The organism is Thermomicrobium sp. (genome assembly GCF_053493975.1).
The window spans coordinates 1-56,005 of the sequence record NZ_JBRBZA010000005.1; the positions used below are offsets into that span (position 1 = coordinate 1).

Below are 56,005 nucleotides of genomic sequence, written 5' to 3' on the forward strand. Positions count from 1 at the left end.
CACGACTTCGTCGGCCGCGCAGCCCTGGAACAGCTCAAGGACCAGCCGCACCGCAAGAAGGTGACGCTGGTCTGGGATCCGGAGGAGGCCGCGCGCGTCATCAGCAGTCTCGTCACGCATCCCAAGGGCCAGCGCTACAAGGACTTCGATCTCCCCTTGGCCCAGTACGCGACCTGGCTGTACGACGCCGTCCTCAACGAAGCCGGGGAGGTCGTCGGCTTTGCCATGTTCACCGGCTTCTCCTCGAACGAGGCGCGAGTGCTCTCGCTGGCGACGGTGCGCGCGGAGTATGCCCAGGAGGGGACGCGGCTGCGCGTGGTCTGGGGGGAGCCGAACGGCGGTTCGCGCAAGCCGTCGGTCGAGCAGCACGTGCAGACCGAGGTGTGGGTGACGGTCGGTCCGGCCCCCTACGCCGAACCAGCCCGCCGCTACCGCGAGCAAGTCGCCCGTACCCGCCGCTCGAGTTGAAGCATTGAAGTTGATCAGCCCAGAGAATCCCCTGGGTCGCCACGGCCCAGGGGACATACTCTCTCGACTTGGACGAAGGCGAAACGCCTCGGTTTTGCCGCCGCGGTCTTCGATCGCGGGAAAGGTACCGAATCCGTCGATCAAGTGGGGCAAAGCGGTCACTCATCGGCGCGAGGAGCGCATGCTGCTCGCCCGGGCTCCTTTGTCGCTCGTATCAGAGAACGGTTCATCGGCGTAGGGATGTCGGACGACATCCCTGCTTGACTCTGCGAACAAAGCACAGTATTCTGATTCTTGCCCATGTTCGTTGTTTATTCAGATATACAGAACGGGCACAAGTTCGAGCTTTGATATAGCTATCCAGAGAAAAGTCACTTTTCGACATTCACCATCAATCATTCCTATATACTGTCATTACAACTCACTCATTGCATCATTTGAAGCGAAATTATCGGCCTTCATGCAGTCGAGCAAGTTCTTTCTACCGAGAGGGGGGTGATGCTTCTCGAGAGGGACTGCGGCTGGCACCCGAACCCGATGAGTTCATACCACCGCGTTGAGACCGAGAACGTCCAAAGACGCGGTCGAGCAGAACCCTGAGGAGGACGGAAATGGATCGAGCGATGATCACGCGTCGTCATTTCCTCCGCGGGTTGGTTGGTACCACCACCTTCGCCTTCATCGGCTCGTTGCTCTCCGCATGCGGGAGCAACCAAGTACCAACCCGGACTACTGTGCTTTCGACGTCGGCGGTCACGCCCGCTACCGGAACAGCACCCAGTCCCACAGCAGCACCATCCCTGCCCCCGCTGCAACACTGACAGCTCTCCCCACCGTCAGCCGAACTCGCAAACTCAAGGTGCGCGTGGCTCTCGCCACTGAAGAAGCTGGCAATTTCATTGCCGTCGAGAAGGGGTTCTTTAAAGACGTCGGACTCGACGTCGAACTCGTGACGACGCAAGGCACACCCGGTGAGGTGATCCCACTCGTCGCGGTGGGGCAATTGGACCTGTTCAGCGGCGCAATTCAGGCAGCACCCGTCAACGCACGAACCCAAGGTGTCGAAGTCACCATCGTAGTAGGTGAGGGAGCATTGCGTCGCGGGAATGTCTTTCACATCTACGCGGTTACCAAGCAACTCTACGATCGAGGAGCGCGTTCGGTATCAGACCTCCGTGGACGAACGCTCGCGATGCCCAGCGACGCAGGCATCGATCTCCTCGAGCTCAAGAAGGTACTGGAATCAGGCAATCTCACTCTGGACGACGTGAAGCTGCAATTGATCCGCCTACCGGATATGCCGACCGCCCTTCAGAACGGGGCCGTTGAGGCGGCAGAATTGGTCGAGCCGTACGCAACGATTGCCACGAAGCAACTCGGCGCAGCTGTCCCTCTCGTTGCCGGTGACGCGATCGTCGACATCGTCGGTGACAACTTCCCCATTTCCGTCATCGTGGTCGGTCCTCCGATGCTGAAGGATCCAGCACTTTTGGAAGCGTTCCTCGTCGGTTATCTGCGAGGTGCTCGCTATTATCTGCAAGCATTGAAGGACCCGGCAGCACGCGCCGAAGTGATAGCTATCCTCAAGCATCGAACCCCGCTCAAGGACGATAAGCTCCATGAGCAGATGACCTGGCCGGGAGTTTCTGCGGACGGGACGTTCGACATCACCAAGTTGGAAGAAGCACAACAGCTCTGGAGGCAGCGCGGAGAGATTAAGCAGACTGTTCCAGTCGACCAACTGGTCGACTTTCTATTCGTCACGAACGCTGCTAGGCAGCTTTAGTTCCGTACCGGAGGAGAGACCGAGTCCCGAGACTCGGGCTCTCCTCTCATGAGCTTCAGCCGTAAATAGTTATCCTCGTCTGTGTTACACTGTACACGTCATGGACGTCAGCTGCCTTCAACGCAGCATTGACCAAAACGCTCTTGACGATCGATGGGAAGGCGCACGAAACGACGGCAGCGTTACCGATTCCAAGCCAGCGAGCGCGTGAACTCGTCCGTGGTGCATACGATCTCCATGTCCACTCCGGCCCAGACGTCATGCCACGGCGCATCGACGATATCGCGCTCGCGCAACGATTTCGCGAGGTCGGTCTCGCTGGTTATGTGATCAAGTCGCATTACGTTCCCACTGCCGAGCGAGCCGCCGTTGTTCGCTCGGCCGTCGCGGGTGTTGACGTGCTCGGATCGATCACGCTCAATCGTGCGGTCGGGGGACTGAACCCGCTCGCAGTGGAGATCGCAGCCCGGGAAGGTGCGCGCATCGTTTGGTTGCCAACGGTCGATGCGGCGAACGAACGTCGCCACCTTCTCCACGCTGCCACTGGAAGCAAGCTGCCGTACTGGGCACGACTGCAGCAGGAAATGCGCGAGGCGGGATTCGATGTTCCCCCGGTCGAGGTTGTCGATGACCGAGGCGCTGTCGTACCGGAACTGCGAGCTGTCCTGCGCATCATCGCTCGTCATGACCTGGTTCTCGCAACCGGACACCTCGGTCGTGATGAGATTTTCGCCGTCGTCCATGCCGCACGCGAGGAAGGAGTTCGGCATATTATCGTGACGCATCCGGATTTTCCCTCCCAGGCACTGCCCATCGAGGACCAGATTGCGCTCGCTGAATCGGGAGCCTTTCTCGAGCACTGCTTTACCCCATTGTTCAGTGGGAAAGTGCCGTGGGAGACCACTTTTGCACACATTCGTGCAGTCGGTGTGCACCGGGTCGTTCTCAGCACCGATCTCGGTCAACCGGATAACCCGCCGGTCGAGGACGGCCTCGCTCTGTTCGCTGATCGCCTACTGGAAGCTGGGTTCAGCGAGGAAGAGATCCGCATCATGGCAGTGCACAACACAGTGCGGCTTGCCCAAGGGAGGGGTACATGACTAGCGTCCAACGGCTGCTGGTAGTCGGTGCACACGCCGCCGACTTCGTCTGGCGCGCGGGAGGCGTGATCGCGCTGGTCACCGCAAACGGTGGAGAAGCGATCGTTCTTGCGCTTTCCTATGGTGAACGCGGGGAGTCGGGTGAGTTGTGGAAGGAGCCAGGTCAAACAGTCGAGCGAGTCAAGGCGATCCGGCACGAGCAAGCAGAGCGTGCAGCCCACCTACTCCGCGCACGCTTCGTCAGCTTCGATCTGGGTGACTATCCCCTAGAGGTCGATCGCGAGGCGACCGAGCGACTCGCCCAGCTCATTCGCGATTTCCGCCCCGACGCGATCGTCACGCATACCCCGATCGATCCCTTCAACCCCGATCACCCGGTCGCTAACCAGGCTGTTCAACAAGCACGTCTCCTCTCCTCTGGTGCAGGCGTCGCCAGTGCCTTCGAGACGATCGAGCCGCCACCTTTGTACTACTTCGAGCCGCATCAACCTGAGCTCTGTGGTTTCGTCCCGAACGTCTTCGTCGATATCACGCCAGTGTTCGAGAAAAAGGTCGCTGCGATGCAGGTCATGGCGTCACAACAGTACCTCCAGCACTACTATGCTGAGCTTGCGGAACGTCGGGCCAATCATGCACGGCGCATTTCCGGCGCCAAGGACATCCGCTACGCAGAAGCGTTTCAACGTGTCACCCCACTGGTCGTGCGTGCCTTGCTCGGTCATGGTTGAACGTTCGCGGAGGTTCCACATGACGACACGCGAGCCGCAGGCGCACGAGTCCCTCGTCGCCCAAGCCTGCCGTGAGTTCGCTGAACTGGGTGTTGCGACAGTCTACGAAGCGTCGGGGCGGCAGGGTCTCATCGATGTTCCCTTGATTCCCATCCTCGCTGGTCGACGCGTTGCTGGACAGGCACTGACCGTTCTCTGTGGCCAAGGCGATAACCTCATGGTTCACGCGGTGATGGAGCATGTCTTTCCCGGCTCGGTGCTCGTGATTACGATGCCGGAACCCGAACCGGTCGCACTCGTTGGCGAACTTCTGGCGATTCAGGCTCAGGTCCGCGGAGCAGCGGCCCTTTTGGTCGATGCCGCGGTCCGCGATCTCGACGAACTGCGTGCGATGGAGCTTCCGGTGTGGACCCGCTTCGTGCGCGTGCGCGGTGCAACCAAGGAGAAGGTCGGTCAGATCGATGTCCCGGTCGTCGTTGGGGGAGCGCGCATCGAACCCCGCGACATCGTCGTGCTCGACGAAGATGGGGCCGTTGTCGTTCCCCGTGACCGCGTCGCCAACGTTCTCGACGCGGCTCGCGCTCGCGCGGAGCGTGAAGCACGAGTGCGTGAACGGCTACGTGCGGGAGAGCTGTCCTTCGACCTGCATGGCTTGCGTTCGCTCATAGCGGATCGACGGTGAGGTCAGGGTATCGGTCGAGAATGGTGGAGGTACCGAGATGGACGAGGTAACGCTTTACATTGGAGAGCCGAACTGCGACATGGCGCATCCCGCTCACCTGGAGCTCCTGACGCCGACACTCGAGGAAAGCGAACGCTTCTTCGTGGAGTATCTCGGCATGACGGTGAGCGCGCGACACGGAAACTCAGTCTACCTGCGGGGATGGGATGACTACGCGCACCACACACTTAAGCTCACCGCTGCTCCGGTACCTGGGATGGAACACTTTGCCTATCGAGTGAGTTCGCCGCAGGCCCTCCAGCGTCGCATCACCATGCTCGAGCGATCTGGACTCGGTTTGGGGTGGATCGAGGGCGACGCCGGCCACGGCCCAGCCTATCGTTTTCGCACACCGGACGGACATGTCGGCGAACTCGTGTGGGAAGTGGAATGGTATCAACCAACACCGCAAACGAAACCAGCGCTCAAGAATCAAGCGTCCCGTTTTCCAGCACGCGGCTGCAATGTGCGACGCCTCGACCATATCAACGTCTGCGCAGCTGATGTGCGAGCCACACGACGCTTCCTGCAGGAAAACCTGGGACTCAAGCTCACCGAATGCATCATCTTCGACGACGGGACAGAGAAAGGAGCATGGGTCACAGCGAACAACAAGGGTTACGAGATCGCGATCACCGAAGATCAGACCGGGGCTCGCGGTCGGTTCCATCACGTCTGCTATGCCGTCGATACGCGGGAGGAAGTGCTCCGCGCCGCGGACATTGCGATCGAGTTCGGCTACCGCATCGAATACGGACCGCACAAGCACGCTGTTCAGCAGACCGTTTTCCTGTACGTGATCGAACCGGGTGGGCATCGGATCGAGATCGGCTGTCCAGGCGCTCGTCTCGTCCTCGCGCCTGACTGGAAGCCCATCGTCTGGACCGAAGCGGAGCGCAAGCGCGGGCAAGCTTGGGGGCTTCCCACGGTCGCGACGTTCCATACCTACGGCACTCCACCAGTCGAGGCCACACCGTAAAGAGTCTCTCGAAACCAGTCAGCTTGCGGAGGGCGGAGCTGCGCTCCGCCCTCCGCACGTTTTCTCTTCGACAAGCACTTCTCGAACTCGTGCGATACTTTACAGTCCTTTCACAGAGCACCGCCGAACGCCTCCCGTCCGACGGTATTGCTCCGCTGGACACGCTATCATCATTTCAGCTCGCGCGTCGATCGATGCGAGGCGTCAGGGCAAGAGATTCCTCGACCTTCTGGGGGGACATCATCGTGTGTTGCAGAGTGTCCAGCGATCGAAGCGGAACCGGAATCCTTTCGCTGCGCCTCACGCGACGCGCATTGCTTGGGCTTTCCCCACTCCTCACCGTTCGCTGCTCTGCATCGCCTCTGCCGAGCGACGCGCCCCCGTCTCCGACACTAGAGAAGAACTCGAGCCAACCTCCCGTCAGACGAACTCCGCGCCAAACTATCTCGCGTTCGCTCCGTCTCACCGTGAGTCTGAGCGGTCTCCCACCATCTCTGCAGCGACAGGCAGTGCGATGGATCGATCTCCTCCGCGAACAGCTTCCGCCACGCTGGACGCTCGAGCTCGTTGAGCCGGAGAAAGCCTCGATTCGGTTGCGCGTCGTTTCCCGCTATCCGACTGGGCCGATACTTGGTGTCCGCTATCTCGTACCCGTGACGTCGCACGCGAATTTTGTTTTGAGTCTCGATGCGTCGTCACTCGACGCACTGCTCGCTGGGCAGGTCGAAGACTGGCGAGAACTCGGGCATCCCGAGCCCCTTCCAGTCGTGCGGATCAGCGTCCAGGAAAACGGCAAAGCCCTCGACCAACCGGATCGTACGGTGATCAACGCGAGCGACCTCGGCGCGAATCCGCCAGGGGGTGCCTTCGCCCTCGTCGAACCGTGGGCGCTGTATCCCCATCTACGCGTTCTTCGCCTAGACGGAAGGGACCCGCTGCGTCCTGACCAGGACGATTATCCGGCATCGCTGACCGAGTGGCTCACCGTGGAGGGCGCAATCGATCTCCTTCCTCCAGAGCTGCTGCAACCACCATTGGCGACACCACCCAACTTCACGACGCTCACCTTTGCAGGAGACGTCATTCTGGGGCGCACCGTCCACCGCATCATGGCCGCTCGCGGTGATTGGGCTGCCCCTTTCCGGTCGATCGCCTCCGAGCTTTCCTGGGCCGATCTGACGGTCGTCAACCTCGAATGCGCACTCACTCGGCGGGTCCATCCTCCAGCCGATCCCTACACGCTGCGATTCATGAGTTTCCCCGAAGCGATCGCCGGACTCGCCTTATCCGGTATCGATGCGGTCAGCCTGGCCAACAACCACAGCATGGATTTCGGTTACGCGGCATTGCAGGACACCATGCAAGTCTGTCGGGAGGCTGGTATTACCACGTTCGGCGCGGGAGACAACCTCGCCGCGGCTGTCCGACCGGCTGTTTTCCGGATCGGCCCCTCGCGGATCGCCCTGCTCGGCTTCGACGGCGTTTCGACCGACTGGTACGGAGCCGGCGAGAACACCCCTGGTACTGCTCCGCTTCGAGCGGACATCGTCGAGAATGCTATCCGGATCGCTTCCCAGCAAGCCGACATCGTCATACCGTTCTTTCATTGGGGTGCCGAGTATACGCTCGTACCGACGGCCCATCAACGCGCGATCGCACGCCGCGCCATCGATGCCGGCGCGACTCTCGTCGTGGGATCGCATCCGCATTGGGTCCAGGGCGTCGAGTGGCATCGCGATCGCCCTATCTTCTACTCGCTCGGTAATTTCGTCTTCGATCAGGAATGGTCGTTGGAAACCAAACAAGGACTGATTCTTCATCTCTGGCTGTCTGGCGCTGAGCTCATTCGCTACGAACTCGTCCCTGTCCTGATCGAGGACTACCATCGGCCACGTCTCGCTCGAGGAGAGGAAGCGCAGGTGATCCTCCAACGCGTGCGCGAGTCGAGTAGTCTCCTCAGCGAGGGCTGAGTCGAGCGCAACGACCGACGAGACGGGCCCGAGTCACTCGCCTTCTCAACGCCGCAGGTGCCACGAACTCCAACGAATAAAGTGGGCACGGGTATGTGCGGGCCGATGGCGTCTGCTACCGAACCGAACCAGCGCGCAACCCGTCTCGCCCCAGGTCTCGCAGAGCGCGGCCCTTGACAACGGCAGCAGCGATATGCCATACTCTCGACGTGACAACGCGGAGGCGTGGTGTAGAGGCCTAACACGCGGCCCTGTCAAGGCCGAGATCGCGGGTTCGAATCCCGTCGCTTCCGCTTCTATCTCGGGACCGATTGGTCCCGGGATTTTTCTTTCTCGAGCGTTGCACGCATCGAACGGCTCGGTCCGGACGAGCCGCAGAACATCCTCTCTCTCGAGTCCTTCCTCATTGCCGTGGCACGCCTGAAAGGGGGAAAACCTCACGCGACGACCTGTCGGTAGAAGCGATGACGAGCGACGCGGTCACAGCTCGTCCGCGATCCTCGGCCTCAGCTGCAATCCGATGGCCTGTGCGCGAGGGCGCGGAGCGCGAGGCCTCCGCGCGCCAGGACCACAATCGTTCGCTGGGTAGCCGGTGGAAACATCTTCGAACGGAGCGCGCACCCCCGCGAACGCACCGGACATCGTGCGTCGATGCCGTCGCTGGTCACTGTCCTCCTCGGTTAGCGATCACTGCGGAACCTGCGCTTGCTCCCACCACAGTCCCATTCTCGCCTGAGTTCCGCCATCGACGAAAAGGACTTGCCCCGTGATGAAGTCCGCGTCGTCGGACACCAGAAAGACGGCAGCCTTCCCCACGTCCTCCGGTCGCCCTACCCGTCCCCAAGGAACGAGCTGGTTTCCGAACTCGGTGGTGTAACCAGGAAATTGGAAATACCGTGGCACCTCGATCAATCCAGGACCGATGGCGTTGACTCGAATCTTGAGCGGAGCGAGTTCGATAGCCAACGAACGCGTGAAAGCGATGATCGCTCCCTTCGTCGCCGCATAGGCTGCATGCAAGGGAAATCCAGCCGCACCATGGATCGAGGTGATGTTCAAAATCGCTCCACCGCCGTTCTGGATCATGTAGTGAGCAGCACGTTGAGCGCAGAAGAAATAGCTCCTCATGTTGAGATCGAAAAGCTCATTGTAGACGTCTTCCGGAAACTCGAGAAACGGCCGTGCACGCGTCACACCCGCGTTGTTCACGAGGATGTCCAGGCCACCGAGGACAGCCGCCGCTTCATCGACGACACGGCGACACTCGCTGACCGAGCGGAGATCTCCTCCGATGGCGAAGGATCGCCCACCAGCCCGCTCGATTTCCCGTGCCGTTGCCTCTGCGCCCTCCCGACTGTGGGCGTAATGCAGTGCGACTGCCGCTCCTTCTGCTGCCAAGGCTCGAGCGATACCCTGCCCGATACCCATGCCAGCTCCTGTCACGAGCGCTCGCTTCCCACTCAACTTTCCCATGGCTTCTCCTCCTACTGGGCACCGTGATTCGCTCCCCCTCAGTATCGCGTGAAAGGTGGCGAAGCGACTATCCCCCCGGTCGCTCGCTCGTCATTCACTTCAGTGGCTACTGCTCTCTCGCTGACTCGTTCGGTATTACGGAAGCGACGAGCGACCATCACCTGACGAGCGAGTGGGGGAATGGCGGGTGGATCGCTGCTGGCGCGACGACCGTCATCGAGGGAAACGTCGATCGAATGCTGGTGCGTGTGTCGACCGACGATAGTTCGTCGGGCCTCGGTGAGGCGTACTGCGAGCGCGAGTTCTCGAACTGATCGAGGCTGCGAGTGCATTCATCATCGGCAAGGATCCGTTCCATGTCGCGCGCATCATCTTCGAACTCCAGCGCTGCTTTTCGGGAGCGAGCTCACAGGCCGGCGCCATCACGAAGGCCATTTGCGGGATCGAACTCGCCCTGTAGGATCTCGTCGCCCGGGCACTCGATACCCCACTCTCGACGTTGTTCGGAGGTCACTTCCGCGATCGGATACGACATTCCGTCGACCTCCACGCCGGAGAAGCACCGAATCCCCATAGTGGGGCGGATACGCGCACCTGGTGCTCTGGCTCGAGGTCTCTCCGCTGGACCAGTCGACATCGATGCAGCGAATCCTCACCGCGACGGCTCGACTGAGAAGGTCGATCCCTGCGGTTCTTGGTGCGAGCCATAGGACCGGACGATGAGCACAGCCGAACGTCGTTTCGTCGTGGACGTCGTCTGCGCCGTCCGCACACCGATTGGCCCGGACAGCGATTGCGCCCTCCATTGCTGCGGGAACGACCGCTGGCCCCAAGACGATCGCTCAGGCGCGCAGGTTGGCGACCGCGAAACGGGTCGGTGAGAAGCTCCGGTATCCCCGGACAACGTGGATGCACTGCCCGCGGTCGCGCGGAGCAGCTGCATCTCGCTCTGTACTGACGAAAACCCTTACCGGGTCGCTGGTTCTCGGGAGCAGATCCTGCGGCAAATCTGCCAACCTTTCGCACCCGTTTTCCCGAACATGGATGGCCTCCTCGAGCCCGCAGCGCCACTGTACTGGCTGATCTCAGCGAGCTGCTCGTCGTCCGGCACAACGTCACGAGCCCCGTCGGCACGATGGCAGCCGCCGAGTTCTGCGCGGCCATACCCGTCTTCTTCGCGCTCGACTTCGATGCCTTCGATATCGCATGGAGGGAGGAACGCGTTCTCGAGCGACCACTCATCCAGGACGGCCACCTCGTCCTCCCCGATCGCCCGGGTCATCGTCTGACGCTCGACTTCGCAGTCGTGCACTCACGCCAAACGAGGCACGACGTTCTTCCGGTGAACCGGTCTGACACAGGGACAGTTCGCTGCAGTTCGAGGTTGCTCGTGTCTCGGAGAGGGGTACCGGCTCAGCGCAGCCCAGACCTTCATGGCTCGATTCGCTCCACCGCTCGTACCGTGTCGTCCCATCCGAGCCCACTTCTCTCTGTTGAGCTGATCTGCCAGAATCACACCGAAACCGCGGAAAGGAGATCGACGATGGAACTCGCCTTGATTCTTCCCCCATGGCCGAATGAGCGGTGGAAGTTGGCGCTCCAGATGGGCGTCACCCATGCAGTGACGACCCTACCTTTCCACGTCGCGGGTGGCCATCAAGCATCCAATCCACCGGGTGTTCCTCAGCCCATCGTACCCGTCGATGTGCCGCCACCAGAACATCGCCCATGGGACTTCATGCCTTTGCTCCTCATGGTGCAGCGCTTCCGTGAGGCCGGCATCACGGTGTCGGTGATCGAAGCATCACCGCCGATGCATCGTGCGCGATTGGGAATCGAGGGGCGTGACGAAGAAATCGAGTGGGTCATCACGCTCATTCGCAACATGGGCAAACTCGGAATCCCTGTCTGGTGCTGGAACTGGATGGCGGTCATCAACTGGGCCCGCACATCGGTCACCACCCCGACACGAGGCGGCGCATTCACGACGAGTTACGACCACGAACTCATGGAACGGGCCGGGCCGACTCATATCGGGACGGTGAGCGCGGAGCAACTCTGGGAGAATCTTCGCTATTTTCTCAGCGCTGTCGTACCGGTCGCGGAAGAAGCAGGAGTCCAACTCGCCCTGCATCCCGACGATCCACCTGTGCCGTCACTACGGGGCATCGCGCGCATCCTCATCACGCCACAGGCGCTCCAGCGTGCACTCGATCTGCATCCCAGCCCAGCCCATGGGCTCACTTTTTGCCAGGGGACTGTCTCCTCGATGGGCGTCGATGTCATCGAATGGATTCACCATTTCGGAAAGCAAGGAAAGATCCACTTCGTCCACTTTCGCGACGTGCGCGGCGGCCCGACCAACTTCGTCGAGACGTTCCATGACGACGGACAGACCGATATGTTCCGAGCCATGCAAGCGTACCATCGAGTCGGTTTCCGCGGTGCGATGCGACCCGATCATGCCCCGACGATGGAAGGGGAACCGAACACGGAACCGGGCTATATGATGCTCGGTCGCCTTTTCGCCATCGGCTACATGAAGGGATTACGAGAAGCGGTGCTCAAGACAGAAGCTTCGTCACCATAAGAAAGGTTTCCGAGCCACATACCCTAACCCGTTCGCGCACCGGACCCACGTTTCGCTCGTCAGCGGTTCACCGCTGCCACTCTGGGTTCGTCCTGGCTCGTCGGGTCGGCTACACTCGAGACGAGACTAGGAACGAGGCGAGCCTCATGGGAATTGCTCCGCGACGAGTCATGCTTCTGACCACGCCCACGAGCTACCGCACCGCCGCCTTTCTCGACGCGGCCCAGCGACTCGGTATCGAGACGCTGGTCATCGAAGACACACCATCACCGCTCCAGCAGTTCCTCCCTCTCCGCTTTACGGCCGATTTCCGGGACACAGCTCGCGCAACCGAGCAAATCGCAGAAATCGCTCGGCAATACGGCGTACGCGCCGTGCTACCGGTCGATGATGCGGGTACCGTTCTGGCCGCTCTCATCGCCCAACGATTGGGCCTGCCGAGCAACGATCCAGAGGCCGCCCTCGCTGCCCGAGACAAATGGATCATGCGGCAGCGCTTCGCCGCCATGGGAGTGCCGGCACCCCGCGCCCAGGCCTTTCCCGCGCTCGCTGACCTGACATCGCTGGCTCGTTCGATGAGCTACCCGTGCGTGGTCAAGCCGACTCGTCTCTCCGGCAGTCGCGGAGTGATTCGAGCCGATGATCCACTCTCCTTCGTGCGAGCTGTGGAGCGCATTCGGAGCATCCTGACAAGCGATGGTATCGACCTGCGAACGGCCCAGCTATTGGCCGAGCCCTTCGTCCCTGGATTCGAGGTCGCGGTGGAAGGGCTTCTGACTGATGGAGCGTTTCGTCTTCTGGCACTCTTCGATAAACCTGATCCCTTGGATGGGCCATTTTTCGAGGAGACGATCTACGTCACGCCCTCGCGCTTGCCACCTGCTGTTCAGGAGCAGGTCGTCGAGACAACCGCCAGGGCTGCCCGCGCCCTGGGACTGCGGACCGGACCTGTTCATGCCGAACTGCGGGTCAACGACGCTGGTCCATGGGTCATCGAGGTAGCGGGACGCTCGATCGGGGGACTGTGCTCACGGATCTTGGAGTTCGGTACTGGCTTGTCCTTAGAGGAACTAATTCTCGCGCATGCAGTCGGGGAACAACTCCCGGAACTCGAGCGTCGGCCGGACGCAGTCGGCGTCATGATGATCCCGATCCCGCGGCCAGGCATCCTCAAAGACGTCGAAGGGATCGAGGAAGCTTCGAGCGTGCCAGGCATCACTGGTATCGAGATAACGGTCAAGCGCAATCATCGCATCGTGCCGTTGCCCGAAGGCGCGAGCTACCTGGGCTTCATCTTCGCTCGAGGAAGCGATCCCATTGAAGTCGAAACTGCATTGCGCCTTGCGCATGCACGCTTGCGGCTTCGCATTGCGCCCGAACTGCCAGTGCTAGGAGTGTCCGCCACATGACAGGCACCTCACTTCTTGCGAGCTGGAGCACCCTTCGTTGGCTGTCCTGCTCCCGGCGGTACCCACTCCTCAGGCAATTCCTCTTCACCCCCGAACAAAAAGGCTTCCAGGTGCGCACGCAGGATCGCTCGATCTTCCGGATCAGCCGGATTCAACCCGTAGTGATTGATGACGATCGTCTGATATTCCAGCCACATCTGCCAAGCATCGCGCGAGATCTCGCGATAAATGCGCTCGCCGAGCGGCCCCGGGAAAGGGGGACGATCCAGTCCGGGCAACTCTCGCCGCAATTTCACGCAGTGCACCAGTCGCACCATGATGCTGTTCCTCTCGCCCGTCGGTCTCGAACGCTCGCCCAAGCGTAGCGGACAGTCACCCATGACGTCAAAGCCTGTCAGGAGATGGAAACTGACACTCTGGGGAAGCCACAGCCGGCAGACCTCGATCACGTTCCAGGTTCTCCTACGTGCGCGTGCCCAGGTTCGCTGCCTCGTCCTGGCAGGGAAAAATCGCCAGCCAGGGACCAACCGGCGAATACCGCTCGCGGGCTGGAACGAAGACGTCGCAGTGATCGCAGCACGGCATGCCATTCCGGTCGTTCATGTCCCCACCCGCTCCACCCTTTTCGAGCTCGACAACGACGAGCGGATCCCTGCCGACCTTGGCGTGATCTCCTGCTTTCCATGGAAAATCCCCTCGCGCCTGATTCGTCATTACCCGTTCGGGATGATCAACATCCATCCATCGCTGCTACCGGACTTTCGCGGTCCCTCTCCGCTCTTTTGGCAATACCGCGATGGCAGGCTGCGAGGAGGAATCACCCTGCACTGGGTGACGGACGAACTCGACAGTGGTCCCATCATCGACCAGGTCACCTGCGATATCCCTCTCGGCTTTCCAGGAGACCGTCTCGAAGCCTGGCTCGCGTGGTACGGAACGAGTCGCCTCTTGGAGATTCTCGGGCAGGACACGCTACCTACCGGGTGGTTCCCCACTCGACCCGGATCGTGGGCACCTGTGCCCGACGATGCTGCCTGCCTTCTGGACACGAGCTGGCCAGCTTGGCGCGCAGCTCACTTTCTGAACGGCGTCCTACCGTTAGGATATCCCGTTACCATTCGGGACGTTGAAGGCCATGTTCGGCTCGTTCGCCGCCTTCTCGGCTGGTCGTCCCAGCCAATCCATTCTGCCGAATCAGTGGAGTCTCTTCTGACATTGTCTCTACACGGGGGAGCGCTCACCGTGCTCACCGAAAACTGCTCGATCACCGGCGCGTGAGGGTCGCAGGGTTCGCCGCCAATACTCCAGCATATCCTCGAGTGTTTGCTCGATCGGTATCGTCGGCTGCCAACCGGTGGCCCTGCGAAGGGCCGTCGCATCTCCCCGAAGAACGCGTACCTCGATCGGGCGGAGACGAGCTGGGTCACGTTCGAGTCGCATCGGAATACGCGCGAGCGACAGCAACTGCTCGACCAACTCGCGGAGCGACCGCGACACCCCACTGGCAAGATTGAAGACCTCGCCACTGAAACGGGGCTCGGCCAAGAGTTCATACGCGCGCACGACGTCGCGCACGTCGAGGAGATCCCGCTCCACGTCGAGTTCACCGACGAGGAGGACGGGCGGCGCCATGCCCAACTCGGCTTCCGCGATTTGGCGGGCGAATCCGGAGAGCGCGAATCGCTCGCTCTGGCCCGGTCCAATGTGAGTAAAGGGACGAACGCGCACGATCGGCAAATCATAAGTTAGATGATATTGTAATCCCAAGAGATCCTGCGTCGCCTTGCTCACACCGTACGGGCTCAGTGGCCGGAAGGGTTGGGCCTCGGTGACCGGAAGCTCATGTTCGTAGACGAGGCCATACGCATCCGACGAACTGACGATGACGACGAGCGGCGGCGGTTCGAGCGAACGAACCGCCTCCAGCAAGTTGACCTGTCCGAGAACGTTGTTCGCGATCGTTCCGTAAGGATCCTGAAAGGAACGCGGAACGTAACTGACGGCAGCCAGGTGAAAGATCACCTCAGGATGCCAGTGTGCCAATGTGCGGCGGACGAGCTCGCCGTTCATCAGATCACAGACGAGGTGCTGTTTGAGTGACGAGGCCGGCGGGCTGGGCCGCGCCGAGAGCCCGAGCACCTCCCAACGACCAGTTGATGCCAGCTGATCCGCGAGGTACCGTCCAGCGAACCCGGTCGCACCAGTGATCAAGGCCCGACGCATAGGAGCGTCCACTCTCCGTTATCGCTCCGGCAGGCTCCCGACCAGCCCCGCTTCCGACCGAAGCAACTCCGCCTTGTCTGTCCGCTCCCAGGGCAAATCGAGATCGGGTCGCCCGAAGTGTCCGTAAGCCGCGACCTGCCGGTAGAGCGGCCGCTGCAAGCCCAGATGATGGATGATCGCCGCCGGACGGAGATCGAAATGCCTCGTCACGAGTTCAGCGATTCGCTCCTCGTCCAATCGTCCAGTCCCGAACGTCTCGACATGGATCGCCACCGGGCGTGCTCGACCGATCGCATACGAAATTTGAATCTCGAAGCGATCAGCCAGTCCTGCGGCGACGACGTTCTTGGCGACGTAGCGAGCAGCGTATGCCGCCGACCGATCGACCTTCGTCGGATCTTTCCCAGAGAAGGCTCCGCCGCCGTGTCGCGCCATCCCTCCATAGGTGTCCACCATGATCTTGCGACCGGTCATCCCGGCGTCCGCACGCGGGCCACCGAGGACGAAGGAGCCGCTCGGGTTGATCAGAATTTCCGTCTCGCGATCGAGCAACTCGCTCGGAACCACCGGACTCACGACAGTCTCGATGAGATCGCGACGGAGTTGCTCGCGCGAGACATCCGGGTCGTGCTGGGCGGAGAGCACCACTGTCGCGACACGAGCTGGTCGCCCATATCGGTACTCGACCGTGACCTGGCTTTTCCCATCCGGACGGAGGTACGGGAGAATTCCCGTCTTGCGAACCGTCGCTAAACGACGCACGAGTCCATGCGCGAGTGCGATGGGAAGCGGCATCAGCTCCGGAGTCTCGGTGCAGGCGAAACCGACGACCATGCCTTGATCGCCGGCTCCGATCCGATCGAACTCGTCTCTTGCCGAACCCTCGCGCACTTCGAGCGACTCGGAAACCCCATACGCGATCTCCGGTGCCTGCTCCTTGATCGAGAGGATAACTCCCATCGTTCGACCATCGATGCCGTACTCGGAGGAAACGTAGCCAGCATCGGTGACGACCTGCCGAGCGAGCTCAGCGTAGTCGACGCGCGCCGTTGTCGTGATTTCCCCGATGAGAATCATGAGCCCAGTCGTCGTCGCCGCTTCACAAGCGACTCGCCCGTCCGGATCTTGGGCCAGCACGGCATCCAATACCGCATCGGAAACCTGATCGCACAGCTTGTCCGGATGTCCCTCGGTCACCGACTCCGAGGTAAAGTAGGTGCGTGGGGCACGCATGATGCTCAGTGTCACCGTTCCCAACCCCTTCACTTCGTCACATCGCACCGGGTGTAGCGCTCATCGCCGTCATGTCCCATGCTGCCAGGACACGAGATAGGCCTCTTGTTCCGGTGTCAATCGGTCGATGGCGATGCCCATACTCTCGAGCTTGAGCTGCGCAATTTCGCGATCGATTTCTGCCGGAACTGGATAGACATCAGCCGGGAGTTGCCGTCCACGCTGAGCGAGGTACACGCAGGCGAGCGCCTGGTTGGCAAAGCTCATGTCCATGACACTAGCCGGATGTCCCTCAGCAACCGCGAGATTCACGAGACGACCCTCGGCGAGGACGACGATCGCGCGCCCATCAGGCAGAACGTATTCCTCGACATAGGGCCGATGCGACACGCGTTCGACTGCCATTTCGGCCAGTGCTTCGAGATTGATTTCCACGTTGAAGTGCCCCGCATTGCAGACGATCGCCCCATTCTTCATCACGAGAAAGTGTTCGCGGTCGATTACGTGCCGATTTCCCGTCGCCGTCACGAAAAGGTCTCCTGCCCGTGCTGCCTCCCGCATCGGCAGCACTCGGTACCCATCCATGACGGCCTCGAGAGCCCGAACCGGGTCGACCTCCGTCACGATGACGTGCGCGCCCATCCCCCGCGCGCGGAGCGCGATACCGCGCCCACACCAGCCATAACCCACGACCACCACTGTCTTGCCAGCCAGGAGCAGGTTCGTCGCGCGCAGGATAGCATCGATCGTGCTCTGCCCTGTGCCGTACCGGTTATCGAACAAGTGCTTGGTCATAGCATCGTTGACTGCGATCGCGGGAAACGCCAGCAAATCGTCGCGCGCCAACGCCCGCAACCGGATGACGCCAGTCGTCGTCTCTTCGGTCGAACCGATCACGGTCTGCAGGACATCGCGTCGCTCGCGGTGTACGGTCGTGACCACATCCGCACCATCATCGATGATCAGATGCGGCTCATGATCGAGAGCCCAGTTGATGTGTCGGTAATATGTCTCGGCGTCCTCGCCACGACGGGCGTAAACATGAAAGCCGTCAGAAACCAATGCAGCAGCGACATCGTCCTGCGTCGAGAGCGGGTTGCTCGCGCAGATCACCGGTGTTGCACCAGCAGCACGCAACGTGTACGCGAGATTCGCCGTCTCGGTCGTGACATGGACACAGGCAACGATTCTCAGGCCCTCGAGCGGACGTTCCCGTTCGAATCGTTCACGAAGGAGGCGCAGAACAGGCATCTCCCGCGCTGCCCAAGCAATGCGCTTCTTTCCTTGTTCAGCCAGAGTGAGATCAGCGATATCGTACGGTATCACTCGCCTGCTCACCGTTCGTCCCATCCTGTTTGCCCTGCCTCGACCGATACCCCTGGACCGCTCGTGGCGAGAAAGTTCGCGATCTTTCTCCTATCGGGCGCCGGAATGACGCCGCGCTCAGTGATGAGCGCCGTGACGAGCCAGTGTGGTGTCACATCGAATGCGGGATTCCGGACCGGCGTGTCCACCGGTGCGATCCACACTCCTTTCAAGCGTAACACTTCAGCCGGATCGCGCTCTTCGATCGGGATGGCGTTTCCATCCGGCGTCTCTGGATCGAAAGTCGAAAGCGGAGCAGCCACGTAAAACGGAACGCGAAACCGCTCCGCAGCCACCGCGAGGCCGAGTGTACCGATCTTGTTGGCAACGTCCCCATTCGCCGCGACACGATCCGCACCGACGAGCACGGCATCCACCTCACGTCGAGAGAGCAGGAACGGTGCCGCACCGTCCACGATGAGCGTATGCGGTATTCCACACCGGCGGAGCTCCCACACGGTCAATCGTGCTCCCTGCAAGCGTGGGCGAGTTTCCGTGACCCAGACATGCTCCAAACGACCGAGTTCGTACGCGCGCCGAATGATGCCGAGCGCGGTTCCGAACGCTCCTGTTCCCAATGCTCCGGTGTTGCAGTGTGTAAGCGCGCGCGTTCCAGAACGCAAAAGTCCGGCGCCGTATTCGGCGAGTGCCCGATCGATGGCCCATTGCCGATCCAAGAGTTCCTGCACGAGTTGGCCAAGAAGACCGGCTGCTTCCGCGGCATCCACCGCACTTGCCACGCGCTGCCGAGCCACATGCAGACCATGAAAGAGATCGGCGGCGGTCGGCCGCGTACTCTTCAATAACCCCTCTCCAGCGGACAATGCTCGACGCCAATCGCCCCCCTCTCGCGCTGCACGCTGCACCGCGAGAGCGAGCCCTGCGACTGCGCTGATGCCGATGGCAGGTGCCCCACGGACGCGCATCTCCCGGATTGCTGCCGCCACGTCATCGATCGTTCGGCACTCGAAAAGCCGCTCTTCATCCGGAAGAGCGGTTTGATCCACGATGACGAGCGACTCTCCAGTCCAGTGAAGCGGTCGCCATTCGCCCGGCGCATCCGTCATCGTTCTCCCCCGGCACCACTCCCGCTCACGATCCTCGATTCGCCCAGCAGCAGTGCTCGGCAGACGTCCTCGATCACGCTCATGGGTACGTCGCGGCGCACCTCGACGTGACCTGGTGCGCGAGGCAGAATCCACGTCAGGTTGCCCCCCTCGGCCTTTTTGTCGTAGCGAAGACGCCCGAGCACATCGGCGAGAGGAAGATCGACCACGCGCGGCAACCCAGCCTGATCCAGGAGTTCGTCTTGCAACCTGACGAGATCGGCACGACAGCAGTCCAGTCGCTGCGCGATGCGAGCGACCGCCCGCATACCCACTGCGATCGCCTCGCCATGCCGCAACCGATACGCACTCGTCGCCTCGATTGCATGGCCCAGGGTGTGACCATAGTTGAGAATCCGGCGCAGTCCGGATTCGCGTTCATCACGGGCGACAACGCTCGCCTTGATATGGATGTTCTGCCGAATGAGCCGAGCGAGTGACTGGGTATCCTGCCACCAAGCGTCGTACGACCGCTGGGCGAGCATGGTCAGCAGCCGCGGCTCGTGCGTCTCGGTCGCGGTGCACTCGATCATCGCATGTTTCACCACTTCAGCCCACCCGGAGCGACGCTCCTCGGCCGGAAGCGTCGCGAGCACGTCTGGATCCGCAACCACTAGATGCGGCTGGTAAAAAGTCCCGATAAGGTTCTTCCCGAGCGGATGATCGACCCCCGTCTTTCCGCCGACGCTCGCATCGACCATCGCCAGAAGGCTCGTCGGCACTTGCACGAACGCGACACCACGGAGGACGATCGAAGCCGCAAAACCGGCAACATCACCGACCACTCCCCCCCCGAGTGCCACGACGACATCGGAACGTTCGATGCCGGCCGTCAGCATCCAGTCCAGCAGCGATGTCACGGTCACGAGCGACTTCGACCGCTCTCCCGGGGGAATAGCGGTCGCCACGACATCGAAATCAGCAGCAGTCAGTGACGCTCGGGCGCTTGCGCCCCAGTATCGTGCAACTTCCTCATCGCTCACGAGAAAGGCGCGCCGAGCCTTGGGCCAGCGCCGTCGCACCAACTCGCCGAGCCTCCTCAAAATACCGGAAGCCACGTAGAGCTCGGAACGACCAGCAGCACTGGGCAGAGCGCGGAACGGTACGCTTCCTCGCTCCTCCAGTTCTCGAACTGCCTCCACGATTCGTCGTGCAATCGCCTGCGGCGCCTCATCATCGGTGTCGATGACGACATCGGCCTGCTCGTAGAGCGCTCGCCGTCGCTGCCAGAGCTCCTGCAGTTTTGCAGCCGTGTCGCCGGCAAGCAGCGGCCGAACCGTCGACTGCCGTTCTCCTTCATACTGGCGGTGCAAACGGTCCACCAATGTCTCGATCCGTGCACGCAAGTGCACCACGGCCGTCTCGGTACGCAAGGGAATCCAGTTCCGATCATCCAATACGATCCCGCCGCCGGTGGCGATCACTACGTGCTCGGACTGCGACGCCTGCAGTAGGGCGTCTCGCTCCGCTGCTCGGAAAACACTCTCGCCGTACCGCGCGAAGATCTCCGCGATCGGCACACCGAAACGCTCTTCGACCATCCGATCAGTATCCACGGCACGCCAGCCGAGCACATCCGCGACGAGCGGCGCGATCGACGTCTTCCCTGACCCACTCAGCCCGATGAGCGCGATCCGTTTGACCACCTGCGACCCCTTCACCATCCGTGAGCGAGGTGCCGCCTCCGAGCGATTGTATCCCACGAGCCGATTCCGCTGTGTGTTAGGATACGCTCAGCGAAGACCGTTGGGATCGGAGAAGTCCAAAAGAGGGGTATAGCGGATGCGACGCAAGGTCTCCATTATCGGTGCCGGTGCTGTCGGTGCGACCACCGCACAATATCTCGCTTCCCGGAACATCGCCGATATCGTGCTCGTGGACATCGTGGAGAATCTCCCTCAGGGCAAAGCGCTCGACTTGTTCGAAGCTGGACCGGTTCTGGGTTATGATTGCCAAATCGTCGGCAGCAACAGCTATGATGCGACAGCTGGATCGGACGTGATCGTCATCACCTCCGGCTCGCCGCGCAAGCCTGGCATGAGCCGCGATGATCTCCTTCGCGTCAACATGAACATCGTTCGGAGCGTCACCGAACAGGCAGCACCATTGTCACCCGATGCCGTCATCATCGTGGTGACCAACCCGCTCGACGCCATGTGCCATGTCGCCTTGGAAGCCTCCGGTTTTCCTCCAGCTCGCGTCGTCGGTCAGGCTGGTGTCCTAGACGCCGCCCGCTTCCGAGCCTTCATCGCGCTCGAGCTCGGTGTCTCCCCGCGCGATATCCACGCGATGGTACTCGGCGGTCATGGTGATACGATGGTTCCGCTGCCCCGCTACACGACCGTCTCGGGCATCCCGATCACGCAACTCATCCCCGCCGATCGCATCCAGGCGATCGTCGAGCGGACGCGCGACGGTGGTGGAGAGATCGTTCGCCTGTTAGGAACGAGTGCATTTTACGCACCAGCTGCGTCGGTTGCCGAGATGGTCGAGGCCGTCCTTCTCGACGCGAATCGCGTCTTGGCTGCGAGCACGTATCTGACCGGTCAGTACGGGATCCATGACCTCTATGTCGGGGTTCCGATCAAGCTCGGTGCCGGCGGTGTCAAAGAAATCATCGAAATCGAGTTGACCGATGAGGAACGGGCCGCCCTGCATCGATCGGCCAATGCGGTGCGCGAACTGGTTCGAGCGATGAAGCAACTGACTTGACAGCAGGCGACCGAGGGGAACGATCTCTATGCAGCCTTCGCACGATCCCTCCGGCACGACCCAAACGATGTTGAGCGTCGATGAAGCGCGCGAACGTATCCTCGCGTGTTTCGCACCGCTCCCACCGCGACGCACTCCGCTGCTGGATGCCTTGGGCTTGGTCCTCGCTGAACCGATCATCGCTCGGGAAAGTATCCCGCCATTCACCAATTCCGCCATGGACGGCTACGCGGTTCGCGCGAGCGACACGCGCGGTGCCTGCCCTGATCGTCCGGCGGAGCTGCGGGTCATCGGTGAAGCACCCGCCGGAAGCCCCGTTCCGCGCGGGTTCTCCGACGAAGCATCCCCGCTCCGCATCGAGTCCGGCATGGCCATCCGCATTATGACCGGCGCCGTTCTCCCACCGGGCGCCGATGCGGTCGTACGGTTCGAGGACACGGACGAGTCGGACACACCCAGCACGATTCGGACACGTGGCGTCGTCCGTATTCGGCGAGAAATCGCCCCGGGAGAAAACGTGCGCTGCGCGGGGGAAGATATTCGTGCCGGGTCCGTCGTGTTCGAACCAGGAACCGTTCTCGGACCAGCTCACCTCGGGCTTCTCGCTTCCCTCGGCTACTCCTGGGTTCTCGTTCATCCGCGCCCACGGATCGCTATCCTCGCCACTGGCGACGAGGTTGTGCCGATCGAATGGCCGCTCGAGCCTGGCCAGATTCGCAATAGCAACAGCACAGTTCTCGCCGCCCTCGTCCAGCAGACCGGTGGGCTACCCAAACTGATCGGCATTGCTGCCGATCGAGAAGAGGATGTCGCACGACACCTCCAGTACGCCGCTGACGCCGATCTGATCCTCACCTCGGGCGGTGTGTCACAGGGTGACTATGACCGAATCAAAGAGTTCCTGCGTGCGCGCGGACGCTTCGAAATTTGGCAAGTGCGCATCAAACCAGGCAAGCCGATGGCATTCGGTTTCGTAGCAGATACCCCGGTCTTAGCGCTGCCTGGTAATCCAGTCGCAGCAGTCGTCGCTTTCCTGCAGTTCGCTCGGCCAGCGATCCTGCGCCTCCTCGGACGAACAGATCTCGAGCCGGTTCGCGTGAGGGCGCGTTTGACGAAACCGGTGGAAAATCGCGGACGACGACGTCATTTCGTTCGTGCGCTGCTTCATCGACGATCTGGCGAACTCTGGGTGACCCCGATCCCGCAACAGGGCTCAGGCATTCTCAGCGGCTTGGTGCACGGGAACTGCCTCGCGGTCATTCCCGAAGAGTGGTCGGAAGCCCCGGTCGGCTCGGAGGTAACGGTCGAGCTGTACGATCCATTGATCGCTGCGGCCATGTTAGCCGCGGGAATTTAAGGAAGCAGTACGAGAAGAATCCCAACCAGCATGATGAGCGCCGCTACTACCGCATTGATACCCGGCACCTCGCTGAGGATCAGCCAGGCTAGGAGAATCGCACCCGTTATCTCTTGCGTGTAAATAACGTTGGCGATCGCAGCGTTCAATCGGCGGACACTCGCGTTGTACAGCGTGTGACCGAGTGTATTCGGTATCAACCCCAGCCCGAGGAGCGCCACGACCACCTCCCAGTCATAACGAGCAACGCCCGTTTCCGCCCCGAGTGCTGCCAGGAGCGCAAAAGGAAAGACCCACACGGCAGCTGATCCGTACACAGCGATCGCATAGGCGAGGAGCGGAACGCGCGCCCGCTCGCGACGACCAACGAGAGAATAGGCCGCGTACGCGGCAGCCGAGAGGAGGGCCAACCCATCGCCGATAGCGATTCGTAACCCAAAGCGCGGCTCGAACCCGGTAAGAACGACGACTCCCGAAAGGACGATCACGATGCCCACGATCTGGCGCGGTCTCAGCGACTCCTTCAGCAGCAACGCCGAGAGAATGGCGAGCATGATCGTGGACGTATAGAGCAAGGGCAACACATGCGCGACCGGCGCGAATTGCAGTGCAGCATTGTACGCCACGAAGTGCACCGCCAGCGTCGATCCGTAGATCGCCAGCCGGGACCAGCCGAGCGACCGCAGTGCTCCCAACGTGCGAGTCACCAGCGCGACCGGCACCAAAGCGAGCGTCGCCACGACAAGACGCCAGAAAGCGATTTCGAACGCGCTGACCGACCCGGCGAGCCGTATGAGTACAGCACTCGTCGAGACAGCGAAAACCCCAGCAACTGCAAAGCCGAGCCCGATCACGAAGTCGTTTCGACTGCTTTCTATCCTGAGAACGTGTTGCCCTTCCGCCATCTTGCTCTTCCCCTCGGGGGTCCATGAGTGGTAGGATACAGCGCTTGTTCTGAGCGCCGAACCCACGGCAGAGGTCCGACCACATGAACGATCTCACTGTTCGACGTTTTCGCGCGAGGCCACCCGGTTCACAGGATCGAGTGTACGGCTTCGCCATCGCTGGTGGAATCATCCGCGCTGTCGTCGCTGACGGAAGGGGACAGATTCTCGGGGAAGCATCGGAACCCCTCAACAATCTCGACGCCCCGCGTGTCGTCCATCGACTCGTCGAGCTGGCTCGAGTCGCACTTGGGCGCGCTGGCCTTCCGCCAGCAGACTTGAAGGCTGCCGGCGTCGCGTTCGGTGGACCAGTGGATCCCGAGCGGGGCGTCACCATCCTTTCGCCACGGTCGCCCGGATTCGAGCACTTTCCGCTCGTCGCCTTGCTGGAAGAGCAGCTGCGCGTGCCGACCGTGCTCGAGAACGATGCACGGGCCGCCGCGTTCGGCGAGGCAGTCTTCGGCGCCGCTCGTGGCTGTCAAACAGTCATTTATCTCCACCTCGGCTCGGGAGTCGGCGGAGGCATCATCGTGGATGGACGGCTCGTCTACGGTGCCACGAGTACCGCTGGAGAGATCGGTCACATGGTCGTCACAGCTGGTGGACCACTCTGCTCCTGCGGCAAGCCGGGGCATTTGGAAGCGTATGTTGCCGAGCCAGCTCTCGTTGCTCGCGTCTGGGAAGCCCTCGTTGTCTACCCGGATGATCCAGCTCATCGGCTCCTCGGTGGACCGATCACAGCTCGCGTTCTATTCGAGCGCGCACCGGAGAGTCCGACGATTCAGCGCATTCTCGACGATACGATTCAGATGCTCGGACTCGCCATCGCCTCCCTCATCGCCACGCTGAATCCAGAAGCTGTGATCATCGGCGGACCGGTAGCCGAAGCAGGTACTCGTCTCTTGGAACCTTTGCAGGCGCGTGTCCGTCAATATGCGTATCCCGCCTCCCTACGCCGCGTCCGCCTTGCTCTGGCCGAACTCGGTCCGGACGCTCCAGTAATCGGAGCCGTCGCACTCGCCTTGGCCCGCACGTGAGTCGGCATCACCCGTACGACTGCGCAACGAAGACACCGTCTGCCTCCGGCCCGAACGATGCCGACGTAGCGACAAGTCGCAGAAGCGAGCGCGATCTGCAAACGATCGGAGGAACGCCTCGAGCTCGATGATCAGCTGGAGACTACCGTACTTGCCATAATCCTATGGTTCTGTCGAAAACGAAAGGTTTTCCGTTTTCCGAGGAGACGTACTCCGCCTTGCGAGCAGCGAATCTCGACCGATCTTCGCCTGTTCGACTCGAACGCCTGCCGAACTGCCCAAGGCATCAGCACAGGAGATTACGCCCAGTTAGGACGCCCCCAACCGGACCCGATCCTTCTCCCTGTGCACGGGAACGACCGTACGGCAGGCGGTTACCGGGATGCTCGGCTAGCTCCTTCTCCCTGTGCACGGGAACGACCGACTTCGGTGCATGACCGAGGATCGAACAGCTTTCGCCCAACCAGGACGTCTTCAGCGTCTCACCGGTCAAATGCCACCGTAGAGGTAAGTCGGTTGCCGAGACGGCCCGAACACTGTTATCCTCACTATTTGGCATGGCTGGAGGGAGGTATCGTGTCCGCTCGCATCTTGAGCCCGAAGATTCAAGAACGACTGATCGAATTGCTCCGCGAACTCGGTCGACCGGCGACGACCGAAGAACTCGTCCGGCTGCTTCGTGAGCGTCTGCAATCGAGCTGACGCGCGTCGAAACGGGGAGTACGCGAGTGAGTGACGAGACGAACGTGCAGACCCTTCCCGAAATCGAATTCCGGGGTTCCGAGGAGGATCGCGACCTCGCTCGCCGTGTCTTCGCGCTCTTGCGTGCGACGGCTCGCTTTTATCCCACACATGCCCCGATTCGCGTGCCAGTCGAGACACTCGCTACCCACTTTGCCGAAACGGAAGCAGGTGGATCGGTCGCCGAATGGGCCGAACGACTGCGAATAGCTCTGGCGGCGAATGATCACGTGTTCGCTCTCGAGACCGCTCAAGATGGTCAGATCATCGTCGCCACGACGCGCGCTGGTCGTCCGCCACTACCGCCGGAAGCGCTCATCGATACCGCTCATCAGTTACCGCGACGTTTTCTCGAGCCACCACCCGAGGTATTGACAACAACCAAGACGCGCATGCCCGCGGAAAAGGCAGCCCCGGTCGCGGAGCGCGAAATTGCAGCACTAGCCGAAGAAGAGGCGCCCGAGCAAGTCGTCGCACCTGCTGCGACTACTGTCACGGTCATCGAAGACATCGCAGAACTCTCCGATGACGAACTGGCAGTCGCGATTCGGATGGCACTCAGTAACCGTTCCGACGTCGTTGGCTTCGCTGACCTCTGGGCGATCGCGCGGATCGTCCCGAGTCTCTCTCGTGGCGATGTTCGTCGGATCCGGGAATACATTGTCGAGCGAGGAGAACCACTGACCGACCAGGAAATTCTCGAGGTCCTCTTCGATGTGCGCCCTGGCACGCCGGATTATGCTCTGCGACAACTCGCTCTCGACGCGCGTCTGATAAGTGAAGAGGGATTCGAGTTCGTGGGCGTACCAGGCGCACATGCCTGGACAGTGCGCGAAGTCAATCCTGTCATCCCGCCGAAGCGGAAGGTTGCTGATCTCGGCCAAGATTTTCGCTATCTCCTGGAGTCCAGCGAGGCCATTCAGCCAGGAACAGAGAGCGTCGTCGACCATGTTCTGACATTCTATGAGCACTACTACGGTGTCCTTCCGTATGACAGCACGATCGCGCCCGTCCTTCCACCACGTGTCCTCCCGGATCAGACACGGGCACTCCTTCGTTTCGAGGCCCCACAAACACACGAGACGTTTTACGTCGAATTGCGCTATCCGACGACGAACCGCGGTGGATTCCTCTTCGGATTCGAGCAGTTTTTCGCTGCCAATCTCGTCGCCGGAGCCCTCATCACCCTGGAACGAGCTGAGGAGCCAGGACGATTCATCATCGACTACCTTCCTATTTCACGTCAGGAACGACGCCTCCTCGCCATCGACGAAAAGCAGCGGAAGTATGTCTTTCGCCCGACGGTGTACTTCTGCGCTGTGCAAGACAGCATGCTCTTGACCGAGCAACGCTTTCCTCGCTTCGCGGGTCAAGAGCCGCTCGACGAGCGGACCCGTCGCTCCTACGAGCGTGTCCTGGAAATCACCTTCGAGCGAGTCGGTGAGAATGTTGGCAGCAGCGAGGCACCTCGCTACATGGCGACGCTCGACGACCTCGTCGCTGGTGTGAACGTCGAGCGTCCCTTGAGCGCGGAGCGGATCCGACACCTGCTCACTTCGGGGCAGTATCCGCAGTTCGAATCTGATCCGGACGTCGCCGACCTCTTTTACTACACACCACGGCGGTGAGTCGTATGCAACAGTCGAGGAACTCGAACATCGACCTTAACGAGCTTCTGGTACGACTTCGTGACCAGGTGCGGGCAAGCGACGTGGCCAAACTGTCCGATCTCTCTCGCCAAAATGCCCGGCACCTTCGCCAGCTCTGGCCCACGCTGCCGGTGGCGACGCGGCGTCGCCTCGTCCAGATGATGGCGGAACTGGCTGAAGACAATCTGGAACTCAACTTCCGTCACGTGTTCCTCATCGCACTCGACGATGATGACCGGCAGGTGCGGGAATGCGCCATCGCCGGATTGTGGGAGGAAGAAGACACGCTTGTTCTCCATCGCCTCCTCGATCGCCTGCCCCGAGAATCAGAGCCCTCGGTGAGAGCCGCGCTTGCTCAGGCGCTCGGTCGCTTCACCGAACTCGATGTGCTGGGTCGGTTACCCCTCGAGGAGAGTCTGGCTCTTCGCGCAGCGCTCTTTCCCCTTCTCGAGCGCAGTGAACCGCTCGAAGTGCGTCGCCGTGCACTCGAATCTGCAGCGGTTTACTCCCACGATCCGAGAGTGACCGAGGCGATCGAAGAAGCGTACTGGTCTGACGAGCCCGCCCTCAAAGTGAGTGCCTTGTATGCCATGGGTCGGTCGCTGGATCGACGTTGGCTACCCGTTCTCCTGGAAGAGTTGCAAAGCGAAGTACCGGCATACCGCTACGAGGCTGCCACTGCCTGTGGGGAACTGGGCGCAGAGGAAGCGGTCGACGAACTCATCGCCTTGACGTCTGACCCTGACCGCGCAGTGCAAGGCGCAGCGATCGCTGCACTCGGGCGTATCGGCGGTACCCTCGCCACCAATGTCTTGCGTCGCTTGGCCCGCTCGACCGATCCGGTCGTCCGGGATGCCGCCGAAGAAGCATTGGCCGAAGCGGTATTCGCGAGCGATCCTCTCCGTCCCACTCCATGGTAAGTTCGAGTCACATTCGGTACGTTGACGATCCGGCTGAGTGGGATCAGCTGGTTCTGGCGAGCGGGGGTCGGCTGCTGCAGAGCTGGCGTTGGGGCGAATTCAAGCAGCGACACGGGTGGAAGTGTCTTCGGCTGTCGATCACCGCGGCGGACAGCATTGCTCTCGCGCAAATCCTCGTGCGGCGAGTACCCCCATTCTCCGTCTTGTACATCCCCCGCGGACCCTTGGTGAGCGGATTCACCGAGGTGCTGCCGAGAGCATTTCACCATGTTGTTCGACAGCTGGCGCGCCAATATCGCGCCATTGCAGTCCTCGCTGAACCGGAAGACCCCTCCGGACTCGCTGTCCTTCCCAGAGATCTCGGCTGGAAACCGAGCCGCTTCGTCATCCAACCACGAAGGACGCTCAAAGTCCCTGTCGGGGATGACGACCTATTGCTCGAACAGATGAAGCCGAAGACACGGTACAACGTCCGTCTCGCATTCCGTCGCGGAGTAACGACACGCATCGCCTCCCCTAGCGAACTCGAGCACTTCTATGAGTTGCTGCGCGAAACAGCCGAGCGCGATCGTTTCGGTATCCATCGGATCGAATATTTCCGAGATCTTCTGACGCTCTTCGGTGAAGACGCAGCGCTCTTGTTCGCTGAGTACGCAGGGGAACTCGCAGCGGCCGCGCTCGTTGTGCGCTACGGTGACGAAGCAATCTATCTCTACGGTGCATCGAAGACCTCACTGCAACGACATATGCCGACGTACGCTGTCCAGTGGGCTGCTCTCCACTGGGCACGATCACATGGCTGTCGCTGGTATGATCTGTGGGGGATTCCCGACACCGACGATCCCCCTCCCGAAACTGACGATGAGCACCTCAATGTCCGCAGTGGGTTGTGGGGTGTCTATCGATTCAAGAGCGGATTCGGTGGCCGCCCATATACGTACCCCGGTGTGCAAGAGTTGGTCCGCTCACCGATCGTCATGGCGCTTTGGCGCCGACTCCGTCCGTTAGGAGTGTGATTCCATGCCGGCTCTGCACGATTTGCTCAGGGACCTTTCTGCTGAGCTGCGCGGTGATGACGCGGTCATGGTGACCCGCGTTGTCTACGACTCTCGCCGAGCATCGCCGGGCAGTCTTTTCGTCGCACTCCGGGGTATGCATACGGACGGGCACCGCTATCTCGCTGACGCCGCCTCGCGTGGTGCGGTGGCAGCAGTCGTCGAAGAGTGGCCCGCTACAGACGTGCCAGGCCTGCGCACCATCGCTCGAGTCACCGACACCCGCGTCGCACTCGCTGCCATCGCTGCCCGCTTCTACGATCATCCAGCTTCTGATCTCGGCCTGATCGGGGTCACTGGTACCGATGGCAAAACGACGACGACCTTCTTGATCGATGCCATTCTCCGCACAGCCGGCTATCGAACCGGGCTCATCGGCACCGTCGCTCTCCGCATCGGTGACGAGTTGATAGCCCACGATTTCAGACAGACGACACCGGAGTCTCTCGAGGTCCAGGAACTCCTGGCCCGCATGCGCGCGACGGGTGTCGCCTGGGCTGTTGTGGAAGCCACCAGTCACGGGTTGGAGCTTCACCGGTTGGATCACTGTCCGTTCGACATCGCTGTCGTGACGAATGTGACTCAGGAGCATCTGGATTTCCACGGTACCATCGAAAACTACCGGCGAGCCAAGGGGAGGCTCCTGGAGTTCGTCCGCAACCGACCGGAACGCGCCTATCCGCGTGGAATCGTCCTCAATGCTGACGACGAGGGAGCACGGTCGCTGGCGCGGTTCGCCGGCTCGGTACCGATCCTGTGGTACTCGACGACTGGTAAGGCTGTTCTCGCGGCCGAAAACGCCCGCGTTACTGACAAAGGTACGAGCTTCCGCCTCCGTTATGGCGATCGCGTGGCCGATGTGCATTTGCGACTCTTCGGTCTCTGGAATGTCGAAAATGCACTCGCTGCCGCAGGATCCGGCATTCTCCTCGGAATACCCTTGGATCTGATCGTCACCGGACTCCAGCAACTCTCGACGGTACCTGGACGCTTTACCCCGATCGACTGCGGGCAGCCGTTCCATGTGATCGTCGACTACGCCCACACACCAAAGTCATTCGAGCGCGTTCTCCCGCTCGCGCGCTCTCTCGCACGCGGACGCGTGCTCGTCGTTTTCGGGAGCGCTGGCGAGCGTGACCGCATCAAGCGCCGGCTGCAGGGTGCGATCGCTGCTCGCCTCGCCGACTTCGCCATCTTCACATCAGAGGACCCGCGCCATGAGGACCCGGATGCCATCATCGCCGAGATCGCGGAGGGAGCACGTGCCGCTGGAGCCCAGGAGGGAGAACAGTTCATTTGTGTAGAGAATCGAGCCCTTGCCATCCGAGAAGCGTTTCGGCGGGCGCGTCCGGGTGATATCGTCTTATTGCTCGGGAAGGGGCACGAGCAGTGCATACTGTACGGCGACGAACGGCGGCCATGGAACGAGGAAGCAGAAGCCAGGCAAGCGCTCCGAGAACTCGGGTACGACTGCTCATCCTGATCGTTCTCTTCGCGACGACCCTTTTGGCATCCGGTTGTGGGGACACCGTCGAGGGGCCGGATAGGGCGATCGCAGCGGCGGCAAATGGTCGCATCCTTTTCGTCCAGCATGGTGACATCGCAGTGTGGGAGAACGGCAAGACACGCCGATTGATCCAACTGGGAGATGCCGCCTGGGCACGCTGGGCTCCGGATGGACGACGCATCGCCTTTGTCCGGTTGGGCGATGCATATTCGGATCTGTACGTTGCAGATACGGTCACCGGCGAGATTCGCCAACTGACGCGTAACCGTCCATCCTTCACGCCCGGTTCGTACGAATACGTCCAAAACGCCGTTTGGGCGCTCAGTCCTGCTTGGTCACCAGATGGGCAGCGCCTGGTTTACGTTTCGGATCGCAACACGTTGAAGAATTTTCTCTGGCTCATTCCCAGTGCGGGTGGTGCACCGCAGCTGATCCAAGCGTCTACCCGGCTAGGAGACAACGTCGATCAGCCGGCGTTCTCGCCCGACGGCACGCGGATCGTGTTCATTCACCGTGTGACCCGCGAGGACGGCCTGCAAAGGCGGACCGAGCTTTGGATCGTCGATCTCCGCAGCGGTAATCTGACTCCATTGGTTCAGGGCGGTGACGGGCAATACGCTCCTGCATGGTCCCCTGATGGTCAATGGATCGTCTATGTCGGTCGCCACGGTGAATCGAACGATTTGTTCCTCGTACCAGCCATGGGTGGGCAGCCGATTCAGATCACCGACTCAGGAGTCGTCGCTAGCCCGACGTGGTCACCGGACGGTCGCGCCATCGCATACCTGCAACTGGAACAGGACGGATTCGCCGTCTATGCACTCGAGCTCCGCATCGATGCTGATGGCCGCCCACGGTCAACCGAACCACGGAAACTGTTCAGCGCCGAGCGTCTCGACGCGGTGTCCGGATTGTCCTGGGCCCCCTGACGCCGGGTAAGCGGTACTGGCCCTCGCTGATCCCCGAGGAGAACGCTCTCGTACCGCTTGGGGATGAGGGACCAGATCAAGGCCCGCACAGCTCGACCGGTCCCCGCTCCATGACCAGCGAGGTTTTCGTGTTTCGGAGCGCTTTCGGGCATTGGTTCGAGTAATTCAGCACAGGAACGTTGGTCGGGAGAGAACTCTACCGCCCCAAGCTGTGATGTCCCAGCCCTCGAAGGAGTCAGCGCTGGAACTCGGTCAGATACGATATGGGCTCGCCCGACACTCTCTCTGTCACGTTGCCACAGTACTTGTCGACGACACGGCTGGTGGGGCGACACCAACCGACTGACAGCTTTACCCCATAGCCATACTCCACTCTCCGACCGCTGCGCTCCGTTCAGTTCGCCACTCGCCAGCACCACGGATTCCAAAGCATACTTGGAGCAGCGATATCGAGCGGGGATGGCGGAACGGCAGACGCAGCCGTCTTAAAAACGGCAGGGATACCCTCCCGTGCGGGTTCGAGTCCCGCTCCCCGCACCGTCTCCAGGCTGGCAAAACGGCTCGGTAGCCAGTGCCGCGCACGGCACCCACCGGAGGCAAGTGGGGTCACGAGTGGGGTCACGAGTGGGGTCACGGGTGGAGTCGAACACCTGTTCGAACCGTCGACCCGGCGCTGCGCCACAGCGGCCGGGGCACTTCGTTTGCGGGCCTTTACCGTGCAATGACTGACCGTCGCCCTCCACTCGACCACGCACTGGCCCTGTCGTCGATCGTCCGCACACCCCCCAATGGTCGTCCAGCAGGGTCGAGGGTCGCCGGAGCCGGTGCGTGCGCTGGTGGGGCGAGAAGGATCGCGCCGAGCCTCGTCGCCGTCCACATAGGAGCCGGTAGAGAACCAGTGGCCACACCGTTGGACCATCAGCCGCTCGGGCCAGTAGCACCTCTCGTCGGGACGACGGTTTTGCGAACAGACACGCTCATTCCCTCTTGACCGCCTTGACGTTTAGCGGGTCGATTCCGCACTAGTTCACCAGCATCGCTCGCTGGTGGTAGAACCGCTACCGTCTGGAGGAGGGATGCGGATACACACTCACCGGGACTCCAGTCGTCCGTCGTTGCGCCTAGCTTGCGCTTCTCCCATTCAGCGTGGCGCACTTGCAGCTTCCTGAAATACGTTTGCTGCTGCTCGGTGAGACTCCTCAAAAAACGCGACTGCAAACCAATACGCGAATTGACGCGTGAGGCCCACCGCACGTCGTCGAGCAACGACGAGTCCGCACCGAGCGGCCACCAGGTCGCTCCAATGGTGTCATGGGTGCTCACCCTCTACTATCGTGGGAGGACCGAGTGGGTCGGAAAACCTCGACCGCTGCTCGCACGGCGCTGCGCTCCTCATCACTCGGCGAGTCACGACCGTGCCGGTGCGATCATCTCCTTCCCCCGGAATCCGCACGACGGCAGCAGTCCGCCGCGAACGACGCGAGGGTACTCATGCCAGCACACCAGTATCGGGGAAGTATCCCCTTCCGGGGAGACCCATGGGCGTCCGCTGGGCACATGCGTGGGCGAGAAGGTGAGCGGATCATGCCGCACGCAGGTGGTCACGTCGAACCCCGACATGCTTACGGTCGCGAAGAGCGGCGTCATCGACATTCGTCGCAGGCACTGAGATGAGTCGCCTGTCACTCGTTGTCGGCTCATCGACTGAATGTTCGAAGGAAGAAGCCCTTGTCAGAAAGGGAGGACACCAACTGAAGCCCGGCAGCCACGAGAGCGCCAGGCACCAGTATTTGGTCGACTTCGTTCTCGAAGTGAACGGGGGCAAGCGAAGTCGACACCTCTAGCGAAGAGCACGAGCAGCTCACTCTGCAGGGGACGGAGTCGAATAGTCAGAGTGGGACCGCCACAGAGTGCGGAAGACGACAGCGCCCCGCGGGGGGCCGTGACGAGCGAGCAAGATACAAGAAAACGCCCCTCGATGGGGGCGCTGGAGCGGAAGACGGGATTCGAACCCGCGACCTCCTCCTTGGCAAGGAGGTGCTCTACCAGCTGAGCCACTTCCGCCTGTTCTTCCGGCGGCTACTGACCGCCATCGCATTGCTTAGTATAGCCATTTGGACCGGCGCTGTCAAGGGACTCGATCCTCGAACGACTTCCTGTAGTCCCAGCCAGAACCCGGGGCAAGAGCGCAGCGAACACCGGACTCGCCTCGTCCACGAGCGGACAGCGACCTCGCGGGATCGCTTCCTCTTGACCGCGAGCTCGACTGGAATCAACCGGTTTTTCGCGAATGTCGCCTCGACCGATCGCTGCTCTCGGATACCTCATTGCCTTCACCCTTTTCGACCGGTGCGACTCCATCGGACGCTGGTGCCGCTGGTTGACTTCACTCTCGCTGAGGAGCTGCCACGGAACTGCCGCGCCATGGCCGATCGCAACCCCAGCAGTGCCTGATCATTTCTCGCTCAGCCGCGAAACGAGGCACCTTTTCACCTTCGTGCGACCTTCGTTTCCAGCGGCCAACCTCGACAGTGACGCAAGTCGTCGACTCGAACACGCTCCGACTTGGCATGTCGCCCCGAAAGGACACAGCGAGGGCCACTCCAACGCCTCGCCTCACCAGAGCCAGGGCACAGTGCGGTCCAGAAGATGAGGAGGTGCAGCCAAGCTGCCAATCGAGTGGATGCTCCGGGGGAAGAGCGCCCGACCCAAGACCACCGCAAAGGTGCGTTGGCACTGTCTTATCTCCACATTCCTTCGGCGGGGAAAGACACCCCTGGATCCTGCTTAGGCGTCGTGTCGGAAGAGGACACGAACCCGTGATTCGTCTGAGGAAACGAGCCAGCCAGTTGTCGCGCTCTTTCCCACAGTGATCGATCGACTGAAGAACGATTTCCCGCCACCACGTCGTCCCACTCGGGAAACGCAAACCGCTCCGAGAGACGTCCATCGATCGACGACCGCGCAAAACGATACCCGAACTCGGAGGCTCAGCGGCGAACTGCTCCGCTCATTTGACCCGCTCGATACCGCAACAAAATGAATCACCGAAGGAGGTCCAATACAAAGTACTGTCTGCCCCGAGTCCAGCGAGTGGACAGCGTTTCGCGTTCTCCGACGCCGTGTTTCCTCATTCCTGGGAGGCGCTTCCGAGTGCCCGGTCACGCTGGAACTCCGGTGACCCGGCAACGGCAGGACTCGTCTGCTCGACCAGTTCCTCACCTTGCAGCTCTGCCAACTCCTCGGACGGTAAGAGCAGGGGCTGCGTCAATTCCTCGGGCGTGAGCAACCGGCGTGGCGGGACCGCATACGCATGCCGTGCCGAAACTGAAACGAGCTCCAACTCAGGATACCGTAGAGCCGTTAAACGATGGCCGAATACGCAACCGGTGTCGATATTGATCGTTCGATTGATCCACACTGGCTCCGTCACCGGCGTGTGCCCGTAGACCACGAGCGCGCGCCCGCGATACTCCAGCGCCCAATTCAGCCGAATCGGTAATCCGCGCTCGTCCACCTCTCCGGTCGTCATCCCGAACAAAGCGATGCGACGCACCACTGGGGAATCGCGACCATGGTACTCAGCAGGCAAACCTGCGTGGGCGACGACGAGCCGCCCTTCGTCCAAGACGAGATGGTGCGGAAGCCTGCGCAGGAAGCGCCGCACTCGTTGCCGAAGATCCTCCGACTCGACCGCAAGTTGCTCCACGCTCGCCTCGAAACCGTGCGCGATCCGCACTTGGTGCCCCTCCAAGTAGCGGAGCAACTTTCGATCATGATTGCCCATTACAGCGGCGGCTCGCCCACGCGCAACGGCGGACATCGCCAGCTGCAGAACCGAAACGATTTTCGGTCCCCTGTCGACCAAGTCTCCGACGAAGATGAGGCGCCGCCCTCCAGGATGAGCGACGAAGTACTGTAACTCGCCAGAACGATTTCGTTGCTCCGCAACTTGGTAGCCGAGGCGCTCGAGGAGCTCGACCAACTCGTCGAAACAGCCGTGCACATCGCCTACGATATCGAACGGTCCACGCCACCATCGTCGATCGCTCGGCAACGGTCGACGAACAACGAGTGCGGTGCCAGCCTCTTCCGGACTCCGCAACCAGTAACGCCGTTGGAACGGTTCTTCGACTAAAGCAGCCCGATTCTCCTCCAGCTGAGCGAATTGCCGCTCGATAACATCTCGTCCAACCTGCCGGCCAGGCCGCTGCTGATCGTGTGCGAGATAGGCTTCCAGCGGGTAATCGAAGATGATCGCTACGCAGGGCACATGATAACGACGGGCGAGTTCGATCAGCGGCAAACGGGCATCGCGCCGGGTATTCGTCGCATCGATCACCGTCAGTCGGCCACGCCGGAGCCGAGCTTCCGCGACCCGATGCAAGAGCTCGAAAGCTTCACGCGTCGCACTCTGATCTGCCTCGTCGTCCGTGATCATGGCACGGAAGAAATCGGAGGAGAGCACCTCTGTCGGCCGGAAATGGCGCTGGGCGAAGGTGGACTTGCCTGAGCCAGATGGCCCGACGAGCAGAACCAAAGACAGTGCGGGAATGATCAGGCGGCGAGGACGTGATCCTGATGCAAGCTCCGAACGGAACGGCCGATCCACGGGCCGACACCTCCAGATCGTCGGGCAATGGTACTACGGCGAACTAGCGCTGGATCGCCCGTGCCGGTAGAATTGAATGACGAAGGGGGCCTGTAGCTCAGCGGCAGAGCACGAGGCTCATAACCTCAGGGTCGTAGGTTCGAATCCTACCAGGCCCACCGATTGCTTTCGACTGCTCGAGGTAGCGAGGTGAGAATGACGCAGATCCACGATCCCGTTCGATTGAACCCTCAGGAACTCGCCCGTTTGGCGGCCGAGACAGCGGCCGACGCGATGGCAACGGATATTCAGGTACTTGACCTCACGCGCTTCACCCCCTTCTTCGACCTCTTCGTCGTGTGCACTGCCGACAACACGCGCCAGCTGCGTGCCCTCGTGACGCATCTCTGCGAGGCACTCGAGGAGGCAGGTGCAACGCAATTGCGCGTAGAAGGCGAGCCCGAGACCGGCTGGGTCATCCTCGACTATGGAAGTGTCGTCATTCACCTGTTCACGCCAGACCAGCGCTCGTATTATCGGCTCGAGGAGCACTGGGCGAGTGCACCGCGAGTTTTGGTGATCCAGTGAGCGAGAGGAAACGAAGAGGCATGAAGGCTCGGCGCTCCGGTCGCACCTGGATGTTCGCTCTCGTCGGCTTCGCCCTCGGCACCGCAGGCGGGTTGGGGGTCGGTCTGGTTTTGTCCTGCCCACTCCGTCGTCGTTCGTCGTCGCCTTATCTTCCCGATCGCACCGCGTTTTTGCAGTAAATCACGGTAGTCTGCGGGCCCGCTCCAATTCACGCTCGAAACGCTCTTGATCAGCCACGCAGCGAACAGCCCACGGCACGGCTTCCAATCGCTCGCGCTCGATGGGCCGTTTGCAATCGATACAAATGCCGTATGTCCCTTGTTCGATGCGCTCGAGAGCGGCGAGCACCTCGTGCAACTCCTCTTCCAGGGTCCGGAGCATCGTCTGATCGTATTCGGCCATCACCAGATCACTCGCCGCGTCGGCCAAGTGGGTGGCAACTGTCCCCTCTTCCGCTTGGCTCTGTCCCTCATCAGCCAGCATGCGCAGGAGTTGGTGGCGCTGGCTCGCCAATTCCTCGCGTCGCTGCTCGAGTCTGTGACGCATCGATTCGATCCAGTCGCGATCGCTCGATCCCGTCATGTTCCCGTCATCCCCTCTCGGTATGAACGATATGACGCTCGACGAGTCGCTCGAAGAGCCGGAGCTCATCGCGGACGTATCGGGTCACCAGAAAGTTCTCTCGGACGCGCGCCCGGCCTCGCTGGCCAACGACTCGTGCCAATTCGCGATTACGGAGAAGCTCGCACACGCGTTCGACGAAAGCATCCTCGTCGAGCGGATCGACGAGGAAGCCTCCTTCTCCGTCTGCCATTTGCAGCGCGATCCCGCCGCTACGGCCAGCGACCACTGGAGTTTCTTTCCACATCGCTTCGCTGACGACCAATCCAAATCCCTCACGAATCGATTTTTGTACCACGACCCATGCCGAGTGCTGAAAAGCATTGACTTCGACATAACTGATGCCGGTCACATTCGTTCCGACCAGAATGTCCGGGTCCTTCTCCGCTTCCTCGCGGATTCGATCGTACAGGCGCCAACCTTCGGGATCGTCGAGCGCCATGGACCCGAGGAGTGTCAGTTGGACACCCGGTATCTCCTCGCGCACACGCCGGAACACCCGGATCACTCCGAATGGATCCTTCCAAGGATCGAAACGGGAAACCTGGACGACCAGCGGTCGAGATGTCACGACGCCGTACCAATCCAGGATGCGCCGTCGCAGTGTGGCTGGCAGTGGTAGGTTCTTCGGACTCAACGGATCGATTCCAGGCGGGAAAATGTCGACCGTACGGTCCCGAAGGGCCGGCAAGACGAACTCGCGCATGGTAAAGACGTACCCGTCGTAGCCCTCCAGCCACGGCAGCAGAAACGTCTCGGCGGCCGGATACGGCTGTGATGTGTCGATATGACATCGCCAAATCCATCGCGTTGCCGCTTGGGGAGCGAATGCTCGCAGCGCTGCTGGCTGTGGATCATGGACGACGATGACATCGTAGTCAACGGAAAGCCCCGCCGCATTCGCCCGGTTGTTGACGAGATACACCTCTTCTGCATCGGCAGAAGCCACGAACGGGGCTCCTTGCAGGCCGTTATGGAGCGCTTTCGTAACCTCGAAAAACCGACTGTCACCCGCGATGACGAGCCAATCGACCGACAGTCCGAGGGCGATTTCCAACGCGACACTCGAGCGCAACAATTCCGAGACTCCACCGCCATACGGTGTCGCATTGATGTGCGCCACCCGAAGGCCACGCAATCGATTGCCGAGGCGCACCAGTTCATCGAGCTGCTCGGTCGGCGCTACCTCCCGATACGACTCGATCGTGACCGGAGCGAGCCGCACACGGTGCAGCATCGCTCAGAGTCCTTCACGCGAACGAACTCGTCGCTCTGCCTCGCTCTGCAACTGGGCCAGTCGCTCACTCAGCCGTACCGGATACCGTTCCACTGGCCGCAGCGAGCGCATCCATTCCGGGAGCCGCTGCATCTCCTCCCGATGGTGAGCCCGCGCCTGCTCGAGCGTCGACGTCTCGACGACTTCACCATTTCGCATCACTGGACGCAACAACGGTATCCAGTCCGGCCCTGGAGCTGGTTCGTCACGCAGCGCGATCAAGTCTTCGACATAACGACCATCCACACCCACTCGGCGCCAGACCTGCTTCGCGCCCACCAGTGTTCGCTTACCCGTACTCAATTTGAGCACCGGCTGCCCTTCATACTCGACTAGTTTGTAGGCCATGTCAGCGAGAGGAGCATCGGCGGACGTTCCCAACCGGGAGCCTACCCCATAGCCATCGATCGGAGCCTTCTTCGCTTCCAGTTCAGCGATCTCGTACTCGTCGAGTCCCCCACTAGCGAAGATCTCAATATCCCGGAATCCCGCACGATCGAGAATCTCGCGAACCGAGCGACTCAGTTCAGCCAGATCCCCACTGTCCAAACGGACCGCTCGGACACGACGTCCCTCCTGAGCGAGTTCACGTGCGACGATGATGGCGTGTTCGGCTCCGCGTAATGTGTCGTATGTATCGATGAGAAGTATTGGATCACCAGGATACGTGCGCGCGAAAGCCCGGAACGCTTCTAGCTCGGATGGGAACGACTCGATGTACGAGTGTGCGACCGTGCCGCTGACTGGGATGCCATACCGTTCACCGGCTAAGACATTACTCGTTGCAGCAAACCCAGCGAGATAGGCTGCTCGCGCGGCTGTCAACCCAGCATCCAGACTCGGCGTTCGTCGCAAGCCGAAATCGACCAACGTCTTACCAGGAGCGACGAGAACACAGCGAGCAGCTTTTGTTGCGACGAGCGTCGCATAGTGAACAGAATTCAACACGAGCGTCTCGATGATCTGCGCTTGATCGATCGGTGCCTCCACCTCCAGGATCGGCTCGTCTGGGAAGACGACTGTCCCCTCCTGCACTGCCCAGATATCGCCCCGAAAACGAAAGTGCACGAGCGAGTCCACAAAGCTGCGCCGCAAAACCGGAAGCGTCGTCAAGAAACGGATCGCCTCCTCCTCGAAACGAAGCTCGACGAGACGCTCCAATAATTCGGTGATTCCGGCAACCACGAAGAAGTGACGGTTCTCGGGGAACTTGCGCACGAAGAGGCTGAAAACGGCCCGGCCAGCATGACCGAGTACGTGATAGCTCGACGCCATGGTCAATTCATAGAGATCGGTCGAAAGTGCGACTTCGAGGCGCGTCGGACTCATCTTGCCCCCGATCGCACAACGAGTCTACGCTTCCAGATCTTGCCGGCGCTCGCGGAGAAGATCGGCCAGGAACTGGCGACTGGCCTCGATGATCCGCGGTACCCGCTCGACTGGTACCCCTTCGGCGAGAGCGATTTGCTCGTCCGACCAGCCATCTACCTTCAAGAGGAAAATCTCGCGCCAGCTTTCCGGCAGGCGCTCTAGTGCCTCGTCGAGAATCCGCTGCGTTTCCTCCGCCAGTACGACCTCTTCGGGAATATCAGCAGTCGGATCAGCTAAAACATCGATGAGGCGGACAACTTGGTCGGGCCATTCATCCCCCTGATACCCGATCGGCTCTTCGAGCGATCGCTCATGCTCGAGCCGACGTCGCTCCTGCTCGACGAGTTGGCGCACCACCCGGCGAGCCGTCCGTCGAAGCCATCGGTAGAGTCCGCGCTCAGGCGCCTCACGCCAATGCTGGATCGCTCGCAGAAGCACTGCATCGGTCACGTCCTGTTCATCGAGGACACCCGACGGAATGACCCCGAAAGCGACGAAGCGGCCGATTTCTCGCCGTACGAAACGCCGCAATGGCCGGTACTGTTCGGCGAGTTGGTGAGCCAGCCATTCGCGTCGCGACACACTCTCCAGATCACGATCCTGCTGAGCGATAGACTCGACATGCTCGCGCAGCCGAGCGAGCAATCGATGCCGTTCCGTATCCATCGATCCTGTCGTGCTCATCGCTCACGCTCCGGCCTCGATTCTTCCCCTTCACCGGCACTTTCCTCTTCGACCGGTGCGACCGGCGGCCGTGCCAAGCCTGGGTGAATACGCGCTCGGCGGATGAAGGGTTCATTCCGCCACTTTGCCAGTTGTCGATCCAGCTCATCGTACAGGTCATCAAAAGCATCCCGCAGGGCCTGTGCCGGGTTTTGCCCCTCACCCTTCGCCACGATGTCTGGACCAGGAATCCGAAGATGCAGCTTGGCAACATAGGTATCGCTCCGTTGCAAGTGCTCGACCGTGATATCGAGCAACTTGAGGTCGTCATCCAAGTCGGCGAGCTTCTTCTCCAAGACCCGTATTTCCCGCTCGACGATGTGATTCACCTTGTCCTGACTCACCCCGAGATCGTGATAACGGATGCGCATCGTCTGTCCCTCCCGTGTCACTCCCCACCAGGAACGGGGCATACATCGTGCCACACAGCATACCTGATCGCCGTGTCGACTTGCCCATCTTCACGTGTCATCCGCTGTGCGGTATCCTTTGAACGGTATCAGCTGGTTGGCGGCCAGTACAGAGGGAGGGAAGGTGCCATGAGCATCACTGCATGGAATCCCTGGCGCGAACTCGAAACGATGCGCGAACGGGTCGACCGCCTGTTCAGCGAACTCGCTCGTTGGCGAGGGGGCGAAGAACTCGGTATTCCCATCGATTTACAGGAGACTGACGACGCACTCATCTTGCGGGCTTCGCTCCCCGGTTTTCGCCCGGAAGATGTTTCAGTAGAAATCCGACAAGGCGTCCTGACTATTCGAGCGGAAACGAAGGAAGAGCGGGAAGAGACAAAGGGAACCTGGCACATCCGCGAACGACGCGTCGGTAGTGTCTATCGGGCAATCACGCTTCCGGTTCCGGTTCGTGAAGACGAAGCACAGGCTACGTATCAGCATGGCGTACTCGAAATTCGGATGCCGAAGGCAGAAGCAGCGGAGCGCCGTCGTATTCCTGTACAGGTTCGTTCCTGAAGCCTCCAAGCGCTTCCTTACTACGGTGACCCCGCTCTTGCGATCCACGCGGGGTCACCTTTCCGTTCGGTTCAATAGCGCGTTCGGTCTTCTGGAATCAAATCTTCACCGACACAGCTCAAACAGTGCCCGAGCACCTGGAGAACCTGACCCCGCGGTGCACCTTCGCGATAGACCGTCACGCCCTTGCAACCCAACTCATGCGCGAGCAGAAATGCTCGGCGGACATCATCGCGTGTTGCCTCGTACGGGAGGTTGATCGTCTTGCTGACTGCGTTCTCGACGTGGCGCTGCACCGCGGCTTGCACCCTGATATGCTCTTCCGGACTGATTTCGGTCGCAACACGGAAGAGTCGCCGGAGTTCCTCCGGCAAATCGGTCCGATGACCGATCCTTCCAGTGACTTCGATCTCGCGGATCAGTGCTGGATCGTGCTTCCCGATCCGACTCAGCTCGCGCAGGAAGAGCGGATGCGGCTCGACTATGCCCACGAACTCGCCGACATGACGGTACGCCAGCGCATAAAGTGGCTCGATCCCGCTGCTGCATCCAGCGATGATGCTGATGCTTCCCGTCGGCGCGACAGTCGTAACGGTCGCGTTGCGCCGTGGTGGTTCCCCCCGAGCAGCATAGCGACTGATCGGAAAATTCGGAAACGGTCCCCGCTCCTCAGCCAATTGACGGCTCGCTTCGACCGCGGCAGCCTGCACCAAACCCATTACTCGATCAGCCACCGCAACGGATTCGTCCGACCCATACGGAATTCGGAGTGCCAACAGAAGGTCAGCGAACCCCATGATGCCGAGTCCCACTTTTCGATTCGCCCGACAGATCGTCTCGATTTCCACCTTCGGGTAACGGGATACCTCCACCATATTGTCCAGGAAGCGAAGAGCCAGGCGAGCTGCCTCCTGCAGACCTGCTTCGTCGAGAAAAGCTCGATCGCCGCGTTCGACAATGAACGCACGCAGATTCAAAGACCCGAGAACGCACGCTTCCCATGGATGCAGGGGTACTTCTCCGCACGGGTTGGTCGCCTCGAGCGGTCCGAGCGCCGGCAGCGCGTTATCGTGCTGGATTCGGTCGTAAAAGAGCAGCCCAGGATCACCGACTTCCCATGCCGCGTCGACCATGGCATCGAACAACTCACCAGCGTTCGCTTGCGCGAAGGGACGTCCCGTTCGGGGATTGATCAAAGCGATCTCGCGTCGCTCCACAGCTGCCCGCAGAAAAGCATCGGTTACGAGAACGGAAAAATTGAAGCGAGAGAAGAGAGCGGGATTCCGCTTGGCATCGATGAACTCGCGCACGTCAGGGTGGTCACAACGCAAGACGGCCATGTTCGCGCCGCCACGAACACTTTCGGTCGCGATCACGTCGCTCGCGACATCGAAAATGCGAATGAAGGAAACCGCCCCCGACGACGGGCGACGGGTCGAACGGACAAGGTCTCCGCGCGGTCGGAGATGAGAAAAGGAAAATCCTGTCCCACCACCGGTCTGCTGAATCTTCGCAGCGTCCCGCACCGCACCGAAGATTCCATCCAAGGAGTCAGGAACTGGTATGACGAAACAGGCGAAAAGCTGCCCGAGCTCCGTTCCCGCGTTGATCAATGCTGGAGTATTAGGAAGAAAGCGCAGCGTAGTCATAAGTTCATAGAACTTTTCGGCAATTTCTGCGCTGCGTGGGCCTCGCGGGAAAGCATCCTCCGCCGCGGCAACCGCTCGAGCGACGCGCCAAAAGAGCTCTTCCTCGGTCTCGACGATTCGGCCCTCTTCGTCCCGACGGAGATAGCGGAGGCGGAGCAACGATCGAGCAGAATCGCTCAACTCCAGCGACATCGGCTCACCTCCCTACTGCATATCGCTCGTATCATGCCACTAGGGGTTCATTGCTCCCAAGGACCTTGCGCGTGGCCCTGTGTTCCGCGCTGTCTGCCAGGACAGGCTGTCATACTGCTCGGCAGCTCGTCGTGACAAAGTGACCAGGATCGAGGCGACCCGAAGGAAAGGAGATCCTGTGAAGGTAACCGTCCTAGGCGGCAGTGCCGCTGCCCCCAATCCGGGACAAGGTTGCAGCGGCTATCTTCTCGAATGCGAAAGAACGAGCCTGCTCGTCGATTGCGGTCCCGGGATCTTGCCGTCCTTGCTCCGATACCGACGCGTGGACAATCTCGATGCGATCGTGCTCTCACACCTCCATCAGGATCACGTGTTGGACATCGTTCCGATGCGGTACGCGTTGAAGTACGCCCCCGCACTGCACCGACGCCGCATCCCACTCTGGGTACCGCCGGGAGGGTCGCTCTTTCTCGAACGCCTGGCCCAGGTTCTGGCGGTCGGGAGCGAAGCTGCTGATTCCTTCTTCGCCGAAACGTTCGAGATCGCAGAATTCGATCCGCACGCCGGGCTCGAAATCCTCGGCTGGCAAATTCGTTTTCATCCGACCCGGCACTGGATCCCGTGTTGGGCTTTTCGCCTCACCTGCCCTCACGCAACGGTCGTCTATACAGCTGATACTGGCTGGGACGACACGCTCCCATCGTTTGCCTATGGAGCTGACTTACTCATCGCAGAGGCGACCTTGGCAGTCGAGAACGATCCCAACGCACGAAGCGGTCATCTGACCGCGTCAGATGCAGCAATGCTCGCAACGCTCGCCCATGTGCCCACGCTCCTCTTGACACACTACTGGGAACCGTTCGATGAGGGAACCATTCGGTCGCTCGTACAGCGATCGTTCTCTGGTTCAGTGCTGATCGCTCGAACCGGTTTGATCGTCGATCTCGGGCCGAAAGGAGAGATAGGGTGACGGCACCACGCTCCGTACCCGGTTTCTCGCTCGGTCACTGGACGCATCCCTCAGGACAGACCGGTTGTACGGTGATCCTCGCCGAACGTCCAGCGCTCGCTGCTTCTGATGTCCGGGGTGGTGCTCCGGGAACACGCGAAACCGAACTCATGAGACCCGGCAGCCTCGTCCGCCATGTCGATGCGGTCTTGCTGACAGGTGGAAGCGCATTTGGACTGGCAGCCGCTGAGGGCGTCGTGCGGTGGCTACACGAGCATGGTCGCGGCTTTCCGACCGACGTCGCACCCGTGCCGATCGTCGCCGCTGCCGTCCTCTACGACCTGACTGGTCCAGAGGTACTCTTTCCCGATGCGAGCGCGGGTTACGCAGCGTGTGCTGCCGCGATTCCGGAGGCCTGGTACTCGGGACGCTTGGGAGCAGGTGCCGGAGCGACCGTGGGGAAATTGCTCGGCCGCGCCCATGCCAGCCCGACCGGGATCGGGAGTGCACTCCTCCGAGTGGGAGGACACGTCATCGGTGCCTTGGCCGCAGTCAACGCGATCGGTGAGATCGTCGATCCGGCGACTGGGATAATCCGTGCGGGTATCCGCAGTCGAGACGGTACCTGGCTCGAGAGTCGCACGGTGCTCCTGGCTGGCCATCCACCGGCCCCGGGACTCGGAACGAACACGACACTCGTCGTCGTTGCCACGAACCACCCGGTCGATCATGACACTCTCTACCGTATGACTGTTGCCGCACATGATGCGATCGCTCGCACCATTCGACCGGCACATACGATCTTCGATGGTGATACGGTTTTCGCACTCGCGAGTGCGGAGACGAACGCAGTCGATCCAGCTGAAGTCCTCCGCATTTGCACGGCGACCGAAATTGTTGTCGAACAGGCAATTCTCGCGAGTATCCCGAAATGAGAGAATGAGCGAGTGAGCAGTCTCCTTGCGGTCACCGGGTGCTAGACTAGCAGAGGTAAAAAAGTGAACCGGAGCAGCCTTCCTATGGAGATTCTCATTTCGACAGGTTCACTGCCGTGGCTTCCCCTGCCTGCTCGATTGCAACTCATTCGCGAAGCCGGTGCCGACGGTGCCGAACTGCTTCTCCGACGCCGTCCTCGCGAACGGGAGGCTGAGACGATTCGGGAAATCAGCCGAGAGAGCAGGCTGCCGGTTCGTTCGCTCCACTCGTTGCTTCGCTTGCGCTCTGTGCCACCCACTATCCACGCAGCGGATCTGGAGAGTTCAGCCCGGCTGGCTGCCGAACTCCCTCGATGCGCGATCCTCGTCGTTCATCCGCCGATCGGCGCAGAACGCGAACTCTGGACGACAGTCATGAGGAGAATCGAGCGTTCATCCCCAGAGCATCTTCGAATCGGTCTGGAAACTCCAGGACAGCTTCGACGAAGCCAAAGACCTGTTCCATTCGACAATGTTGAATTTCTCGTGCGTTACGCCGAGGAATGGGATCTCGGCATTGTGTTCGATACTGCACACGCGGCGAGTCTCGGATGGGATTTGCAAGCAGCCCTCGCACTTTGCTTGCCTCGACTCGTGAACGTCCACCTGAGCGATGCCAGTGACCGCGACTGGCGGATTGGTTTCCTCAACTCGATCGTCCGCGACCATCGCTGTCCGGGAGACGGGACCCTGCCCCTGCGTCAGCTTCTCCAATTTCTCCGCGACCAGAACTACCGTGGTTTCGTCACGCTGGAGCTGAGTCCGCTCGCGCTTTTCTCGCTTCGTCGCGGCTCGATCGTCCGTGTGCTCCAGAAAGCGATCGCCTTCGTCTGCGAGGCCATCGGAGAGCCGGCATCTGGCCGATCATCTTCTGGAAGCGAACCACCGACGAGAAGACGCTGAGGTCACTCACCCCAGCGCTTCCCTTCCCCGACGTCCATGAGGCGCTCACCAGTCGACTATCGCTTGGTGTACTGCGGTGCCTTGCGCGCCCGCTTGAGTCCTGGCTTCATCCGCTCCTTGACACGCGGATCGCGCGTGAGCAACCCAGCACGCTTCAGGACAGGTCGCAATTCGGGATTGAAGCGGAGAAGCGCTCGTGCAACGCCGTGACGCACGGCACCGGCCTGCCCAGAGATCCCACCCCCGACAACCCGTGCACGAATGTCGAAGTGGTCCTGCAATCCTGTCAGTCGCAGAGGCTCGGTGATCATCACGCGATAAAGTAGGCGGTTGCCGAAGTACTGGGAAGCCGGCCGCCCGTTGATGAGAATTTGTCCACTGCCAGGATAAAGACGAACCCGCGCCACAGCAGTCTTTCGTCGACCGAGCCCGTAGTAATATTGCGGTTTGGTACTAGTCGGCTGCGATGCACGCGCCGTTTCGACCACGAGTCTCACGCTCCTCTCGTCGCATCAACCCTCCAAATGGAGGACTTCCGGCTTTTGTGCCTCGTGCGGATGATTGGGCCCCGCGTACACCTTGAGTTTACGGAACAGCTGGCGGCCCATCGGCCCCTTCGGCAACATGCGCCGCACGGCGAGCTCGATCGGCCGTGTCGGATGCTTCGCGATCATGTCTCGGAAGCTGATCAACTTGAGCCCACCAGGGTACTGCGAATGACGCCAGTAGACTTTGTCGCGCTCCTTCGTTCCCGCGAGACGCACCTTTTCCGCATTGATGACGATCACAAAGTCGCCCACGTCGGCGTGCGGTGTGTACTGTGGCTTGTGCTTGCCGCGGAGAATCGCCGCGATTTGGCTCGCAAGGCGACCGAGTCGCTTCCCTTCCGCGTCGACAACCCACCACTTCCGCTCGACTTCTCCCGGTTTGGCCATATAGGTTCGCTGCAGGTACCGTCGCTTCTTCGCTTTCACCGCCATCGTTCATCCCTCGCTCTCGGAGGCATTACCCACGAATCTCTTCGTCTGCCCGCGAAGCGGGCGTAGCCAATACAACGTCTTCAGGATAGCGAACTCTCCACAGGACCAGGCCACTCGGCGGGGCGGGCGGTGGTGCTGCGCGCCGATCGCAGCGCTCGAGCAGCTCGGCGATCCAGCTCGGTTCCGCCGCTCCCATCCCCACCCGCACCAATGCAGAGACCATCGTACGCACCATTTGGGGCAAGAAACCGTTGGCACGGACTCGAAATTCGATGAGCCGCGCGCTCGAACCAACTGGCTCCACCACCGGACTGAGTAGATGCCATTCTGCCATGGTAATTGTCCGGACGCGGGGGGTCGTCGCTTTGGGTCCTCCGAGGCCGTGCCCGGCAAAGGAGCGAAAGTCATGGCTTCCCAGAAAAAGCCGAGCCGCTTCCTGCATTGCACGAAGGTCGAGGAGTCCAGCAAATCGCCAGACGAAACGCCGCAGGAAAAGCGGCGGTTGGTCTCCCTGCCAGATACGATAACGATACTCGCGGTCCACAGCCCAGCGTCGCGCGTGGAAACCGGCCGGCATGCGAGCCACCCGGTAGACCACCACATCCTCCGGCAACCATGCTTGGAGCGCTCGCGCCAGTGTCGCCTCGTCATGGCGCCAGCACAGGTCGAAGCTCGCCACTTGGCCAACCGCATGCACTCCCGCATCCGTGCGACCCGCCAAAGCGACGCGGACCGGCTCACCAGCCAGCCGCGCCAAGGCGTCCTCCAAGACCCCCTGTACGGTGCGCAGCCCCGGCTGTCGCTGGGACCCACTGAACGCAGTGCCCTCGTACCCGAAATCGAGCCGATAGCGTTGCAGCACCATACAGCGGTCATCGCGTCCATCAGGCGACGAACTCGATCAGCGCCAACGGGGCGCCATCACCGCGTCGTTGACCGATCCGGTAGATGCGGGTGTATCCACCCGGTTGTCCGACAAACCGTGGCGCGATGACGTCGAAAAGTTTCGCCACGGCACGCTGGTCACCCAGCTGCGCCCACGCGAGCCGGCGATGATGATCGGTATCCTCACGAGCCAGCGTTACGAGTCGCTCGACGATCGGTTGGATCGTCTTGGCCTTGGCCAGCGTCGTCGTCATGCGTTCATGAAGGATCAAGGACACCGCCAGATTCCGGAAGAGGTTTTTCCGCGGATTGGTTCGGCGTCCGAACTTCCGTCCTGCTTTCCGATGACGCACGCTCAGTCCTCCTCACCTTCTCCAGCACCGACCCCGACCTCGGGGACCGCACCGGAGAAAAGCGGCCCCTCGGTGTAGCCGTTCTCCTGCAAGCGTTCCCGGAGTTCCTGAAGCGCACGCGGACCGAAGTTCCTGATTCCGAGAAGCTGGTCGGGTCGCATCGCCAGGACTTGTCCGACACGCTCGATGCCTCGCGCACGAAGAGCATTGAGTACGCGTTGGGATAGCCCGATCTCCGAGAGAAGCCGCGTATCGTCGACGTGCGCGACGCTCCACTCCTCCGCAGGTTCCTCAGCACCCTCGCTTTCGAACTCAGCGATCCATCGTGCATGCTGGACGAGAATGCGGGCAGCCTCCACCAGCGCTTTCGCCGGCTCGACTGTTCCGTCGGTGACGATCTCCAGGATCAACCGGTCGTAATCCGTCGCGCCTCCGACCCGCGTGTGCTCCACGACATAGTTCACCTTGAGGATAGGCGTGAAGATGGCATCGATCGGTATTTCACCGATCGAGCGAATCTCTTGCGCCTCTGCCGGCAGGTAACCTCGGCCGCGCCCGATCCAGAGATCCATCTCGAGGCGCGCCTGATCATTGTCGAGCGTGGCGATGACATGATCAGGATTCACCACCTCGACCTCGGCCGGCCAGTCCACATCACCTGCTCGCACGACGCCCTCACCCTGGGCGAAGAGGGTCGCGCGCGTCTCGCGGAACTCAGTGACCGCACGCAGGCGCACACCCTTGAGATTGAGCACGATCTCCGTGACGTCCTCCCGGACCCCTTCGATCGTCGAAAATTCATGCCACACGCCTGCGATCCGGATCCGTGTAATCGCCGCCCCCGGCAAGGAGCGCAGCAGAATGCGCCGGAGCGCATTGCCGAGCGTCGTCCCATAACCGGGTTCCAACGGCTCGACGACGAACCGCCCATAGGTCGGTCCAGCATGGGTTTGAATGACTCGCGGTCGCGCAAAGTCGAGCACGAATCTCGCCTCCCCGAGCGTCTGTTCCCTCTGACGTTCAGCGCCGGCTGTAGTATTCGACGACGAGCTGCGTGTTCACCGGCGGGATATCGATCTCGTCCCGCGTCGGGAGACGAAGCACGCGGCCACTCATCGTCTCCAAGTCACGGCTCAGCCAAGCCGGTACTGCCTTGTTCTTGGCCGTTTCCTCCAGTACCTTGAAATACTCGCGGCGCCGACTCTCCGGGCGTACCGCGATGATATCGCCAGGTCGCACCTGGTAGGAGGGAATGTCCGTCTTCCGGCCATTGACGAGAAAATGCCCGTGGCGAACCAGCTGGCGGGCTTGGCGGCGCGAGTCGGCAAATCCCAGCCGGTACACAACATTGTCGAGCCGCGACTCGAGGATTTGCAGAAGGTTGTCACCCGTCAAACCCGGGCGACGCTCCGCTTCGTCGAAGTGCCGCCGGAATTGCCGCTCCAAAATCCCGTAGATTCTCTTCAGTTTCTGTTTCTCGCGCAGCTGTAGCGCGAACTCCGATGGTCGGCGCGCTGCTCGCTGCACCGGTCCATGCTGCCCCGGTGGATAGTTTTTGTTGGGGTGGCGTTTGACGATCGGGCACTTGGGCCCGAAACAACGCTCACCCTTCAAATAGAGTTTGACCCCTTCCCGTCGGCACAGACGACAAACTGGTCCGATGTATCGCCCCATCGATCCTCCTTCATTGCATGATCATGGCACTATGTGCGTCGTCGCTTGGGTGGCCGGCACCCGTTATGGGGAACCGGCGTGATGTCGGTAATGGACATCACTTGCAGGCCGGCGGCCGCCAACGCCCGGATGGCCATTTCTCGCCCCGCACCGGCGCCCTTCACGTAGACATCGACTTGCCGCATGCCGTGCTCCATCGCTTTGCGCGCTGCATTCTCAGCAGCCACTTGGGCGGCATAGGGCGTGCTCTTGCGCGTCCCCTTGAAGCCACTCGAGCCTGCGCTCGACCACGCGATGACGTTCCCATTGGGATCGGTCAGAGTGACGATCGTGTTATTGAAGGTGGCATGAATATAGGCACGACCGCGCGGTATGTTCTTGCGTTCGCGTCGCCGCGGTCGAGCCGCACCACCGCGCGCTGCGCCTCGTCGCCGATCAGCCATCGCTCGCTGGCCCCTTTCCGAACCTGCCGCTCACGATCAAGCCTGCTTACCCTTCTTCTTCACACCGATCCGCGGCCGTGGCCCCTTCCGCGTTCGCGCGTTCGTGCGCGTGCGCTGGCCACGTACCGGAAGTCCCATGCGATGGCGAAGCCCACGATAACAACCGATATCGATCAACCGCTTGATGTTCATCGCCACCTGACGCCGGAGGTCTCCCTCCACGACCATTTCCTTCTCGATGATGTCGCGGAGGCGCTGGACTTCGTCATCCGTGAGATCACGCACTTTGGTCCAGGGATCGATGCCCGTGCGCTCCAAAATTTTCCGCGCGGTCGTCCAACCGATGCCATAAATGAGAGTCAAGGCGTACTCGATTCGCTTGTCACGCGGAAGATCGACACCAGCGATGCGCGCCATCGCGTTCCCCCTTATCCCTGTCGTTGCTTGTGCTTGGGGTTCTCGCAGATTACTCGCACGATGCCATGCCGCCGGATGATCCGGCACTTCGCACAGCGCCGCTTGACCGATGCCGAGACCTTCATGCTGTCACCATCTCCCTTCTCACAAGCGTTCTTCTTCGCGAGTCGGTCCCCGAAGTCGATAGGTGATTCGCCCCCGCGTCAAGTCGTACGGCGAGAGCTCGACACGGACGCGGTCACCGGGCAGAATACGGATGAAATGCATCCGCAACCGCCCGGAAACGTGCGCCAGCACCTCGTAGCCATTGTCCAGTTGCACGCGAAACATCGCGTTCGGCAACGCTTCGGTGACCGTCCCTTCGACTTCGATGACATCCTTCTTCGGCACAAGACACCCCACTCACGCGCGATCGCTCGCACGCATCACAAACACGAACTATACCACAGCCAATTACGGCTGCGTGAGAACCATCGGTCCATTGTCACGAACCCAGACTGTATGCTCGAAATGCGCTGCCAGAGAACCATCCAACGTCACGACCGTCCACCCGTCCCGTAGGATCCGCGTCTTGCCGCTCCCGGCAGCAATCATCGGCTCGATCGCGAGCGTCATGCCGGACCGGAGGAGCGCGCCCTCGCCCGGCTGTCCGTCGTTCGGTACCGACGGCTCTTCATGGAGCGCACGCCCAACTCCGTGCCCAGCATAGCCTTCGATCACAGCGAATCCTGCGCGTCGGATCACCCCGGCAATCGCTGCACCGATGTCCCCGACATGCTTACCCGGCCATGCTCGAGCGAATCCGGCCCAGAAAGCTTCTTCGGCAACAGCAACGAGTCGCTCGGTTACCCGACTTCCTCGCCCCACGACCACGCTGATCGCTGCGTCCGCGCACAACCCCTGCCACTCGACGCCCACATCGAGCTTCAGAAGATCCCCGTCGCGCAGGACTCGTCGCCCCGGGATTCCATGTAAAACCTGCTCGTTGACTGATGTGCAGATATGCGCTGGAAAACCGCGGTAACCGAGAAACGCGGATCGTCCACCCTCCCGAGCCATCACTGCCGCCGCCAGGCGATCGAGGTCATTCGTCGTCACTCCCGGTCGTACGTGCTCTCGCAGTTCCTCGAGAACGAGGGCGACGATCTGCCCAGCACGTCGCATAGCGTCGATTTCGCGCAGCGACTTCAGGACGATCGGCATGGGCTCTGTGCGAGTCGCGACTCCAACGCGACGAGGAGATCGTGCGTCACCGCATCGATAGACCGATTCCCGTCGATGTCGATGACCAAATCCCGACGACGGTAATAGTCCAGCAGGGGAGCCGTCTGTTGCTCGTACGTGTCGAGGCGTCGCGTGATGGCTTCCGGCGTATCGTCGCTGCGCTGCATGAGCGCTCCGCCGCAGCGATCACAGACCCCGGCGACGCGCGGTGGCGAGAAGCGCACGTGATAGGTTGCGCCACACGTTCGACAGATCAGGCGACCACTCAACCGCTCGATGAGCACCTCACGCGGTACCGCCAAGTGCACGACCGCAGCGATGAGGTCTCCTCGCTCCGTCAGAACCCGATCGAGCGCTTCCGCTTGTGCGAGATTCCGTGGATAGCCATCGAGGAGTGCACCGCGAACCTGATCCCCCTGCTCCCGCTCGAGTTCATCGAGCCGAGCCAACAAGACGCGCAACGTCAATTCATCCGGAACCAGCGCACCACGATCATAATAGCTACGAACCTCGCGTGCCAGATCGTCGTCGCGCGTCATCAACTGCCGGAAGAGATCACCAGTCGCAACATGCACCAATCGCAAAAGCGGAGCGAGACGCGCTGCCTGGGTACCCTTCCCTGACCCCTGGGGACCGATCAGAATCACGTGACAGCGCCCAGCCACCCGTCCCCCCTACCGGATGAATCCTTCGTAATTGCGCATGAGGAGCTGCGCTTCCAACTGTCGCATCGTATCGATCGCCACACCAACGACGATCAGGAGCGAGGTAGAACTGAGAAAAAGCACCGTCACGCCGGTGATCTTCGCGACGATATACGGAAGGACCGCCACAACTCCCAGGAACAGTGCACCGATCAACGTGATGCGCATGAGCACCTTGGTCAAGTACTCATCGGTTGCGCGTCCGGGTCGAATTCCCGGTATGAAAGCACCTTGACGCTGAAGCGTTTCGGCTATGTTTTGCTGCTGAAATAAGATCATCGTGTAGAAATACGTGAATGCGACGACCATGACAAAGTAAGCGATCTGATAAGGCAGGCTATTGGGATCGAACACGCGTGCGATGCCGTTAGCGAGATCACGCAACCAGGTAATCTCGGAGGTCGCTAAGAAATTCGCGATCATCCCCGGTAACAACAAGATGCTGATAGCGAAAATGAGCGGAATCATGCCAGCGGAGTTGACCTTGAGTGGAATGTAGGTCATCCCTCCACCGTAGACGCGCCCCCGCCGGACACGGCGGGCATGCTGGACTGGGATACGCCGCTGCCCTTCCGTGATCAGGACGATCCCGACGATGATCAGGAGACCGATCGCCAAAAAGGCGACCGTGCCGATCAGGTTTTCGGACAACGTGCCGCCGGTGACGAGGCGAGCCACGGAGCTAGGTAGTTGCGCCACGATTCCGCCCAAGATGATGATCGAAACGCCGTTGCCGATACCGTTCTCGGTGATCAGCTCACCGAGCCACACGAGAAACACGGTACCGGCCGTCAATGTCAAAAGAAGCGCGAAACTTCGCAGCCAGGTCGCACTGTCGAAGAGCCCGAAATCTCGCAGCACCCCCGCACTACTCATGAGCGCGGCATGCCCGTACGCCTGGAGCAGCGCCAAGGGCACAGTCAGCCAGTGCGTGTACTGGTTGATCTTCGCGCGACCGAGAGCCCCCTCCTTAGAGAGTTCGGTCAAACGCGGGATCACTGGCGTGAGGAGCTGCATGACGATCGAGGCCGTGATGTACGGGTAAACTCCGAGTGCAACGATCGAAAAGTTCGTCAGTGTACTACCAGAAAAGAGATTGAGCACGCCCAGAAACTGGTTCGTCTCCAGCAATTGTCGAAGAGCCTGCTGGTCCACACCGGGAACCGGGATGGTCGCGACAAAACGAAAAATGATGAGAATTCCCAATGTAAAGAGCAATTTGCGCCGGAGATCAGGGAGCTTGAAGGCGCTGACCAGTGCTTCGAGCATCAGCTGATGACCTCCACCGTACCACCAGCAGCAAGAATTTTCTGCCGAGCGCTCTCCGAGAAAGCATGAGCTTGGACGTGAAGCGGACGCGTCACGTCACCGTCACCGAGAATCTTGACCGGCGCCCCTTTCTCGCGCACGAGACGAAAAGAGCGCAGGACGTCCGGCGTGATCACTCCTTCATAGGGCAGTTCGTTCAAGCGGCCGACATTGACCACCTCGTAAACGATCTTGAAGGGATTCTTGAAACCGCGCATGCGGCCGAGACGCAGGTACAGCGGGTTCTGGCCGCCTTCGAAACCGGGACGTACTTTGCTGCGCGCCTTTTGCCCCTTGGTTCCTCGGCCTGCCGTCTTTCCCTTCCCGGCCGCGATCCCGCGTCCGACACGCGTTTTCGGTCGCCGTGATCCTGGCGCTGGTTTTAGCTCATGCAACTTCATCGCGGTCCTCCGTTTATTCCGAGGAAGCTCCCTCGAGTTCCTCTACACGCACGAGGTGCTGAACTTTTGCGATCATCCCACGTATGGTGGGTGTATCCGGGTGCTCGACACTCTGATGCAGCTTGCGCAGTCCGAGCGAGCGCAATGTTTCCCGTTGCTCGCGTCGATAGCCGATTGCGCTCTTGACGTAGGTAATGCGCAATAGCTTACTGGCCATCGCTCTCCACCCGCTTCCGTCGACCACGCAGTACTCGTTCGACCGGGAGTCCTCGGCGCGCCGCAACTTCTTCCGGCGATTCCAGTTGGCTGAGCGCCAAGAGCGCAGCCTGCGTCACATTGACGGGGTTGTTGCTCCCGTGCGTCTTGGCGATCAGATCCTTGATCCCAGCCGCCTCCGCGACCGCGCGAACCCCGGCACCAGCGATCACTCCAGTGCCCGGTGCGGCTGGCTTCATCAGTACCCGCGTCGCCTTGAATTTGACTTCCACCTCGTGCGGGATGGTAGTCCGATCCAGTGGGACCTCGATCAGATGCTTTTTGGCATTTTCGACTGCCTTGCGGATCGAGTCGGGAACTTCCGTCGCCTTTCCGATCCCGACTCCGACATGCCCTTGACCGTCTCCGACCACCACCACACTTCGGAAGTGGAAGCGCCGTCCTCCCTGCACCACCTTCGCCACGCGGGCGATCTGGATGACACGCTCGCGAAGCTCGCCGAGACGACTTGCGTCGATTCGTCGCATCTCTTTCAGGACCGGCATCGTTCCCCACGCCCCTCGATCAGAACTGCAATCCGGCAGCACGGG

At 61.1% G+C, this 56,005-nt stretch carries 56 protein-coding genes, 4 tRNA genes and 1 pseudogene (1 of these 61 cut by a window edge); 27 read left to right on the top strand and 34 right to left on the bottom strand.

What is annotated here, in order from left to right:
* The 8 genes and pseudogenes from ACWIVK_RS00415 to ACWIVK_RS00450 all read left to right on the top strand — a co-directional run.
* Positions 1-468, top strand: a pseudogene (locus ACWIVK_RS00415) (aminomethyl transferase family protein); the annotation flags it as partial.
* Between the two features lie 700 nt (positions 469-1,168).
* Positions 1,169-2,254 (top strand): ABC transporter substrate-binding protein, encoded by a 1,086-nt coding sequence (locus ACWIVK_RS00420; protein ID WP_448574572.1) that lies wholly within the window; start codon positions 1,169-1,171, stop codon positions 2,252-2,254.
* 143 nt (positions 2,255-2,397) lie between these two features.
* A complete protein-coding gene (locus tag ACWIVK_RS00425; RefSeq protein WP_448574573.1) occupies positions 2,398-3,354 on the top strand; it encodes a DUF6282 family protein in 957 nt (318 codons plus the stop codon).
* Positions 3,351-4,082, top strand: coding sequence for a PIG-L deacetylase family protein (locus tag ACWIVK_RS00430; RefSeq protein WP_448574574.1), 732 nt, complete (start codon positions 3,351-3,353; stop codon positions 4,080-4,082). Before ACWIVK_RS00425 ends, ACWIVK_RS00430 begins: the two co-directional genes overlap by 4 nt.
* A 19-nt stretch (positions 4,083-4,101) precedes the next feature.
* Positions 4,102-4,764, top strand: a complete 663-nt coding sequence (locus tag ACWIVK_RS00435) for a 4-carboxy-4-hydroxy-2-oxoadipate aldolase/oxaloacetate decarboxylase (RefSeq protein ID WP_448574575.1) — start codon at positions 4,102-4,104, stop codon at positions 4,762-4,764.
* 37 nt (positions 4,765-4,801) lie between these two features.
* On the top strand, positions 4,802-5,782 hold the full coding sequence (locus ACWIVK_RS00440) for a VOC family protein (RefSeq protein ID WP_448574576.1): 981 nt from the start codon (positions 4,802-4,804) through the stop codon (positions 5,780-5,782).
* A gap of 509 nt (positions 5,783-6,291) precedes the next feature.
* Positions 6,292-7,752 (top strand): CapA family protein, encoded by a 1,461-nt coding sequence (locus ACWIVK_RS00445; RefSeq protein WP_448574577.1) that lies wholly within the window; start codon positions 6,292-6,294, stop codon positions 7,750-7,752.
* 219 nt (positions 7,753-7,971) lie between these two features.
* Positions 7,972-8,045: transfer RNA gene (locus ACWIVK_RS00450), tRNA-Asp, on the top strand.
* Positions 8,046-8,439: 394 nt separating this feature from the next.
* Here ACWIVK_RS00450 and ACWIVK_RS00455 read toward each other — a convergent pair.
* Positions 8,440-9,225, bottom strand: a complete 786-nt coding sequence (locus ACWIVK_RS00455; RefSeq protein ID WP_448574578.1) for an SDR family NAD(P)-dependent oxidoreductase — start codon at positions 9,223-9,225, stop codon at positions 8,440-8,442.
* A 967-nt stretch (positions 9,226-10,192) separates the two neighbouring features.
* Positions 10,193-10,507: a hypothetical protein gene (locus tag ACWIVK_RS00460; RefSeq protein WP_448574579.1), complete on the bottom strand. Its 315-nt coding sequence runs from the start codon at positions 10,505-10,507 to the stop codon at positions 10,193-10,195.
* Positions 10,508-10,768: 261 nt separating this feature from the next.
* Between ACWIVK_RS00460 and ACWIVK_RS00465 the strand changes: the two genes are divergently transcribed.
* Complete coding sequence (locus ACWIVK_RS00465) at positions 10,769-11,815, top strand: mannonate dehydratase (protein ID WP_448574580.1); 1,047 nt, start codon at positions 10,769-10,771, stop codon at positions 11,813-11,815.
* Positions 11,816-11,961: 146 nt separating this feature from the next.
* Positions 11,962-13,224: an ATP-grasp domain-containing protein gene (locus ACWIVK_RS00470; RefSeq protein ID WP_448574581.1), complete on the top strand. Its 1,263-nt coding sequence runs from the start codon at positions 11,962-11,964 to the stop codon at positions 13,222-13,224.
* 8 nt (positions 13,225-13,232) lie between these two features.
* Here the strand turns inward: ACWIVK_RS00470 and ACWIVK_RS00475 are convergent, their stop codons facing one another.
* On the bottom strand, positions 13,233-13,541 hold the full coding sequence (locus ACWIVK_RS00475; protein WP_448574582.1) for an oxidative damage protection protein: 309 nt from the start codon (positions 13,539-13,541) through the stop codon (positions 13,233-13,235).
* Between the two features lie 61 nt (positions 13,542-13,602).
* Here ACWIVK_RS00475 and ACWIVK_RS00480 point away from each other — a divergent pair, with 61 nt between their 5' ends.
* Entirely contained in the window at positions 13,603-14,502 is a 900-nt protein-coding gene (locus ACWIVK_RS00480) for a formyltransferase family protein (protein ID WP_448574583.1), read from the top strand.
* Here ACWIVK_RS00480 and ACWIVK_RS00485 read toward each other — a convergent pair.
* The 5 genes from ACWIVK_RS00485 to aroB all read right to left on the bottom strand — a co-directional run bounded on the left by ACWIVK_RS00485 (position 14,446) and on the right by aroB (position 20,797).
* Positions 14,446-15,447 (bottom strand): GDP-mannose 4,6-dehydratase, encoded by a 1,002-nt coding sequence (locus ACWIVK_RS00485; RefSeq protein WP_448574584.1) that lies wholly within the window; start codon positions 15,445-15,447, stop codon positions 14,446-14,448. The genes ACWIVK_RS00480 and ACWIVK_RS00485 overlap by 57 nt on opposite strands.
* An 18-nt stretch (positions 15,448-15,465) precedes the next feature.
* On the bottom strand, positions 15,466-16,680 hold the full coding sequence (metK, locus tag ACWIVK_RS00490; RefSeq protein ID WP_448574630.1) for a methionine adenosyltransferase: 1,215 nt from the start codon (positions 16,678-16,680) through the stop codon (positions 15,466-15,468).
* Positions 16,681-16,749: 69 nt separating this feature from the next.
* Positions 16,750-18,030, bottom strand: coding sequence for an adenosylhomocysteinase (locus ACWIVK_RS00495; protein ID WP_448574585.1), 1,281 nt, complete (start codon positions 18,028-18,030; stop codon positions 16,750-16,752).
* A complete protein-coding gene (mtnA, locus tag ACWIVK_RS00500) occupies positions 18,015-19,112 on the bottom strand; it encodes an S-methyl-5-thioribose-1-phosphate isomerase (RefSeq protein ID WP_448574586.1) in 1,098 nt (365 codons plus the stop codon). The genes ACWIVK_RS00495 and mtnA overlap by 16 nt, the downstream gene beginning before the upstream one ends.
* Positions 19,109-20,797, bottom strand: a complete 1,689-nt coding sequence (aroB, locus tag ACWIVK_RS00505) for a 3-dehydroquinate synthase (protein WP_448574587.1) — start codon at positions 20,795-20,797, stop codon at positions 19,109-19,111. Before aroB ends, mtnA begins: the two co-directional genes overlap by 4 nt.
* 136 nt (positions 20,798-20,933) lie before the next feature.
* On the opposite strand from aroB, the gene mdh reads away from it, so the two are divergent.
* Entirely contained in the window at positions 20,934-21,863 is a 930-nt protein-coding gene (gene mdh, locus ACWIVK_RS00510) for a malate dehydrogenase (protein ID WP_448574588.1), read from the top strand.
* A 67-nt stretch (positions 21,864-21,930) separates the two neighbouring features.
* Complete coding sequence (locus ACWIVK_RS00515) at positions 21,931-23,220, top strand: molybdopterin molybdotransferase MoeA (protein ID WP_448574589.1); 1,290 nt, start codon at positions 21,931-21,933, stop codon at positions 23,218-23,220.
* Here the strand turns inward: ACWIVK_RS00515 and ACWIVK_RS00520 are convergent.
* Positions 23,217-24,125, bottom strand: coding sequence for a DMT family transporter (locus tag ACWIVK_RS00520; RefSeq protein WP_448574590.1), 909 nt, complete (start codon positions 24,123-24,125; stop codon positions 23,217-23,219). The genes ACWIVK_RS00515 and ACWIVK_RS00520 overlap by 4 nt on opposite strands.
* An 83-nt stretch (positions 24,126-24,208) precedes the next feature.
* On the opposite strand from ACWIVK_RS00520, the gene ACWIVK_RS00525 reads away from it, so the two are divergent.
* The 8 genes from ACWIVK_RS00525 (at position 24,209) to ACWIVK_RS00560 (ending at position 32,539) form a co-directional block, all read left to right on the top strand.
* A complete protein-coding gene (locus ACWIVK_RS00525; protein WP_448574591.1) occupies positions 24,209-25,201 on the top strand; it encodes an ROK family protein in 993 nt (330 codons plus the stop codon).
* A gap of 516 nt (positions 25,202-25,717) precedes the next feature.
* Positions 25,718-25,903, top strand: a complete 186-nt coding sequence (locus ACWIVK_RS00530; RefSeq protein ID WP_448574592.1) for a hypothetical protein — start codon at positions 25,718-25,720, stop codon at positions 25,901-25,903.
* 26 nt (positions 25,904-25,929) lie between these two features.
* On the top strand, positions 25,930-27,570 hold the full coding sequence (locus ACWIVK_RS00535) for a hypothetical protein (protein WP_448574593.1): 1,641 nt from the start codon (positions 25,930-25,932) through the stop codon (positions 27,568-27,570).
* A 5-nt stretch (positions 27,571-27,575) separates the two neighbouring features.
* The gene (locus tag ACWIVK_RS00540) at positions 27,576-28,511 is read left to right on the top strand and encodes a HEAT repeat domain-containing protein (protein WP_448574594.1); all 936 of its coding nucleotides are present in this window, start codon (positions 27,576-27,578) and stop codon (positions 28,509-28,511) included.
* Positions 28,505-29,527 (top strand): lipid II:glycine glycyltransferase FemX, encoded by a 1,023-nt coding sequence (locus ACWIVK_RS00545; protein ID WP_448574595.1) that lies wholly within the window; start codon positions 28,505-28,507, stop codon positions 29,525-29,527. Before ACWIVK_RS00540 ends, ACWIVK_RS00545 begins: the two co-directional genes overlap by 7 nt.
* A gap of 4 nt (positions 29,528-29,531) precedes the next feature.
* Positions 29,532-31,049: a UDP-N-acetylmuramoyl-L-alanyl-D-glutamate--2,6-diaminopimelate ligase gene (locus tag ACWIVK_RS00550; protein ID WP_448574596.1), complete on the top strand. Its 1,518-nt coding sequence runs from the start codon at positions 29,532-29,534 to the stop codon at positions 31,047-31,049.
* A complete protein-coding gene (locus ACWIVK_RS00555) occupies positions 30,986-32,002 on the top strand; it encodes an LpqB family beta-propeller domain-containing protein (protein ID WP_448574597.1) in 1,017 nt (338 codons plus the stop codon). The genes ACWIVK_RS00550 and ACWIVK_RS00555 overlap by 64 nt, the downstream gene beginning before the upstream one ends.
* A 453-nt stretch (positions 32,003-32,455) precedes the next feature.
* Positions 32,456-32,539 (top strand) — tRNA-Leu (locus ACWIVK_RS00560).
* Positions 32,540-33,990: 1,451 nt separating this feature from the next.
* On the opposite strand, the gene ACWIVK_RS00565 is transcribed toward ACWIVK_RS00560, so the two are convergent.
* Positions 33,991-34,066 (bottom strand) — tRNA-Gly (locus ACWIVK_RS00565).
* A 1,066-nt stretch (positions 34,067-35,132) separates the two neighbouring features.
* A complete protein-coding gene (locus ACWIVK_RS00570) occupies positions 35,133-36,614 on the bottom strand; it encodes an AAA family ATPase (RefSeq protein WP_448574598.1) in 1,482 nt (493 codons plus the stop codon).
* Positions 36,615-36,700: 86 nt separating this feature from the next.
* Here ACWIVK_RS00570 and ACWIVK_RS00575 point away from each other — a divergent pair.
* A tRNA-Ile gene (locus ACWIVK_RS00575) sits at positions 36,701-36,772 on the top strand.
* 37 nt (positions 36,773-36,809) lie between these two features.
* Positions 36,810-37,181 carry a ribosome silencing factor gene (rsfS, locus tag ACWIVK_RS00580; RefSeq protein ID WP_448574599.1) on the top strand — a complete coding sequence of 124 codons (372 nt, stop codon included), beginning with the start codon at positions 36,810-36,812 and terminating at the stop codon, positions 37,179-37,181.
* A gap of 180 nt (positions 37,182-37,361) precedes the next feature.
* Here the strand turns inward: rsfS and ACWIVK_RS00585 are convergent, their stop codons facing one another.
* The 5 genes from ACWIVK_RS00585 to ACWIVK_RS00605 are packed head-to-tail and all read right to left on the bottom strand — an operon-like array spanning position 37,362 to position 41,543.
* On the bottom strand, positions 37,362-37,763 hold the full coding sequence (locus ACWIVK_RS00585; RefSeq protein WP_448574600.1) for a TraR/DksA C4-type zinc finger protein: 402 nt from the start codon (positions 37,761-37,763) through the stop codon (positions 37,362-37,364).
* A gap of 7 nt (positions 37,764-37,770) precedes the next feature.
* Complete coding sequence (locus tag ACWIVK_RS00590) at positions 37,771-39,039, bottom strand: glycosyltransferase (RefSeq protein ID WP_448574601.1); 1,269 nt, start codon at positions 39,037-39,039, stop codon at positions 37,771-37,773.
* Between the two features lie 3 nt (positions 39,040-39,042).
* The gene (locus ACWIVK_RS00595; RefSeq protein ID WP_448574602.1) at positions 39,043-40,407 is read right to left on the bottom strand and encodes a nicotinate phosphoribosyltransferase; all 1,365 of its coding nucleotides are present in this window, start codon (positions 40,405-40,407) and stop codon (positions 39,043-39,045) included.
* Between the two features lie 24 nt (positions 40,408-40,431).
* On the bottom strand, positions 40,432-41,133 hold the full coding sequence (locus tag ACWIVK_RS00600; protein WP_448574603.1) for an RNA polymerase sigma factor: 702 nt from the start codon (positions 41,131-41,133) through the stop codon (positions 40,432-40,434).
* Positions 41,130-41,543, bottom strand: coding sequence for an HPF/RaiA family ribosome-associated protein (locus ACWIVK_RS00605; protein WP_448574604.1), 414 nt, complete (start codon positions 41,541-41,543; stop codon positions 41,130-41,132). The genes ACWIVK_RS00600 and ACWIVK_RS00605 overlap by 4 nt, the downstream gene beginning before the upstream one ends.
* A 168-nt stretch (positions 41,544-41,711) precedes the next feature.
* On the opposite strand from ACWIVK_RS00605, the gene ACWIVK_RS00610 reads away from it, so the two are divergent.
* Positions 41,712-42,143 (top strand): Hsp20/alpha crystallin family protein, encoded by a 432-nt coding sequence (locus ACWIVK_RS00610; RefSeq protein ID WP_448574605.1) that lies wholly within the window; start codon positions 41,712-41,714, stop codon positions 42,141-42,143.
* Positions 42,144-42,214: 71 nt separating this feature from the next.
* On the opposite strand, the gene ACWIVK_RS00615 is transcribed toward ACWIVK_RS00610, so the two are convergent.
* A complete protein-coding gene (locus tag ACWIVK_RS00615; RefSeq protein ID WP_448574606.1) occupies positions 42,215-43,984 on the bottom strand; it encodes an adenosylcobalamin-dependent ribonucleoside-diphosphate reductase in 1,770 nt (589 codons plus the stop codon).
* Between the two features lie 178 nt (positions 43,985-44,162).
* Here ACWIVK_RS00615 and ACWIVK_RS00620 point away from each other — a divergent pair, with 178 nt between their 5' ends.
* From ACWIVK_RS00620 to ACWIVK_RS00630, 3 genes are all read left to right on the top strand, one after another.
* Positions 44,163-44,954 carry an MBL fold metallo-hydrolase gene (locus ACWIVK_RS00620; protein ID WP_448574607.1) on the top strand — a complete coding sequence of 264 codons (792 nt, stop codon included), beginning with the start codon at positions 44,163-44,165 and terminating at the stop codon, positions 44,952-44,954.
* A complete protein-coding gene (locus ACWIVK_RS00625) occupies positions 44,951-45,868 on the top strand; it encodes a P1 family peptidase (protein ID WP_448574608.1) in 918 nt (305 codons plus the stop codon). Before ACWIVK_RS00620 ends, ACWIVK_RS00625 begins: the two co-directional genes overlap by 4 nt.
* An 84-nt stretch (positions 45,869-45,952) precedes the next feature.
* Positions 45,953-46,810: a sugar phosphate isomerase/epimerase family protein gene (locus ACWIVK_RS00630; protein WP_448574609.1), complete on the top strand. Its 858-nt coding sequence runs from the start codon at positions 45,953-45,955 to the stop codon at positions 46,808-46,810.
* Positions 46,811-46,866: 56 nt separating this feature from the next.
* On the opposite strand, the gene rpsI is transcribed toward ACWIVK_RS00630, so the two are convergent.
* The 17 genes from rpsI to rplR form a co-directional block, all read right to left on the bottom strand.
* Positions 46,867-47,298 (bottom strand): 30S ribosomal protein S9, encoded by a 432-nt coding sequence (rpsI, locus tag ACWIVK_RS00635; RefSeq protein ID WP_448574631.1) that lies wholly within the window; start codon positions 47,296-47,298, stop codon positions 46,867-46,869.
* A 24-nt stretch (positions 47,299-47,322) separates the two neighbouring features.
* Positions 47,323-47,760 (bottom strand): 50S ribosomal protein L13, encoded by a 438-nt coding sequence (gene rplM, locus ACWIVK_RS00640; protein ID WP_448574632.1) that lies wholly within the window; start codon positions 47,758-47,760, stop codon positions 47,323-47,325.
* A 55-nt stretch (positions 47,761-47,815) separates the two neighbouring features.
* Positions 47,816-48,655 (bottom strand): tRNA pseudouridine(38-40) synthase TruA, encoded by an 840-nt coding sequence (gene truA / locus ACWIVK_RS00645; protein WP_448574610.1) that lies wholly within the window; start codon positions 48,653-48,655, stop codon positions 47,816-47,818.
* Positions 48,656-48,674: 19 nt separating this feature from the next.
* The gene (gene rplQ, locus ACWIVK_RS00650; RefSeq protein WP_015921920.1) at positions 48,675-49,028 is read right to left on the bottom strand and encodes a 50S ribosomal protein L17; all 354 of its coding nucleotides are present in this window, start codon (positions 49,026-49,028) and stop codon (positions 48,675-48,677) included.
* 2 nt (positions 49,029-49,030) lie between these two features.
* The gene (locus ACWIVK_RS00655) at positions 49,031-50,011 is read right to left on the bottom strand and encodes a DNA-directed RNA polymerase subunit alpha (RefSeq protein WP_448574611.1); all 981 of its coding nucleotides are present in this window, start codon (positions 50,009-50,011) and stop codon (positions 49,031-49,033) included.
* Between the two features lie 37 nt (positions 50,012-50,048).
* Positions 50,049-50,702: a 30S ribosomal protein S4 gene (rpsD, locus tag ACWIVK_RS00660; protein WP_448574612.1), complete on the bottom strand. Its 654-nt coding sequence runs from the start codon at positions 50,700-50,702 to the stop codon at positions 50,049-50,051.
* A gap of 29 nt (positions 50,703-50,731) precedes the next feature.
* Positions 50,732-51,145 (bottom strand): 30S ribosomal protein S11, encoded by a 414-nt coding sequence (rpsK, locus tag ACWIVK_RS00665; RefSeq protein WP_448574613.1) that lies wholly within the window; start codon positions 51,143-51,145, stop codon positions 50,732-50,734.
* Positions 51,146-51,181: 36 nt separating this feature from the next.
* On the bottom strand, positions 51,182-51,562 hold the full coding sequence (rpsM, locus tag ACWIVK_RS00670) for a 30S ribosomal protein S13 (protein ID WP_448574614.1): 381 nt from the start codon (positions 51,560-51,562) through the stop codon (positions 51,182-51,184).
* 11 nt (positions 51,563-51,573) lie between these two features.
* The gene (gene rpmJ, locus ACWIVK_RS00675) at positions 51,574-51,687 is read right to left on the bottom strand and encodes a 50S ribosomal protein L36 (RefSeq protein WP_015921925.1); all 114 of its coding nucleotides are present in this window, start codon (positions 51,685-51,687) and stop codon (positions 51,574-51,576) included.
* Positions 51,688-51,706: 19 nt separating this feature from the next.
* Complete coding sequence (infA, locus tag ACWIVK_RS00680; protein ID WP_015921926.1) at positions 51,707-51,952, bottom strand: translation initiation factor IF-1; 246 nt, start codon at positions 51,950-51,952, stop codon at positions 51,707-51,709.
* Between the two features lie 63 nt (positions 51,953-52,015).
* The gene (map, locus tag ACWIVK_RS00685) at positions 52,016-52,765 is read right to left on the bottom strand and encodes a type I methionyl aminopeptidase (RefSeq protein ID WP_448574615.1); all 750 of its coding nucleotides are present in this window, start codon (positions 52,763-52,765) and stop codon (positions 52,016-52,018) included.
* Positions 52,750-53,451 carry an adenylate kinase gene (locus ACWIVK_RS00690; protein WP_448574616.1) on the bottom strand — a complete coding sequence of 234 codons (702 nt, stop codon included), beginning with the start codon at positions 53,449-53,451 and terminating at the stop codon, positions 52,750-52,752. Before ACWIVK_RS00690 ends, map begins: the two co-directional genes overlap by 16 nt.
* Before the next feature lie 9 nt (positions 53,452-53,460).
* Positions 53,461-54,759, bottom strand: a complete 1,299-nt coding sequence (gene secY, locus ACWIVK_RS00695) for a preprotein translocase subunit SecY (protein ID WP_448574617.1) — start codon at positions 54,757-54,759, stop codon at positions 53,461-53,463.
* Positions 54,759-55,199, bottom strand: a complete 441-nt coding sequence (gene rplO, locus ACWIVK_RS00700) for a 50S ribosomal protein L15 (protein ID WP_448574618.1) — start codon at positions 55,197-55,199, stop codon at positions 54,759-54,761. The genes secY and rplO overlap by 1 nt, the downstream gene beginning before the upstream one ends.
* A 13-nt stretch (positions 55,200-55,212) precedes the next feature.
* Complete coding sequence (gene rpmD / locus ACWIVK_RS00705; RefSeq protein ID WP_448574619.1) at positions 55,213-55,416, bottom strand: 50S ribosomal protein L30; 204 nt, start codon at positions 55,414-55,416, stop codon at positions 55,213-55,215.
* A complete protein-coding gene (gene rpsE, locus ACWIVK_RS00710; protein ID WP_448574633.1) occupies positions 55,406-55,942 on the bottom strand; it encodes a 30S ribosomal protein S5 in 537 nt (178 codons plus the stop codon). The genes rpmD and rpsE overlap by 11 nt, the downstream gene beginning before the upstream one ends.
* A gap of 37 nt (positions 55,943-55,979) precedes the next feature.
* On the bottom strand, positions 55,980-56,005 hold the end of the coding sequence (rplR, locus tag ACWIVK_RS00715; protein WP_015921933.1) for a 50S ribosomal protein L18. It continues 349 nt past the right edge of the window; the window shows 26 of its 375 coding nt (coding positions 350-375); its start codon lies off the right edge, out of view; it ends in the stop codon at positions 55,980-55,982.

What these genes read in the sequence shown, in the direction of transcription:
- ACWIVK_RS00460 (WP_448574579.1), bottom strand. Translation starts at nt 10,507, where the DNA reads ATGACCCGGGCGATCGGGGAGGACGAGGTGGCCGTCCTGGATGAGTGG.
- truA (WP_448574610.1), bottom strand. Translation starts at nt 48,655, where the DNA reads ATGGTGCTGCAACGCTATCGGCTCGATTTCGGGTACGAGGGCACTGCG.
- ACWIVK_RS00440 (WP_448574576.1), top strand. Translation starts at nt 4,802, where the DNA reads ATGGACGAGGTAACGCTTTACATTGGAGAGCCGAACTGCGACATGGCG.
- ACWIVK_RS00525 (WP_448574591.1), top strand. Translation starts at nt 24,209, where the DNA reads ATGAACGATCTCACTGTTCGACGTTTTCGCGCGAGGCCACCCGGTTCA.
- ACWIVK_RS00480 (WP_448574583.1), top strand. Translation starts at nt 13,603, where the DNA reads ATGACGTCAAAGCCTGTCAGGAGATGGAAACTGACACTCTGGGGAAGC.
- ACWIVK_RS00515 (WP_448574589.1), top strand. Translation starts at nt 21,931, where the DNA reads ATGTTGAGCGTCGATGAAGCGCGCGAACGTATCCTCGCGTGTTTCGCA.
- ACWIVK_RS00495 (WP_448574585.1), bottom strand. Translation starts at nt 18,030, where the DNA reads ATGGGACGAACGGTGAGCAGGCGAGTGATACCGTACGATATCGCTGAT.
- ACWIVK_RS00555 (WP_448574597.1), top strand. Translation starts at nt 30,986, where the DNA reads ATGGAACGAGGAAGCAGAAGCCAGGCAAGCGCTCCGAGAACTCGGGTA.
- map (WP_448574615.1), bottom strand. Translation starts at nt 52,765, where the DNA reads ATGCCGATCGTCCTGAAGTCGCTGCGCGAAATCGACGCTATGCGACGT.
- ACWIVK_RS00590 (WP_448574601.1), bottom strand. Translation starts at nt 39,039, where the DNA reads ATGCTGCACCGTGTGCGGCTCGCTCCGGTCACGATCGAGTCGTATCGG.
- ACWIVK_RS00630 (WP_448574609.1), top strand. Translation starts at nt 45,953, where the DNA reads ATGGAGATTCTCATTTCGACAGGTTCACTGCCGTGGCTTCCCCTGCCT.
- rplO (WP_448574618.1), bottom strand. Translation starts at nt 55,199, where the DNA reads ATGAAGTTGCATGAGCTAAAACCAGCGCCAGGATCACGGCGACCGAAA.
- rsfS (WP_448574599.1), top strand. Translation starts at nt 36,810, where the DNA reads ATGACGCAGATCCACGATCCCGTTCGATTGAACCCTCAGGAACTCGCC.
- ACWIVK_RS00485 (WP_448574584.1), bottom strand. Translation starts at nt 15,447, where the DNA reads ATGCGTCGGGCCTTGATCACTGGTGCGACCGGGTTCGCTGGACGGTAC.
- rpmJ (WP_015921925.1), bottom strand. Translation starts at nt 51,687, where the DNA reads ATGAAGGTCTCGGCATCGGTCAAGCGGCGCTGTGCGAAGTGCCGGATC.
- rpsE (WP_448574633.1), bottom strand. Translation starts at nt 55,942, where the DNA reads ATGCGACGAATCGACGCAAGTCGTCTCGGCGAGCTTCGCGAGCGTGTC.
- ACWIVK_RS00455 (WP_448574578.1), bottom strand. Translation starts at nt 9,225, where the DNA reads ATGGGAAAGTTGAGTGGGAAGCGAGCGCTCGTGACAGGAGCTGGCATG.
- rpmD (WP_448574619.1), bottom strand. Translation starts at nt 55,416, where the DNA reads ATGGCCAGTAAGCTATTGCGCATTACCTACGTCAAGAGCGCAATCGGC.
- ACWIVK_RS00545 (WP_448574595.1), top strand. Translation starts at nt 28,505, where the DNA reads ATGGTAAGTTCGAGTCACATTCGGTACGTTGACGATCCGGCTGAGTGG.
- ACWIVK_RS00585 (WP_448574600.1), bottom strand. Translation starts at nt 37,763, where the DNA reads ATGACGGGATCGAGCGATCGCGACTGGATCGAATCGATGCGTCACAGA.
- ACWIVK_RS00435 (WP_448574575.1), top strand. Translation starts at nt 4,102, where the DNA reads ATGACGACACGCGAGCCGCAGGCGCACGAGTCCCTCGTCGCCCAAGCC.
- ACWIVK_RS00470 (WP_448574581.1), top strand. Translation starts at nt 11,962, where the DNA reads ATGGGAATTGCTCCGCGACGAGTCATGCTTCTGACCACGCCCACGAGC.
- ACWIVK_RS00475 (WP_448574582.1), bottom strand. Translation starts at nt 13,541, where the DNA reads ATGGTGCGACTGGTGCACTGCGTGAAATTGCGGCGAGAGTTGCCCGGA.
- ACWIVK_RS00465 (WP_448574580.1), top strand. Translation starts at nt 10,769, where the DNA reads ATGGAACTCGCCTTGATTCTTCCCCCATGGCCGAATGAGCGGTGGAAG.
- ACWIVK_RS00540 (WP_448574594.1), top strand. Translation starts at nt 27,576, where the DNA reads ATGCAACAGTCGAGGAACTCGAACATCGACCTTAACGAGCTTCTGGTA.
- metK (WP_448574630.1), bottom strand. Translation starts at nt 16,680, where the DNA reads ATGCGTGCCCCACGCACCTACTTTACCTCGGAGTCGGTGACCGAGGGA.
- ACWIVK_RS00605 (WP_448574604.1), bottom strand. Translation starts at nt 41,543, where the DNA reads ATGCGCATCCGTTATCACGATCTCGGGGTGAGTCAGGACAAGGTGAAT.
- ACWIVK_RS00615 (WP_448574606.1), bottom strand. Translation starts at nt 43,984, where the DNA reads ATGTCGCTGGAGTTGAGCGATTCTGCTCGATCGTTGCTCCGCCTCCGC.
- mdh (WP_448574588.1), top strand. Translation starts at nt 20,934, where the DNA reads ATGCGACGCAAGGTCTCCATTATCGGTGCCGGTGCTGTCGGTGCGACC.
- secY (WP_448574617.1), bottom strand. Translation starts at nt 54,759, where the DNA reads ATGCTCGAAGCACTGGTCAGCGCCTTCAAGCTCCCTGATCTCCGGCGC.
- rpsM (WP_448574614.1), bottom strand. Translation starts at nt 51,562, where the DNA reads ATGGCGCGCATCGCTGGTGTCGATCTTCCGCGTGACAAGCGAATCGAG.
- rpsK (WP_448574613.1), bottom strand. Translation starts at nt 51,145, where the DNA reads ATGGCTGATCGGCGACGAGGCGCAGCGCGCGGTGGTGCGGCTCGACCG.
- ACWIVK_RS00520 (WP_448574590.1), bottom strand. Translation starts at nt 24,125, where the DNA reads ATGGCGGAAGGGCAACACGTTCTCAGGATAGAAAGCAGTCGAAACGAC.
- rpsD (WP_448574612.1), bottom strand. Translation starts at nt 50,702, where the DNA reads ATGGGGCGATACATCGGACCAGTTTGTCGTCTGTGCCGACGGGAAGGG.
- ACWIVK_RS00420 (WP_448574572.1), top strand. Translation starts at nt 1,169, where the DNA reads ATGCGGGAGCAACCAAGTACCAACCCGGACTACTGTGCTTTCGACGTC.
- mtnA (WP_448574586.1), bottom strand. Translation starts at nt 19,112, where the DNA reads ATGACGGATGCGCCGGGCGAATGGCGACCGCTTCACTGGACTGGAGAG.
- ACWIVK_RS00430 (WP_448574574.1), top strand. Translation starts at nt 3,351, where the DNA reads ATGACTAGCGTCCAACGGCTGCTGGTAGTCGGTGCACACGCCGCCGAC.
- ACWIVK_RS00595 (WP_448574602.1), bottom strand. Translation starts at nt 40,407, where the DNA reads ATGAGTCCGACGCGCCTCGAAGTCGCACTTTCGACCGATCTCTATGAA.
- ACWIVK_RS00600 (WP_448574603.1), bottom strand. Translation starts at nt 41,133, where the DNA reads ATGAGCACGACAGGATCGATGGATACGGAACGGCATCGATTGCTCGCT.
- ACWIVK_RS00610 (WP_448574605.1), top strand. Translation starts at nt 41,712, where the DNA reads ATGAGCATCACTGCATGGAATCCCTGGCGCGAACTCGAAACGATGCGC.
- ACWIVK_RS00550 (WP_448574596.1), top strand. Translation starts at nt 29,532, where the DNA reads ATGCCGGCTCTGCACGATTTGCTCAGGGACCTTTCTGCTGAGCTGCGC.